Source organism: Ruegeria sp. H6, assembly GCF_056532975.1.
Window position 1 is genome coordinate 1 of sequence record NZ_JBQFOA010000016.1, and the last position, 53,749, is coordinate 53,749.

Annotated in this window: 63 protein-coding genes and 1 tRNA gene (1 of these 64 cut by a window edge); 29 read left to right on the forward strand and 35 right to left on the reverse strand. The window is 58.4% G+C overall.

Translation table 11 applies throughout. The annotated features are described in order from the left end of the window. Window positions 1–13 precede the first annotated feature (13 nt). Window positions 14–90: transfer RNA gene (locus tag ACR0AG_RS19790), tRNA-Met, on the forward strand. A gap of 96 nt (window positions 91–186) precedes the next feature. Here ACR0AG_RS19790 and ACR0AG_RS19795 read toward each other — a convergent pair. Then, complete coding sequence (locus ACR0AG_RS19795; RefSeq protein ID WP_480841981.1) at window positions 187–1,356, reverse strand: LysR family transcriptional regulator; 1,170 nt, start codon at window positions 1,354–1,356, stop codon at window positions 187–189. Here ACR0AG_RS19795 and ACR0AG_RS19800 point away from each other — a divergent pair. From ACR0AG_RS19800 to ACR0AG_RS19810, 3 genes are all read left to right on the forward strand, one after another. Then, complete coding sequence (locus ACR0AG_RS19800) at window positions 1,355–2,350, forward strand: taurine ABC transporter substrate-binding protein (protein ID WP_480841983.1); 996 nt, start codon at window positions 1,355–1,357, stop codon at window positions 2,348–2,350. The two genes, ACR0AG_RS19795 and ACR0AG_RS19800, sit on opposite strands and share 2 nt — an antisense overlap. Before the next feature lie 76 nt (window positions 2,351–2,426). Further along, entirely contained in the window at window positions 2,427–3,233 is an 807-nt protein-coding gene (locus ACR0AG_RS19805; protein ID WP_480841985.1) for a taurine ABC transporter ATP-binding protein, read from the forward strand. Continuing rightward, window positions 3,230–4,495, forward strand: coding sequence for an ABC transporter permease (locus ACR0AG_RS19810; RefSeq protein ID WP_480841987.1), 1,266 nt, complete (start codon window positions 3,230–3,232; stop codon window positions 4,493–4,495). Before ACR0AG_RS19805 ends, ACR0AG_RS19810 begins: the two co-directional genes overlap by 4 nt. Window positions 4,496–4,609: 114 nt before the next feature. On the opposite strand, the gene ACR0AG_RS19815 is transcribed toward ACR0AG_RS19810, so the two are convergent. The 6 genes from ACR0AG_RS19815 to ACR0AG_RS19840 form a co-directional block, all read right to left on the reverse strand. After that, complete coding sequence (locus ACR0AG_RS19815) at window positions 4,610–6,001, reverse strand: aminotransferase family protein (RefSeq protein WP_480841989.1); 1,392 nt, start codon at window positions 5,999–6,001, stop codon at window positions 4,610–4,612. A gap of 256 nt (window positions 6,002–6,257) precedes the next feature. Then, entirely contained in the window at window positions 6,258–6,602 is a 345-nt protein-coding gene (locus tag ACR0AG_RS19820; RefSeq protein WP_480841991.1) for a DOPA 4,5-dioxygenase family protein, read from the reverse strand. A gap of 71 nt (window positions 6,603–6,673) precedes the next feature. Continuing rightward, window positions 6,674–7,312 (reverse strand): maleylacetoacetate isomerase, encoded by a 639-nt coding sequence (maiA, locus tag ACR0AG_RS19825; protein WP_480841993.1) that lies wholly within the window; start codon window positions 7,310–7,312, stop codon window positions 6,674–6,676. A gap of 26 nt (window positions 7,313–7,338) precedes the next feature. Beyond that, window positions 7,339–7,539, reverse strand: coding sequence for a DUF2783 domain-containing protein (locus ACR0AG_RS19830; RefSeq protein ID WP_480841995.1), 201 nt, complete (start codon window positions 7,537–7,539; stop codon window positions 7,339–7,341). Then, window positions 7,539–9,155: an FAD-dependent oxidoreductase gene (locus ACR0AG_RS19835; protein WP_480841997.1), complete on the reverse strand. Its 1,617-nt coding sequence runs from the start codon at window positions 9,153–9,155 to the stop codon at window positions 7,539–7,541. Before ACR0AG_RS19835 ends, ACR0AG_RS19830 begins: the two co-directional genes overlap by 1 nt. 133 nt (window positions 9,156–9,288) lie before the next feature. Continuing rightward, window positions 9,289–10,239, reverse strand: coding sequence for an MBL fold metallo-hydrolase (locus tag ACR0AG_RS19840; protein ID WP_480841999.1), 951 nt, complete (start codon window positions 10,237–10,239; stop codon window positions 9,289–9,291). Window positions 10,240–10,291: 52 nt separating this feature from the next. Here ACR0AG_RS19840 and ACR0AG_RS19845 point away from each other — a divergent pair, with 52 nt between their 5' ends. Next, on the forward strand, window positions 10,292–10,855 hold the full coding sequence (locus ACR0AG_RS19845) for a DUF2585 domain-containing protein (protein WP_480842002.1): 564 nt from the start codon (window positions 10,292–10,294) through the stop codon (window positions 10,853–10,855). A gap of 21 nt (window positions 10,856–10,876) precedes the next feature. Here the strand turns inward: ACR0AG_RS19845 and fahA are convergent, their stop codons facing one another. The 3 genes from fahA to hmgA are packed head-to-tail and all read right to left on the reverse strand — an operon-like array spanning window position 10,877 to window position 14,154. Next, complete coding sequence (gene fahA, locus ACR0AG_RS19850) at window positions 10,877–12,136, reverse strand: fumarylacetoacetase (RefSeq protein WP_480842004.1); 1,260 nt, start codon at window positions 12,134–12,136, stop codon at window positions 10,877–10,879. Between the two features lie 42 nt (window positions 12,137–12,178). Further along, a complete protein-coding gene (locus tag ACR0AG_RS19855; protein WP_480842006.1) occupies window positions 12,179–12,802 on the reverse strand; it encodes a LysE family translocator in 624 nt (207 codons plus the stop codon). Beyond that, window positions 12,799–14,154, reverse strand: a complete 1,356-nt coding sequence (gene hmgA / locus ACR0AG_RS19860; protein WP_480842008.1) for a homogentisate 1,2-dioxygenase — start codon at window positions 14,152–14,154, stop codon at window positions 12,799–12,801. The genes ACR0AG_RS19855 and hmgA overlap by 4 nt, the downstream gene beginning before the upstream one ends. A 57-nt stretch (window positions 14,155–14,211) precedes the next feature. Between hmgA and ACR0AG_RS19865 the strand changes: the two genes are divergently transcribed. After that, window positions 14,212–14,664: a MarR family winged helix-turn-helix transcriptional regulator gene (locus ACR0AG_RS19865; protein ID WP_480842010.1), complete on the forward strand. Its 453-nt coding sequence runs from the start codon at window positions 14,212–14,214 to the stop codon at window positions 14,662–14,664. A 54-nt stretch (window positions 14,665–14,718) separates the two neighbouring features. Continuing rightward, entirely contained in the window at window positions 14,719–15,975 is a 1,257-nt protein-coding gene (locus ACR0AG_RS19870; protein ID WP_480842012.1) for an adenylate/guanylate cyclase domain-containing protein, read from the forward strand. 140 nt (window positions 15,976–16,115) lie between these two features. On the opposite strand, the gene ACR0AG_RS19875 is transcribed toward ACR0AG_RS19870, so the two are convergent. Then, complete coding sequence (locus ACR0AG_RS19875; protein WP_480842014.1) at window positions 16,116–16,925, reverse strand: division plane positioning ATPase MipZ; 810 nt, start codon at window positions 16,923–16,925, stop codon at window positions 16,116–16,118. 214 nt (window positions 16,926–17,139) lie between these two features. On the opposite strand from ACR0AG_RS19875, the gene ACR0AG_RS19880 reads away from it, so the two are divergent. Together ACR0AG_RS19880 and ACR0AG_RS19885 are read left to right on the forward strand one after the other, a co-directional pair. After that, entirely contained in the window at window positions 17,140–18,027 is an 888-nt protein-coding gene (locus ACR0AG_RS19880) for an AEC family transporter (protein ID WP_480842016.1), read from the forward strand. 79 nt (window positions 18,028–18,106) lie between these two features. After that, window positions 18,107–19,702 (forward strand): MFS transporter, encoded by a 1,596-nt coding sequence (locus tag ACR0AG_RS19885; RefSeq protein WP_480842018.1) that lies wholly within the window; start codon window positions 18,107–18,109, stop codon window positions 19,700–19,702. 66 nt (window positions 19,703–19,768) lie between these two features. On the opposite strand, the gene rpmE is transcribed toward ACR0AG_RS19885, so the two are convergent. After that, complete coding sequence (rpmE, locus tag ACR0AG_RS19890) at window positions 19,769–19,990, reverse strand: 50S ribosomal protein L31 (protein WP_170531455.1); 222 nt, start codon at window positions 19,988–19,990, stop codon at window positions 19,769–19,771. A gap of 11 nt (window positions 19,991–20,001) precedes the next feature. After that, the gene (gene rplS / locus ACR0AG_RS19895; RefSeq protein WP_039541573.1) at window positions 20,002–20,385 is read right to left on the reverse strand and encodes a 50S ribosomal protein L19; all 384 of its coding nucleotides are present in this window, start codon (window positions 20,383–20,385) and stop codon (window positions 20,002–20,004) included. A 367-nt stretch (window positions 20,386–20,752) separates the two neighbouring features. On the opposite strand from rplS, the gene ACR0AG_RS19900 reads away from it, so the two are divergent. Beyond that, a complete protein-coding gene (locus ACR0AG_RS19900; RefSeq protein WP_480842020.1) occupies window positions 20,753–21,565 on the forward strand; it encodes a glycoside hydrolase family 25 protein in 813 nt (270 codons plus the stop codon). Here ACR0AG_RS19900 and ACR0AG_RS19905 read toward each other — a convergent pair. From ACR0AG_RS19905 to ACR0AG_RS19960, 12 genes are all read right to left on the reverse strand, one after another. Continuing rightward, window positions 21,553–21,969, reverse strand: a complete 417-nt coding sequence (locus ACR0AG_RS19905; RefSeq protein WP_480842022.1) for a hypothetical protein — start codon at window positions 21,967–21,969, stop codon at window positions 21,553–21,555. The two genes, ACR0AG_RS19900 and ACR0AG_RS19905, sit on opposite strands and share 13 nt — an antisense overlap. Before the next feature lie 137 nt (window positions 21,970–22,106). Then, entirely contained in the window at window positions 22,107–22,916 is an 810-nt protein-coding gene (trmD, locus tag ACR0AG_RS19910; protein WP_480842024.1) for a tRNA (guanosine(37)-N1)-methyltransferase TrmD, read from the reverse strand. Beyond that, window positions 22,913–23,731, reverse strand: a complete 819-nt coding sequence (locus ACR0AG_RS19915; protein ID WP_480842026.1) for a hypothetical protein — start codon at window positions 23,729–23,731, stop codon at window positions 22,913–22,915. Before ACR0AG_RS19915 ends, trmD begins: the two co-directional genes overlap by 4 nt. After that, window positions 23,728–24,231 (reverse strand): ribosome maturation factor RimM, encoded by a 504-nt coding sequence (gene rimM, locus ACR0AG_RS19920; protein WP_480842028.1) that lies wholly within the window; start codon window positions 24,229–24,231, stop codon window positions 23,728–23,730. The genes ACR0AG_RS19915 and rimM overlap by 4 nt, the downstream gene beginning before the upstream one ends. A 149-nt stretch (window positions 24,232–24,380) precedes the next feature. Then, on the reverse strand, window positions 24,381–25,016 hold the full coding sequence (bluB, locus tag ACR0AG_RS19925) for a 5,6-dimethylbenzimidazole synthase (RefSeq protein ID WP_480842030.1): 636 nt from the start codon (window positions 25,014–25,016) through the stop codon (window positions 24,381–24,383). A gap of 12 nt (window positions 25,017–25,028) precedes the next feature. Continuing rightward, the gene (gene rpsP / locus ACR0AG_RS19930) at window positions 25,029–25,418 is read right to left on the reverse strand and encodes a 30S ribosomal protein S16 (protein WP_480842032.1); all 390 of its coding nucleotides are present in this window, start codon (window positions 25,416–25,418) and stop codon (window positions 25,029–25,031) included. 41 nt (window positions 25,419–25,459) lie between these two features. After that, window positions 25,460–25,756, reverse strand: coding sequence for a chorismate mutase (locus tag ACR0AG_RS19935; protein ID WP_480518466.1), 297 nt, complete (start codon window positions 25,754–25,756; stop codon window positions 25,460–25,462). Beyond that, a complete protein-coding gene (locus tag ACR0AG_RS19940; RefSeq protein WP_480842034.1) occupies window positions 25,753–26,292 on the reverse strand; it encodes a GNAT family N-acetyltransferase in 540 nt (179 codons plus the stop codon). Before ACR0AG_RS19940 ends, ACR0AG_RS19935 begins: the two co-directional genes overlap by 4 nt. Continuing rightward, on the reverse strand, window positions 26,289–26,837 hold the full coding sequence (locus ACR0AG_RS19945; RefSeq protein ID WP_480842036.1) for a GNAT family N-acetyltransferase: 549 nt from the start codon (window positions 26,835–26,837) through the stop codon (window positions 26,289–26,291). Before ACR0AG_RS19945 ends, ACR0AG_RS19940 begins: the two co-directional genes overlap by 4 nt. Then, window positions 26,834–27,412 carry a GNAT family N-acetyltransferase gene (locus ACR0AG_RS19950; RefSeq protein WP_480842038.1) on the reverse strand — a complete coding sequence of 193 codons (579 nt, stop codon included), beginning with the start codon at window positions 27,410–27,412 and terminating at the stop codon, window positions 26,834–26,836. The genes ACR0AG_RS19945 and ACR0AG_RS19950 overlap by 4 nt, the downstream gene beginning before the upstream one ends. Before the next feature lie 57 nt (window positions 27,413–27,469). Next, window positions 27,470–28,972 carry a signal recognition particle protein gene (ffh, locus tag ACR0AG_RS19955; protein ID WP_480842040.1) on the reverse strand — a complete coding sequence of 501 codons (1,503 nt, stop codon included), beginning with the start codon at window positions 28,970–28,972 and terminating at the stop codon, window positions 27,470–27,472. A 208-nt stretch (window positions 28,973–29,180) separates the two neighbouring features. After that, window positions 29,181–29,708 (reverse strand): hypothetical protein, encoded by a 528-nt coding sequence (locus ACR0AG_RS19960; RefSeq protein ID WP_480842042.1) that lies wholly within the window; start codon window positions 29,706–29,708, stop codon window positions 29,181–29,183. Between the two features lie 88 nt (window positions 29,709–29,796). Between ACR0AG_RS19960 and ACR0AG_RS19965 the strand changes: the two genes are divergently transcribed. Next, the gene (locus ACR0AG_RS19965; RefSeq protein ID WP_480842044.1) at window positions 29,797–30,327 is read left to right on the forward strand and encodes a prolyl-tRNA synthetase associated domain-containing protein; all 531 of its coding nucleotides are present in this window, start codon (window positions 29,797–29,799) and stop codon (window positions 30,325–30,327) included. A 2-nt stretch (window positions 30,328–30,329) separates the two neighbouring features. Here ACR0AG_RS19965 and ACR0AG_RS19970 read toward each other — a convergent pair whose 3' ends face one another. Then, a complete protein-coding gene (locus tag ACR0AG_RS19970) occupies window positions 30,330–30,911 on the reverse strand; it encodes an FMN-dependent NADH-azoreductase (RefSeq protein ID WP_480842046.1) in 582 nt (193 codons plus the stop codon). Between the two features lie 117 nt (window positions 30,912–31,028). Between ACR0AG_RS19970 and ACR0AG_RS19975 the strand changes: the two genes are divergently transcribed. From ACR0AG_RS19975 to ACR0AG_RS19985, 3 genes are read left to right on the forward strand one after another with little or no spacing between them, the layout of a single operon-like run. Beyond that, window positions 31,029–31,907, forward strand: coding sequence for a LysR family transcriptional regulator (locus tag ACR0AG_RS19975; protein WP_480842048.1), 879 nt, complete (start codon window positions 31,029–31,031; stop codon window positions 31,905–31,907). Further along, window positions 31,904–32,827 carry a DMT family transporter gene (locus tag ACR0AG_RS19980; protein WP_480842050.1) on the forward strand — a complete coding sequence of 308 codons (924 nt, stop codon included), beginning with the start codon at window positions 31,904–31,906 and terminating at the stop codon, window positions 32,825–32,827. Before ACR0AG_RS19975 ends, ACR0AG_RS19980 begins: the two co-directional genes overlap by 4 nt. A gap of 51 nt (window positions 32,828–32,878) precedes the next feature. Beyond that, window positions 32,879–33,154: a hypothetical protein gene (locus tag ACR0AG_RS19985; RefSeq protein WP_480842052.1), complete on the forward strand. Its 276-nt coding sequence runs from the start codon at window positions 32,879–32,881 to the stop codon at window positions 33,152–33,154. Here ACR0AG_RS19985 and ACR0AG_RS19990 read toward each other — a convergent pair whose 3' ends face one another. Both ACR0AG_RS19990 and ACR0AG_RS19995 read right to left on the reverse strand, forming a co-directional pair. After that, window positions 33,155–33,493, reverse strand: coding sequence for an ArsR/SmtB family transcription factor (locus ACR0AG_RS19990; protein WP_480842054.1), 339 nt, complete (start codon window positions 33,491–33,493; stop codon window positions 33,155–33,157). Window positions 33,494–33,497: 4 nt separating this feature from the next. After that, window positions 33,498–34,154 (reverse strand): hypothetical protein, encoded by a 657-nt coding sequence (locus tag ACR0AG_RS19995; protein WP_480842057.1) that lies wholly within the window; start codon window positions 34,152–34,154, stop codon window positions 33,498–33,500. Window positions 34,155–34,514: 360 nt separating this feature from the next. Between ACR0AG_RS19995 and ACR0AG_RS20000 the strand changes: the two genes are divergently transcribed. The 5 genes from ACR0AG_RS20000 (at window position 34,515) to ACR0AG_RS20020 (ending at window position 37,085) form a co-directional block, all read left to right on the forward strand. Continuing rightward, a complete protein-coding gene (locus ACR0AG_RS20000) occupies window positions 34,515–34,847 on the forward strand; it encodes an AtpZ/AtpI family protein (protein WP_170673619.1) in 333 nt (110 codons plus the stop codon). Between the two features lie 2 nt (window positions 34,848–34,849). Next, entirely contained in the window at window positions 34,850–35,608 is a 759-nt protein-coding gene (locus ACR0AG_RS20005) for a F0F1 ATP synthase subunit A (RefSeq protein WP_480842059.1), read from the forward strand. A gap of 48 nt (window positions 35,609–35,656) precedes the next feature. Continuing rightward, window positions 35,657–35,881 (forward strand): F0F1 ATP synthase subunit C, encoded by a 225-nt coding sequence (locus ACR0AG_RS20010; RefSeq protein WP_005981269.1) that lies wholly within the window; start codon window positions 35,657–35,659, stop codon window positions 35,879–35,881. Between the two features lie 86 nt (window positions 35,882–35,967). After that, window positions 35,968–36,519, forward strand: a complete 552-nt coding sequence (locus ACR0AG_RS20015) for a F0F1 ATP synthase subunit B' (protein WP_480842062.1) — start codon at window positions 35,968–35,970, stop codon at window positions 36,517–36,519. 5 nt (window positions 36,520–36,524) lie between these two features. Then, the gene (locus ACR0AG_RS20020) at window positions 36,525–37,085 is read left to right on the forward strand and encodes a F0F1 ATP synthase subunit B (protein ID WP_480842064.1); all 561 of its coding nucleotides are present in this window, start codon (window positions 36,525–36,527) and stop codon (window positions 37,083–37,085) included. A 61-nt stretch (window positions 37,086–37,146) separates the two neighbouring features. On the opposite strand, the gene ACR0AG_RS20025 is transcribed toward ACR0AG_RS20020, so the two are convergent. Together ACR0AG_RS20025 and ACR0AG_RS20030 are read right to left on the reverse strand one after the other, a co-directional pair. Continuing rightward, window positions 37,147–37,635: a metal-dependent hydrolase gene (locus tag ACR0AG_RS20025; RefSeq protein WP_480842066.1), complete on the reverse strand. Its 489-nt coding sequence runs from the start codon at window positions 37,633–37,635 to the stop codon at window positions 37,147–37,149. Further along, window positions 37,635–38,405 carry a FadR/GntR family transcriptional regulator gene (locus ACR0AG_RS20030; protein WP_480842068.1) on the reverse strand — a complete coding sequence of 257 codons (771 nt, stop codon included), beginning with the start codon at window positions 38,403–38,405 and terminating at the stop codon, window positions 37,635–37,637. Before ACR0AG_RS20030 ends, ACR0AG_RS20025 begins: the two co-directional genes overlap by 1 nt. Window positions 38,406–38,553: 148 nt before the next feature. Here ACR0AG_RS20030 and ACR0AG_RS20035 point away from each other — a divergent pair, with 148 nt between their 5' ends. The 6 genes from ACR0AG_RS20035 (at window position 38,554) to ACR0AG_RS20060 (ending at window position 46,448) form a co-directional block, all read left to right on the forward strand. Continuing rightward, window positions 38,554–39,747: an aminotransferase-like domain-containing protein gene (locus ACR0AG_RS20035; protein WP_480842070.1), complete on the forward strand. Its 1,194-nt coding sequence runs from the start codon at window positions 38,554–38,556 to the stop codon at window positions 39,745–39,747. Between the two features lie 44 nt (window positions 39,748–39,791). Continuing rightward, window positions 39,792–40,187 carry a hypothetical protein gene (locus ACR0AG_RS20040; RefSeq protein ID WP_480842072.1) on the forward strand — a complete coding sequence of 132 codons (396 nt, stop codon included), beginning with the start codon at window positions 39,792–39,794 and terminating at the stop codon, window positions 40,185–40,187. Window positions 40,188–40,328: 141 nt separating this feature from the next. Further along, entirely contained in the window at window positions 40,329–43,784 is a 3,456-nt protein-coding gene (locus ACR0AG_RS20045; RefSeq protein WP_480842074.1) for a chromosome segregation SMC family protein, read from the forward strand. 53 nt (window positions 43,785–43,837) lie between these two features. Beyond that, the gene (locus tag ACR0AG_RS20050; protein ID WP_480842076.1) at window positions 43,838–44,188 is read left to right on the forward strand and encodes a hypothetical protein; all 351 of its coding nucleotides are present in this window, start codon (window positions 43,838–43,840) and stop codon (window positions 44,186–44,188) included. Window positions 44,189–44,402: 214 nt separating this feature from the next. Then, window positions 44,403–45,011 carry a carboxymuconolactone decarboxylase family protein gene (locus ACR0AG_RS20055; RefSeq protein WP_480842078.1) on the forward strand — a complete coding sequence of 203 codons (609 nt, stop codon included), beginning with the start codon at window positions 44,403–44,405 and terminating at the stop codon, window positions 45,009–45,011. A gap of 147 nt (window positions 45,012–45,158) precedes the next feature. Next, complete coding sequence (locus ACR0AG_RS20060) at window positions 45,159–46,448, forward strand: MFS transporter (protein WP_480842080.1); 1,290 nt, start codon at window positions 45,159–45,161, stop codon at window positions 46,446–46,448. Between the two features lie 56 nt (window positions 46,449–46,504). On the opposite strand, the gene ACR0AG_RS20065 is transcribed toward ACR0AG_RS20060, so the two are convergent. From ACR0AG_RS20065 to cobD, 3 genes are read right to left on the reverse strand one after another with little or no spacing between them, the layout of a single operon-like run. Next, on the reverse strand, window positions 46,505–47,668 hold the full coding sequence (locus tag ACR0AG_RS20065) for a lytic murein transglycosylase (RefSeq protein WP_480842082.1): 1,164 nt from the start codon (window positions 47,666–47,668) through the stop codon (window positions 46,505–46,507). Between the two features lie 13 nt (window positions 47,669–47,681). Then, complete coding sequence (cbiB, locus tag ACR0AG_RS20070; protein ID WP_480842084.1) at window positions 47,682–48,602, reverse strand: adenosylcobinamide-phosphate synthase CbiB; 921 nt, start codon at window positions 48,600–48,602, stop codon at window positions 47,682–47,684. After that, window positions 48,599–49,564 carry a threonine-phosphate decarboxylase CobD gene (gene cobD, locus ACR0AG_RS20075; RefSeq protein WP_480842086.1) on the reverse strand — a complete coding sequence of 322 codons (966 nt, stop codon included), beginning with the start codon at window positions 49,562–49,564 and terminating at the stop codon, window positions 48,599–48,601. Before cobD ends, cbiB begins: the two co-directional genes overlap by 4 nt. A 184-nt stretch (window positions 49,565–49,748) precedes the next feature. Here cobD and ACR0AG_RS20080 point away from each other — a divergent pair, with 184 nt between their 5' ends. Then, complete coding sequence (locus tag ACR0AG_RS20080) at window positions 49,749–50,111, forward strand: response regulator transcription factor (RefSeq protein ID WP_480842088.1); 363 nt, start codon at window positions 49,749–49,751, stop codon at window positions 50,109–50,111. Here the strand turns inward: ACR0AG_RS20080 and ACR0AG_RS20085 are convergent. Continuing rightward, window positions 50,093–51,082, reverse strand: a complete 990-nt coding sequence (locus ACR0AG_RS20085; RefSeq protein WP_480842090.1) for a glutathione S-transferase family protein — start codon at window positions 51,080–51,082, stop codon at window positions 50,093–50,095. The genes ACR0AG_RS20080 and ACR0AG_RS20085 overlap by 19 nt on opposite strands. Window positions 51,083–51,292: 210 nt before the next feature. Here ACR0AG_RS20085 and ACR0AG_RS20090 point away from each other — a divergent pair, with 210 nt between their 5' ends. After that, window positions 51,293–51,646: a hypothetical protein gene (locus ACR0AG_RS20090; RefSeq protein ID WP_480842092.1), complete on the forward strand. Its 354-nt coding sequence runs from the start codon at window positions 51,293–51,295 to the stop codon at window positions 51,644–51,646. A gap of 70 nt (window positions 51,647–51,716) precedes the next feature. On the opposite strand, the gene ACR0AG_RS20095 is transcribed toward ACR0AG_RS20090, so the two are convergent. Continuing rightward, the gene (locus ACR0AG_RS20095) at window positions 51,717–52,889 is read right to left on the reverse strand and encodes a MalY/PatB family protein (protein ID WP_480842094.1); all 1,173 of its coding nucleotides are present in this window, start codon (window positions 52,887–52,889) and stop codon (window positions 51,717–51,719) included. Between the two features lie 94 nt (window positions 52,890–52,983). Between ACR0AG_RS20095 and def (ACR0AG_RS20100) the strand changes: the two genes are divergently transcribed. Together def (ACR0AG_RS20100) and def (ACR0AG_RS20105) are read left to right on the forward strand one after the other, a co-directional pair. After that, window positions 52,984–53,502, forward strand: a complete 519-nt coding sequence (gene def, locus ACR0AG_RS20100; protein WP_480842096.1) for a peptide deformylase — start codon at window positions 52,984–52,986, stop codon at window positions 53,500–53,502. After that, window positions 53,499–53,749 carry the 5' portion of a peptide deformylase gene (gene def, locus ACR0AG_RS20105; protein ID WP_480842098.1) on the forward strand. Its footprint extends 244 nt past the window's final position, so the window shows 251 of its 495 coding nt (coding positions 1–251); the start codon lies at window positions 53,499–53,501; the stop codon falls past the right edge of the window. Before def (ACR0AG_RS20100) ends, def (ACR0AG_RS20105) begins: the two co-directional genes overlap by 4 nt.

Below are 53,749 nucleotides of genomic sequence, written 5' to 3' on the forward strand. Positions count from 1 at the left end.
TCACAAAAACTGTCGCGGGATGGAGCAGCCCGGTAGCTCGTCAGGCTCATAACCTGAAGGTCGTAGGTTCAAATCCTACTCCCGCAACCAAATTCCAAACAACCCGTTCGATCTACAAACAGTCCACTGGACTGTTCGCCTAACAATCAAACCGCGGCAGCAACAGGGTTTGCACGGCCACACTCGTCAGGTTTCTGTGCGTGCGGGTGCGGACGGGAGCTTTCGAAACTCTGGCCTGAGCCATTCAAAACGCGAAACCATAGGCTCGATAAAGTACTCTGACAGCAGATTTCGTGTCGTTTTATGGATCAACTCAGAAGTCGAAGTCGGGTAGACGTTGCTGGTAAACAGCGACACCGTGCGGGCAAAGCTTTTGCGTGGAAAAGGTCTGACCTGTGTTTTGTCGTGATATCTGCGCGCACGATGATAGCTGGCTGCGGTCGTGATCGCCCAGCCGCTGTTATCGGCCACAAGCCCGATGATCGATTGATTGCATTCCAGCTCGAATCGGTTGGGCAGGCTGATCTTGCTGCGGGTTAGCTGAATTTCGATGAGCTTGCCGATGGTGTGATCGCGTGAATAGCGCAAGAAGGGCAGACGATTTCTGCCGTTGATCAGATCCTCGATTGTGCCATCGAACTTCGGAGGCAGAATTACGATGTAGGGATCCCGCATCAACGGGTATTCGATCAAGCCTTCGACATTACCAGCTGGTCGGGTTGCGATTCCCGCATCCAGTTGGTTCGCCTGGAGTTTTTCGATGATCTCGTGGCTTGGCCGAGCATAGTGGCGAAAGTTGCATCGTGGCAGCGATGCAGAGAGGAAGCTTACAAGTTCTGGAGCGACTTCGTTGTCCAAATCGTCGATCAGAGCCAGCCTCAGATCGGTCGCGTGCTGCCAACTGCCGGACCGAATCTCTGCCTCGCCGCGTTTCAAAGCGGTCATTCCCTCATACACATGGCGTGCAAAAACCGTGCCTGCTGGCGTTAGCCCCATGGGTCTGCGCCCATGATCCACAAGCGCGACGCCCAAGGCAGTTTCGAGGCTGCGGATGTGGTTGGAAACGGTACTAATCGACAAACCGGTTTCCGCGGCGACTTTCTGAACCGAGCCGAGTTTGGAAATCAGTTGAAAAACCTCAAGCCATCTTAGGCTTAGCGATTTTCTGGCCACGGGAATGCTCCAAATACGTGCAGACTTTACTAGAAAACCGAAACAAAGTTTCGCATTTTTAGCAACACATTTTTTGAGTCCCAGTTTGTTGTCCCTCGGATTAAGGTTTTGGCACTGTTCCTTAGTCCGAAGATCAAGCAGAAATCGGATACTCAGAACCAGCAGGGAGAAAATACCAATCATGATCAGAAAACACTTGCTTACGACCGTCTGCGCCGGCATCGCGGCATTGGCAGCGACCCAGGCATCTGCGCAGGAAGAAATCACTGTCGCCTACTTCCTGGAATGGCCAATGCCCTTCCAGTATGCCAAGGCAAACGGCACTTATGAAGACGAGATGGGCGTTAAGATCAACTGGGTGTCCTTCGACACCGGTACGGCAATGTCCGCCGCAATGGCATCGGGCGATGTTCAGATCGCTGTCAGCCAAGGTGTACCGCCTTTCGTCGTGACCACTTCGGCGGGTCAGGACCTCCAGGCCGTGGATGTTGCGGTGAGCTATTCGGAAAATGACAACTGCGTCGTTGCCGAAGCACTTGAAATTGACAAGAGCAATGCCGGTGAACTGAACGGCAAGAAGGTCGGTGTTCCGATCGGAACCGCTGCGCATTATGGTTTCCTGTCTCAGATGAACCATTTTGGTGTTGATCTCAGCTCGATGGAAATTGTCGATATGGCACCTGCTGACGGTGCTGCGGCCTTTGCCCAGGGTAACCTGGACATGGTATGTGGCTGGGGTGGCGCGCTGCGTCGCATGACCGAACATGGCAACGTTCTTTTGACCGGTGCGGAAAAAGAAGAACTGGGCATTCTGGTCTTCGACGTCACCAGCGCACCGTCCTCGTTTATCGAAGAACAGCCCGAATTGCTGTCGAAGTTCCTGAAGGTGACTGCCGACGCCAATGCGCAGTGGAACGCTGGCGAAAACAAGGATGAGATGATCGCGGTGATCGCGAAAGATGCGGGCATGGACGTTGCAGATGCCGAAGCGACCATTTCGACCTTCAGCTTCCCATCCACGGACGAACAGCTGTCCGAGAAGTGGCTTGGTGGTGGGGCACAAAACTTCATGAAAGGCGTGGCCAACGTCTTTGTGGAGGCCGGCAGCATCGATTCGGCACTGGATTCCTACGAAGGCGTTGTGAATTCGGCGCCTCTGGCGTCAACATCTAACTAAACCACAAAAACGACGTTTCTGGGGGCCGGCTCGGGTGCGGGCTGGCCCTCAGACATAACAGCAGGAAGGAAACAGAATGCCCGAAATGGACATTATCGATCTGTCCATGCGTTTTGACTTACCTAACGGCACTTCTGTGCAGGCACTTCAGGACGTATCGCTCAGTTTGAAAGAAGGCGAACTTGTATCGGTCCTTGGCCCCTCTGGGTGTGGCAAGACAACTCTGCTCAATATTGTTGCAGGCTTTCTCGCTCCGACGTCTGGACGCATTGAATTGAACGGGCATATCGTGGATGGCCCTGACGCGGAACGCGGGATGGTGTTTCAGAAAGGCGCCCTGTTCGAGTGGATGAATGTGCGCGAAAACGTGGATTTTGGTCCACGCATGAAGGGAATGCCCAAACAGGAACGAGACAAGATCTCGGACCATCTGCTTGAGGTCGTGGGCCTGCAGGACTTCAAGGAAAAGGCGGTTTATGAACTGTCGGGGGGTATGCAGCAGCGTGTGGCCCTGGCCCGGTGTCTGGCCAACGAGCCCGACGTAATCCTGATGGACGAACCGCTTGGCGCGCTGGACGCGCTGACCCGTGAAAAGATGCAGGGCCTGGTTCTGAAGCTTTGGAAAGAAACCGGCAAAACGATCATCCTGATCACGCACTCGGTGGAAGAGGCGTTGCTTTTGGGTGAACGCCTGATCGTCATGGCCCCACGCCCCGGCCGTATTCACAAGGAATACAACCTGCCCTTTGCTGAACGCGGCGTGAATGCCGATCTTCGTGACGTGAAAAAGTCCGAAGGCTTTGCCGAAACCCGAGACGAAATCCTGTCGATGATTTGGGAAATGGAAGAAGAAATCATGGGCCGGACGGAGCAAGCATCATGATGGTACTTCTTTTTTACGTCGGCTTGTTCGGCGGCGCGTTTCTGATTGTGAACTTCATGCGTAAAGGTCTGCAAAACCGGCAGGACTTTACCAGCCTCAAAACCGTGACCTTCGGTGACGAAAGTGCCGTGACCGCAGATCGAACGGCTTCGATCATCTCAATCCTCGTCATTTTCATCATCTGGGCTGCGTTTACCGGTTCAAAACTGCTGCCGATCCATGTGCCCGGCCCATTTGTTGGGGATATGGAATTTACCTATACGGTGGAAGACACAGACGGCAACACCGACGATGCCACTGTCTTTGTACGCGTGCCGCCGTTCGGGGAAGAGGCTGAGAGCTTTGAGGTTGATGGCGGTGACGGTTTCGCCAAGAACGTGGCTTTCGCCGCACCCAGCGGTCGGTCTTCTACCATTCTGTTTGACAAGAATGACGAAGTAACCCGCAAGGACGGGGCAAAGATTGTCGCGATCAACGGCTCACCTATCGGCCCGGATACCGAAGTTGATGTGGGCGATGGCGTCGTGGCGCTGACCGGAAAGGGTGCGATCAGTTTCACGCCGGCACAGGGTTTGCAGATGAATCCAATCTGGCTGCCGGCCCCTGAAACCGTCGTCGCGCGCTTTTTTGAAATCGCCAGCGAGGGGTATCAGAACTTTTCACTCTGGCAGCACCTTGGGTGGTCTTTGTTGCGCGTGATTGCCGGTTTCATTGCCGGTGCGCTGGTCGGCATTCCGCTTGGCTATGCCATGGGTCTTTCGGGGTGGTTCCGGGGTTGGTTTGATCCAATCGTGGAATTCATGCGCCCTGTTCCCCCGCTGGCGTTGATCCCGCTGGTCATCATCTGGTTTGGTATCTGGGAAACAGGCAAGATCGTTCTGCTGTTCCTGGCTGCGCTCTGGATCATGACCATTGCTGCACGCGCGGGTGTGTCGGGAGTGAATATCTCGAAAATTCATGCGGCCTATTCGCTTGGCGCGTCCAAGTGGCAGATTATGCGTTACGTGATCGTTCCAAACTCGCTGCCTGAAATCTTCACCGGCGCGCGTGTCGCGATGGGTGTTTGCTGGGGCACGGTTGTGGCGGCAGAGCTTGTTGCCGCGCAGAAGGGTGCGGGGATGATGATCATCGCAGCGTCCAAGTTCCAGCTGACGGATATCGTGATCATGGGGATCGTGCTGATTGGTGTGATCGGGTATGGCATCGACATTCTGATGCGCAAGGCCGAGAACTGGCTGGTGCCCTGGAAAGGTCGCAGCTGATCCGGAAACAGGTAGGCCCGGTTTTCGAACCGGGCCTTTCCCTGGACCAAGACATGAAAAAACCCTGCGGCAATTTCCTGCCGCAGGGTTTTTTGTTTTCAGAGGTTTGTGACGTCAGCCAAAGACGCGTCCCAGCGCCCCATCTACCGCATCGGTGATCTGGTCGATGTCATCCGGTGTCGCGATCAGGGCAGGCGAGAAGCACAACGTATTGTTCTTGCCGGGCACCGAACGGTTGGTGACACCGATGATCACCCCCTGCGCCATGCAATCGGCTACCACAGCCTGCGCCATCTTCTCGTTCACTGGCTCGCGGGTCGCGCGATCTGCGACCAGTTCCGCGCCCAAGAACAGACCCTTGCCGCGCACGTCGCCAATGACCTTGTGCTTTTCCATCAAGCCCTGCAGGTTGCCCATCATGCGGGCGCCCATGTCGGTGCAGTTTTGCAGCAGGTTCTCGTCCTCGATGATGCGCATGTTCTCGATTGCCGCTGCCGGACCGGCGGTGCAGCCGCCAAAGGTCGAGATATCGCGGAAATAGTTCATCGGATCTTCGGCATTGTCTTTGAACATATCAAAGATCTCTTCGGTCGTGACCAGCACAGCAATCGCCGCATAGCCCGAGGCGACACCTTTGGCCATAGTCACGAAGTCCGGCTTGATGCCGTATTGCTGATAGCCAAACCATGTACCGGTGCGACCTACGCCGCAGACAACCTCGTCAATATGCAGCAGGATGTCGTATTTCTTGCAGATCTCCTGCACACGCTGCCAGTAGCCCTCGGGCGCTTCAATGACGCCACCGCCTGCCGTGACCGGCTCAAGACACAGGGCGCCCACAGTGTCGGGGCCTTCGCGCAGGATGACCTCTTCGATCTGGTCAGCGGCCCATTCGCCGAAGTTTTCTTCGGGTGCGCCGTCCAACTCGTGCTTGCGGTATTCCATGCAATGGGGCACGCGTACGAAATCCGGCGCGAAGGGGCCATATTGCGCGTTGCGCTCGTCCTGACCACCTGCCGACATCGCCGCCAACGTCGAGCCGTGATAGTCACGGTCGCGGTACAGGATCTTGGTTTTCTTGCCGCCATATTTCTTGTGGGCAATCTGGCGGACCATCTTGAAGGCTTTCTCATTCGCCTCAGAGCCCGAATTCATGTAGTAAACCCGGCTCATGCCCGGCATCTTCTCGATCAGCTTTTCGGCAAAGATCGAACCCGGGATCGAGCCTGCGGACTGGGCGAAATAGCATAGCTTCATCAGCTGGTCATAAACCGCCTTGCAGATGGATTCGCGGCCATAGCCCACATTCACCGTCCAGACCCCGCCCGAGACGGCATCCAGATGTTCCTTGCCCTTCTGATCCCAGACGCGCATCCCTTTGCCTTCGACAATGATACGCGGGTCGTTGGTCTCAAACGGTTTATGCTGGATCAGGTGATGCCAGATATGGGCGCGGTCTGCCTCGACCACGCGGGAAAGATCGTTTTCGTTGAACGTGCCGTCCATGACATGTCCTTTCTGGATAGGGCGCGCTAGAATCAAGAAGTTCTGCGCTTATGAAACAGATGGTCCAAATCAGCGCGAATGGCGCGTGCGAAGTAGGGCCAGTTTAGCCCATAGAATAGTTCCAGTGTAACATGGATACGCATTGTTCAACCCGCAATTCCTGCGGGTTTGATGCAACCTGCGAGCGATGGCTATGAAATTCCAAGACCTCAGGCCGTTGCGACATCAAAGACAGCGGTTCGCCCCGTAAGCCGGTTCAATCAAAGATCGACAGGTCAAGCTCCAGCAGTTCGCCCATCCAGATCGCGTGATCCCGGTGATCCGCAAGATGGTCGCCCGTTTCCGCGTGGGTAAAGATCGTCAGGCCCTGACGGTTCACCATCAGCCACGGGATGACCTTGTCGAATGCTTCGGTGGCAAAGCCGAGCTGGCAGCTCCACCGGGGATGCGGACCGACATTGCGTGCATGCATGCGACCCATCTGGACCGGAAACAGCCGCGCGGCCTCTTCGCAGATATGCTGCGCTGTCTCTTGCGTTTGCGCATCAAAATAGACATGCGCGTGGTAGCCGGTGATCTCGGGCATGGGGCGTCCTTTCATTCTGTCATCAACAGGATAGGGACGCGCCGGTGGAAATCACTCCGGCATTCCCACACAGGTTCTGTGCGGAACTATCGGGGGTTGTTCGCATCCGGATGTGCGGTGGCAAAGGCCGGGTGGTTCGCACACGCTTCCTCTACGGCCAGAACGCGCGGTAGGTCTGACAGGTCAACCTGCCAGCGCCGTGCATTATACATCTGCGGGATCAGACACAGATCCGCGAGGCCGACCGATCCACCGGTGCAATAAGGAGCCTGATCGAACCGACCCAAGAGCGATTCAAACGCCAAAAGACCAGGGCGGATGAAATGGCGCATCCAGTCCCCCGGCATGTCGCCTTCACCATGGCACAGCCCGGTCGCATGACGCGCGACTGAAAGGTTGCACACGGGATGAAGATCAATTGCGATGCTCTGCGCCAATGCTTGGGCAACCGCCCGCTCTGCGGGCTGGTCCGGCAGCAGGTTCAGCCCGCGCGTCTGATCCAGGTATTCGATGATGGCCAGGGATTGTGTCATGCTATGGCCGTCGATCTTTAGCACCGGAACAAGGCCTTGCGGGTTGCGGTCCAGGTGATCTGTGCCGCGGTGATCTCCATCGACCAGATTGATCACCACCTGGTCATAGCCGATACCCGCCAGGTTGAGCGCAATCCGCACGCGGTATGAAGCGGACGAGCGCCAATAGTCGTAAAGAACCACATCGGTCATGCCGCAATCTCCCAACCGGCCGTTGCTTAGGATTTGGCAGACAGCGTGGCCGCCTGGATGGCCTGTTTCAGCACAGCATTGTCCCCGATGTGATTGGCCAGAACCAGAACCAGCCGCGCGTTTAGTGCGTCGCTGTCCGATTGCCCCAGACCTTCATGGGCCTCAAGCAATTCGGCATAGAAATCATCGGCCTGTGAAATGTTGGGGGTCAGGATCAGATCAGACATCATGTGGTCTCCTTTCCGGTGGCCCGAAGGACCGCATGCCGGAATGCGTTTTCTTCGTACACGTCGCGCCGGGCGGCAACATGCTGGTCGGGTCGGATCAGGTAAACGGCGCTGGTCGCATCGCCCAGGTAACGCCGCTTCAGCTCAAGCGTCGGGTCGTCTTTCACCGATAAGGTCAGGCGTTCGACTTTTATGCCGTCGACCTCAATCTCATCCGGGGCGTCTGCATCGATCGTCAACAGGGTGAACCGGTCAGCCAGTTTTGGCAGCAGGAAACCCTCTCCCAATGGCGCGTCCGGGCAGGCCGAGCCGGGACGGGTCCGTTCTGGCCCGTTCAGCGCATCGACCGAATTCAATGGGGATCCGTCATAGGTGCAGGGCACGCTCAGACGGCCTGAATTGACCAGGGGCCGCGCAAATTCGTATTGCTCGCTGAGGTCCAGAACGGCGTCGCGAAAGATCCGCGACATTTGCGATTTCGGCGTGATGAAATCAGTCGAGCGGCTGGAATTCAGAATGTTCTCGTCCGCACCGTGAATACGTTCGACATTGTAGCTGTCCAGCAGGCTCTCGGGCGCTTGTCCGTTCAGGACCAGCTTGAGTTTCCAGCACAGATTGTCTGTGTCCTGCATCCCGGAATTGGCCCCACGCGCGCCAAAAGGGCTGACCTGATGGGCGCTGTCGCCAGCAAAGAGAACGCGCCCATGGCGGAAGCTTTCCATCCGGCGGCATTGGAACGTGTAGATGCTGACCCATTCCAGGTCGAACTGAACATCGTCGCCCAGCATGGCCTTGAGGCGCGGGATCACGTTTTCGGGGCGTTTTTCGCGCTCTTTATCAATATCCCATCCCAGCTGCAGGTCGATGCGCCAGACCCCGTCGGGTTGCTTGTGCAACAAAGCCGATTGACCCCTGTTGAACGGGGGATCGAACCAGAACCACCGCTCGGTTGGGAATTCGGCATCCATCACGACATCGGCGATCAGGAAGTTGTCTTCAAAGACACGTCCGACAAAGTCGAGGCCCAGCATGCGCCGCGTTGGCGATCCGGCCCCGTCACATGCGATCAGCCAGTCGGCTTCGACGGTATAGGACCCTTCGGGGGTTTCGACCTCAAGCTTGACGTGATCGTCATGGGTGCCGATCGCTTCGACCTTGTTGTTTCCGCGTATTTCGATCGGCGCGCCCTGGTCCTGCAGTTCACGGACGCGATCCACCAGATATTGCTCGAAGTAATATTGCTGCAGGTTGATAAAGGCGGGATTGGCATAGCCCGTGTCGGGTTGCAGGTTGAATTCATAGACCTGACGGTCGTCGAAAAAGACCTTGCCGAGGTTCCACTGAACCCCCTTGTCGACCATAGGGCGGCCGCCGCCCAGACGGTCGGCGATTTCGAGGGTACGTTGGGCAAAACAGATTGCACGGCTGCCAAAGCTGACCTTGTCGTTTTCGTCCAGAACCACGACCTCGATCCCTTGCTGCGCAAGGTCAATGGCAGCAGCCAGACCGATGGGTCCGGCACCAATCACGATCACCTTGTGGCGCACCGGCGCCGGTGCGCTCTGGTCCGGGCTGCGTTTGTACGCATATAGCGGGATTTCGAAAATCTTGTTCATGGGCATACTCCCGTACATCCTGCGTGATGCCGTTGATCCATGGCCTGCGGTCAGGCCGAGCGGACGGCAGGGCCGATGATCGCATCATGTTCGCGCGGGCGACACGATCTGGATCAATGCCGCCCGCGAATTCTCAGCTTTGCAGCGCCTCCCACATCTCCAGATCGCGCTGTGCGGTCCAGATCCGAGGCGTGTCGATCCCGCGCGCCTCGTCATAGGCGCGGGCAACGTTGAAGGGCAGGCAGTGTTCATAGATCGCGTAGTCGGCGAATTTCGGATCGCATTCGGCCCGAACCGCATCCCACGCCTCTTTCAGGCTGCCGCCACGCGCAGCGACTTTGGCCGCGGGGCGATAGGTGCTTTCAACAAAATCACGCGTGTTTTCGATGGCGGCGTTTACCATGTCCTTGCCGATCAGGGCGTCTCCGCGGCCCGGAGCGATGGCATCAACTTCGAACCACTTGATCTCGTCCAGCGTGTCGCCCCAATCGCTGAAATGCCCGTCGCCGCAGTAGCAGGCCGAGTGGTATTCGACGATATCGCCAGTGAACATGACGTTCTGGTCCGGTACGTGGATCACGATATCGCCCGCCGTATGGGCACGGCCCAGATGCATCAAATCGACCCGCCGATTGCCCAGATACACGGTCATCGTGTCGCTGAACGTGGTGGTGGGCCAGGTCAGGCCGGGGATGCTCTCGTGCCCTTCAAAGAGGCGTGGGAAGCGTTGGAATTCACTGTCCCAGTCCTCTTGCCCGCGTTCCACGACCATGGCACGCGCCATATCTGACATCAGGATCTGCTGTGCGCCGAAGGCGCTTGCGCCAAGAACCCGCACCGCGTGGTAATGGGTCAGCGCCACATGAGTGATGGGCTTGTCGGTGACCGAACGCACGCATTCGATCACCTTGTTGGCCAGGCGCGGGGTCGCCTGTGCCTCGACGATCATGACGCTGTCATCGCCGATGATCACGCCCGAGTTCGGGTCGCCCTCGGCGGTGAAGGCGTAAAGACCTTCACCCACTTCGGTGAACGAGATTTTCTTTTCTGACATGTCCCCCTGGGACGCGAATGCTTTGGCCATATCATTGATTTCCTTACTGGACAGCGACCGGACATGATGATCTTGTCGCCGCATGTTTGAACGTCGATTTTTGCCTTATTGGGCAACTGCTTGTGTTGTCATCGCCTGTGCCGTCATCCTGCTGTGGATGGGGCGCGAGCCGATTTGCAAATGCGGTTTCATCAAGCTGTGGCATGGTGAAACGTTCAGTTCCGAAAGCTCGCAGCATCTGACGGACTGGTACACGCCCAGCCACATCATTCACGGCTTTCTGTTTTATGGTCTTCTCTGGCTGGTGGCGCGCCGCTTGGCGGTGGGTTGGCGGCTGTTCATTGCCACGCTGATCGAGGTTGCGTGGGAGATTTCCGAGAACACCGATGCTGTGATCGAACATTATCGCGCGGTCACGATCTCGTTGGATTACTACGGCGACAGTGTCGTCAACTCGGTCGCGGATATCGGTGCGATGATGCTGGGCTTTTGGCTGGCCCGCCGCCTTCCGATCTGGGCAACGGTCGCCATTGCGCTGGCGTTCGAGGTTCTGACCACCACGCTGATCCGCGATGGCCTGACCTTGAACGTTCTGATGCTCCTCCACCCGATCGAAGCCGTGAAGGATTGGCAGAGCGCGCTCTGAATATGCAAACGCGGTGTGCACTCAATCCCTCGCAAACGGATTTTCGTGGGCAGGAAGAACGGTTCCCACGCAGTCGCCGAACCCGATGACATAGCCATCACCCTTGGCGGCGCCTTTCAGGGTCAGCGTGTCGCCATCTTCGATGAAACTGCGGGTTTCGCCGGTGTCCAGCGTCAGCGGTTCTTTCCCGCCCCAGCTGAGTTCCAACAGCGAGCCGCGTTGGGGCTTGGTCGGACCCGAGATGGTGCCGGACCCAAGCAGATCGCCGGTGTTCATCGGACAGCCAGATGTGGTGTGATGCGCCAGTTGCTGGGCGGCGGAGTAATACATCTGGTTGTAATTGGTCCGCGCGATAACGGTTTCGGGCTGGCCTTCGGGTGCCATGGTAACCTGCAGGTCGATGTCATAGAGCATCGGGCCGCAATCCTTCAGGTGATCCAGCAGCTCGAACTCGCGCGCCGGTGTGTCGCAACGAAACGGTTCCAGCGCGGCTTTGGTGACAATCCACGGGCTGATCGAGGTAGCGGTCGCTTTGGCCTGAAACGGGCCCAAGGGCTGGTATTCCCAGGCCTGGATATCGCGCGCCGACCAATCGTTTAGCAGCACGTAGCCAAAGATGTTGTCATCTGCTTCCTGCACCGAGATCGGGCCGTCCGAGTGGGTGCCGACAATCGCGCCCATCTCAAGCTCGATGTCGAAACGGCGACTGGGCAGAAAGGCGGGTCTGTCGTGATCGGGCGATTTTAGCTGACCCCAGGGGCGGCGTATGACGGTACCCGACACAACCACCGATGAGGCGCGGCCGTTATAGCCGATGGGGATGTGCAACCAATTGGGCGGCAATGCATTCTCCGGGCCTCGGAACATGGTGCCCACGTTCTGGGCGTGGTTTCGGCCTGCGTAGAAGTCGGTGTATTCGCTGACGGCGAACGGCAGATGCATCTCGGCCTCTTGTTGTGGCACCAGCAGCGGTTCGACACTTGCCCGTTCTTCCGAGGCTTCGGCCAGCAGGGTGGTCAGGCGGTCGCGCAAGGCGGCCCAGACGGCGGGGCCTTCCTCCATCAGCGGGTTCCAAAAGGGCAGGTCAAACAGGGGTTCGTCACCCAAGGTGATCAGGCCCTCGGCCTCAGCCGTGGTCACGTCAAGGATCATATCGCCGATGGCGACGCCACAGCGCGGGTCCGACCCTTGGGTGGAAAAGACGCCGTAGGGCAGGTTATTCAATGGAAACGGGTGATCCGCGTCATTGGCTGAAGTCACCCAGGAGGTCTTGAGAGGCATTGTTTGTCCTTATGTGTCTGACGTTAGGCGCAGATCTGTCTGTTACGGTGTTTCGCGCAGCGATTTGAGGCCCAGCAATATGGCCGCAAAGATCATGAAGCCACCCCCGGCCCGATCCAGCCAGAGGTGCGCAGACCCTTTCAGGCGTTTCGCCAGCCAGCTTGCACTGCTGCCATAGGCAGTCAGAAACAACCCGTCGATGATCAAGTATGTGGCGGACAGGATCGCGAATTGTGGCCAGAAAGGTAGGGCGCCGTTAATGAAAAGCGGAAAGAGCGCGGCAAAGAACACAACAGCCTTGGGATTGGCGGCAGAGGTGATGAACCCTTGCATCCACAGCGCCTTGCGGCTGGCACGCGCCGCATCCGCGGCGGCGGTGCGTTTGGCCATCAGGATTGATCGCAGTCCAAGAAACACCAGATAGGCCACGCCCAGCCATTTGATGGTCGCAAGTGCTGTGGCAGAGGTTGCAATCACCGCAGCCAGGCCAAGCCCAGCGGCCAGCATTTGCAGCAGGTTGGCCGTCAGATCGCCCGCTGCGGTAAACAACCCGCGCCCCAGCCCGTTTGCCGCCGAGTTTGACAGCATCAGCATTTGACTGGGTCCCGGCGTGCTCATCAGCAGCAGGACGGTCGCCACATAGGTGATCCAGATGTCAAAACTCATTTCTTGCCCGGCGTCCCGTCGAACTTTTTGTCCAGCGATGTCCAGCAGTCGATGTAATCATCCTGCAGGGGCGCCTCAGTAGCGGCAAAGGGCGTCAGATGCTGCGGGAACCGCGTTTCGAACATGAACGACATGGTGTTGTCCAGCTTGTCCGGCCCCAGGTTCGAGTTTGAGGCTTTCTCAAACGCGTCTTTGTCGGGGCCGTGTGGCAACATCATGTTGTGCAGGCTGATGCCGCCCGGGACAAAGCCCTGCGGTTTGGCGTCATACTGGCCGTAGATATTCCCCATCAGCTCGGACATGATGTTCTTGTGGTACCATGGCGGGCGGAACGTGTCTTCCATCACCATCCAACGTTCACGGAACAGGACAAAGTCGATATTGGCCGTGCCCGGCTGACCCGAGGGCGCGGTCAGAACGGTAAAGATCGATGGGTCGGGGTGGTCGAACAAGATGGCCCCAACTGGGCAATAATTGCGCAGATCGTATTTGTAGGGTGCATAGTTTCCGTGCCACGCCACCACATCCAACGGGCTTTGGCCGATCTTGGTTGTGTGGAACTGCCCACACCACTTAACCGTCACGGTCGAGGGCACTTCGCGGTCTTCAAACGCCGCCACTGGCGCCTTGAAATCGCGCGGGTTGGCCATGCAGTTGGCGCCAATCGGGCCGCGACCGGGCAATTCGAACTTTTGCCCATAGTTTTCGCAGACAAAGCCGCGGGCGGGGCCTTCCAGCACTTCGACGCGATACACCAGACCACGCGGCAGGATTGCGATCTCTTTTGGTTCAATGTCGATGATGCCCAGCTCGGTCGCAAATCTCAGACGCCCTTCCTGTGGGACCACCAGCAATTCGGAATCGGCCGAGAAGAAATAGTCGTCGACCATGGATTCCGTCACCAGATACACATGCGTCGCCATGCCGACCTGAGTGTTTACATCGCCCGCCGTGGTCATGGTACGCATGCCGGTCAGCCAGTTCAGGTTCTGGTCCGTGTGGTCAATTGCATCCCACCGGTATTGGCCAAGGCTGATCACATCCGGATCGACGCAGGGCGCCGATTTCCAATAGGGCAGATCGATCTTTTCGTAACGATGAGAATGCTTGACCGAGGGGCGAATGCGATAGCACCACGTGCGCTCGGGCTGGGGCGCGGTAAAGGCGGTGCCGCTGAGCTGTTCGCCATAAAGGCCATAGTTGCACTTCTGCGGGCTGTTCATGCCTTGCGGCAGCGCGCCGGGCAGAGCTTCGGTTTCGAAGTCGTTTCCAAAGCCGGGCATATAGCCGGGATGCGTCCCGACCGGGGTGTCGGCTTGGATCATGTCGCGCGGATCAATCTGTCGATTCATGGGTCAATTCTCCGAATACTGCTTGTCGGATAATAGTTGATTTTGTAACTAACAAGCATGAACCAAGGCAATGATGCAAAAAAAGATGAATTTCAGCCGCAGGATTTCCTGCCCTTCCTGCTGAACCGTGCAGCCGAGGAAAGCTCGTTAGAGTTTCAGCGCGCCTACAAAGATCGCTATGGCATGTTGCGGACGGAATGGCGGGTATTGTTTCATCTGGGCACCTACGGCGAGATGACCGCACGCGATATCGGGCTGCGCGCCCGGATTCACAAAACCAAAATCAGCCGCGCGGTCCATCGGCTGGAACAACGCCGCTTTCTGAAGCGGACAAAAGACGAAGCTGACAGGCGGGTCGAACATCTGGTGCTGACCCAATCAGGCTTGACCGCCTTTTGCGAGTTGCGTGATATCGCCAAGGACTATGATGCCAAGCTGACCAGCGCGTTTTCGCGGGCCGAGGCGGACCTTTTGCGAAATATGCTGCGCAGGCTGGCCGGTTTGGGCTAGAATTCTAAGCCAGACATGCCCAGATGATCAGCATCAAGGACATAGGAACGTGAAATGGCAGCCCCGGCACCCCACGCGGCACGACCCGATGCGCTTATTGATTGGCTGACGACCAGCGGCCTTGAGGGTATGGGTAAAGAAGAACTTCTGGACGGTTATTGCAAACATCTGATCGAAATAGGCATTCCGCTTATGCGGTTTCATGCAGCTCAGGCTGCCCTGCATCCTGTAATCGGCGGAACAGGGTATAGTTGGTATCAGGAAAAGGGCGGCGAATACGAGACCTTTGAATACACCGATACGCCCAGCGACGTGTGGACGCAAAGCCCGCTTTTTGCCATTCTTGATGAAGATCTCGACTACATTCACGAACGGCTTGTCGACAGCAATGAGCCCAGCCGGTTCCCCCTGCTCAACGAGTTGCGCGAAAATGGCGCAACCGACTATTACGCGACCGGCTTAAGATTTGATGCGCCGACCAATGTCGGTCAATCGGGTACGAAAAAAGCGGTGGACGGGGTGCTTGTATCCTGGACCAGCAACGCGCCGGACGGCTTCGACGACGATCATATGACAGTGATCAATTCCTCTCTGCCGCATCTGGGGTTGGCGCTGAAATCTGCCACCAATGCGAATGTCGCCCGGGATTTGATGCGCGTGTATTTGGGCCGCGATGCCGGTCAACGCGTTTTGTCGGGCGAGATTCGACGTGGCTCGTTGCAGCAGATCGATGCTGTCATCTGGAATTTCGATCTGGAAGGGTTCACAACCTTGTCCGAGGATCTGCCGGGAACCGAAATCATCGACATGCTGAATGACTATCTGGCTGTGGCAGTCGGCGTCGTTCACGATTGCGGCGGCAACATTCTGAAGTTCATGGGCGATGGTCTGATGGCCATGTTCGATGTCGGTGAAATTGATGAAGACGCCCGTGCCGCATTGTCTTCCGTGCCTTTGTTGCAAGAGCGTATGGATGACTTGAAGGCGCGGCGCGCGGCCGAGGGGCTGCCCGTGGCCAACTATACCCTCGCGCTGCATGCGGGCGAAATTCTTTATGGCAATATTGGTGCGGAAAACCGGCTGGACTTTACCGTGATCGGCCCGACGGTAAACCAGACGGCCCGGATCGCCGGAATGCACCGGTCCTTGGGGCAAAGGATCCTGATCTCAGACGATGTGACCCGCGCAGCTCAGCCATGTGAGCAAGAACTGATCTCGGTCGGGCGCTATATGCTGCGCGGTGTTCCCGAACCAAAAGAGCTGTTCACAATCTACACCCCGCAGGCCACAGGGTCCGAAAACCACCGCTGATCGCGTAAACCTGTTGCGCCTGTCCTAAGTGCCCGGCACGTCGAAGACAGAGTTTTCGCTCAAGGACGTCGTCAGGAAGCTTGCCAAGCAGCGGTTTGACTGGGTGACTTGGGTCATGGGGTGCGGTCAGAGCCGCACGATCAGAAGTCGATCTCAACCCCGGGCAGGTTCAGCTCTTTCATCATGTCCCGCAGCTCTTGCCGGGCTGCGATATTCGAGATGTTCAGCTGTTTGACGCCGATGTCCTTGAGGTCCAGCAGGGTCAGCCCGCGCGGGAAGAGCTCGCGAAAGATCACCCGTTCTGAAAAACCCGACGCAACGCGGAATCCGATACGTTGCGACAGCATTTCGATTGCACGCTGCATCTTTTCCTTGTTGACCATGCGCTGCGTGCCCACGCGGTTGCGCACCACCACCCAGTCGATGGGTTTTAGCCCCGCCTGCGCCCGCAATTGACGCGCGTTCCAGACCATCTCGGAATAGACCGAGGGACCGAGGATTTTTTCACCCTTGGAATCGATCCGCGCCAGCAGGTCGAAATCGATAAAGCTGTCGTTCAGCGGCGTGATCAGAGTGTCGGCGAGCGAATGCGCCACTTGGCTCAGACGGGTATGCGACCCCGGGCAGTCGATCAGGATAAAGTCGCTGTCGCTTTCCAATTCGGCCACGGCGGCAGACAAGCGGTGGTCATAGATGTTTTCGCCCGGCTGCAGTTTGCTGGCATCAATCTCGGGCAGGTCATGATGGCGCGGTGTGGGCAGGGACAGCTCGGCGCCTGTCAGAAAGTTGGTGCGGTTCTCGAAATACCGCCCAAGGCTGCGTTGCCGCAGGTCCAGATCCAGCGTACTGACCTTGTGCCCAAGGCGCGCCAAAGCGGTGGCCACATGCATGGACACCGTCGACTTGCCCGCGCCGCCCTTTTCGTTCCCCACTACGATGATATGTGCCATGCTTGTGTTCCCAAGTCCCGCCGTGTTTATCTACACGTTGTTGCCCGCTACTATATGTTGTGTGGAAGGGGAAGGGAAGAACTCTAAACCCCGGATTGTGCCAATCTGGGCGCAAATGTAACGCCGATTGTGCGGTCTTGGTTGTGCGCAGCCAGCGCTTTTCAGCCACGAGGATCGCGATTCAAAGCCGCCCCGGCAGCGCACGGAGTATCATGTGGATCACCTGTTTCTCAATGTTCTGAACGTGGTATTGCCGGTTCTGATTTGTGCAGGTGTCGGATATGGGCTGGCTGTGATCAAGGCCCCGTTCGACAACAAGGTCATTGGCGGCATCGTTTCAAAGGTCGGCTATCCGACGCTGATCATCTCACATTTATCGACAACCCAACTGGCGGTTGGCACTTTTCTGGACATGATGGCCGCTGCGGCGCTGGCCATCGCGGGATTCGGCATTTTGGGATTCGCAGCACTCAAGGCGATGCGCCTGCCGGTTCGCGCCTTTCTGACCCCGTTGATGCATGGCAATGTGGGCAATATCGGGCTGCCCATCACGTTGCTGGCGCTGGGCGACGCGGGCATGGCCTATACGATGGCCTTTGTGGTCGTGGTTCTGATCAGCATTTTCACGGTCGGCATGTGGATCCCCGCCGGAGCGTTTTCGCTCAAAAAGCTCGCCACGTCACCCATCATATATGCGGTCATCCTGTCGCTTGGATTGATGGCCACCGGGCAAAGCCTGCCGCAACCTGTCGCAAAGTCCTTTGACATCCTGGGTGGGCTTTCGATCCCGCTGATGTTGCTGACTTTGGGCCACACATTGGCTACCTTGCGCGTTCAAAGCCTGGCCCGCGCGGTGCTGCTGACCGTTCTGCACCTGGTGATGGCAATCGCGATTGCCCTTGCGTTGATTTGGCTCTTTGGTTTCACGGGAACAGAACGCGGCGCGCTGATCTTGTGTTGCTTGATGCCATCTTCGGTCGCAACTTATCTGTTTATCGACCAGCACATGCCCGAATACGGACCCGACGTTGCGGGGTTCATTCTGGTCTCAACGCTTGCGACCATTCTGGTTTTGCCGGCTGCCTTGTCCTATTGGATTTGACTGCTCTCTATGCGCGGCGCAGAAAATCGCTAAACTGCTGAAACACTGCGTAAAACAGTTTCTGCCCGAGGGGACATCGATGCACGACCCAACCTCAGCCCAGACTTCACCGCAGGCCCACGCCCGGGTGGTGTTGGCGATGACGGCGATCTGCATGATGGTGGTGGGCTTCAATACAACCGCCGTAACCACCATTCTGCCCAACCTCAAGGCCGAGTTCGACCTGACCCCGTCGGGCCTGCAATGGGTGATGGCGACGTATTCCGTGGCCAGCGCAACGCTTGTCACCATCGTCAGCCGCCTGGGCGACATCACCGGAAAGATGGGCGTCTTTTTTGGCGGTATGATCGTTTTTGCGATTGGCTCCGCCTCGGCCTTGATAGCACAGGACGGGGCGATGTTGTTGTTCGGGCGTGGCGCGCAAGGGGCCGGGGCTGCGGCGCTGTTCGGAACCTCTTTGTCCCTGCTGACGGCGGCCACGCCCGAGGAACAACGCGCCAGTGTCACGGGGGCCTGGGGCGCGATTGTCGGTCTTGCGATCGGGATCGGTCCCATCCTCGGAGGCGCATTTGCACATTACATCAGCTGGCGGGCGGTGTTTGCCGTCGATCTGTTTTTGTTGGCACTGGCCTTCATCATCGGGCTGAGGGTCAGCCGCCTGAAGTATATTCCCGACACAAGACAAGAAGGCGCGCGGTTCGACTTTATGGGCGCGCTGGCCATCCTGTTCTTTCTTGGACCTCTCTCCTTTGCCCTGAGCAATGGGGAAAGCGGAGGTTGGACGACCCCTCTGACCTTGATCCCGCTGGCCATTTCGGCAGTTGCAACATTTGCTCTGGTCGTCGTTTCGCATCGCACGGATGACCCGCTGATTGAGCTGCGCTACTTCCGCCATCCACGCTATTTCATGGCGGCGGCGGGGATGTTTTTTACCGGCTTCACGCTGTTCTGCTTTTTTGTCTATTTCAACACCTTCGTCCAATCGCCAGATGCATTTGGCTATAGCTCGGTTGGGGCGGGATTGGCGATCATGCCTCTCAGCCTCAGTATGTTCGTGATCTCGGTGACTGCGCCACGCTTTTTGGCGCCTTACAGCTTTCGTTGGCCTGTGGTCATCGGGTTGGGGGCGATGGCCTGCGGGTTCCTGTTGCTGATGACGACGACGAACACCACACAGTATGCCGAGATTTGGTGGAAGCTGTTGGTGGTTGGTATTGGGATGGGCATCTGCTTTTCACTGCTGCCGCGACTTGGCCTGCGCCTGCTGCCCGAAGAACATGTGGGGCAGGGATCGGGCGTCATCAATGCCTGCTTGTATTTTGGCGCTACCCTGGGCGCCGTCGTCGGTGGTCTGGCCGAGGCCATTACCACACGCCGCGGATTGTCTCAGGTGATCGATGCGCTGCCCTCGGGGTCAGGTGAACGAACGGATTTGTCCCACGCTCTGGCCCATGGGACCCCCAGCCAGATACAGCAGATTATCGCGGGGATGGATCCAGCAACAGGAAGTGCGTTGGCCAAAGCCTTGCGTGAGCTTCAGGACAATGCGTTTGACAGCGCCATGCTGGTCGCTGCGGTCGCGGCTCTGTTAGGTATGGCGCTTGCGCTGGTGTTGTTGCGTGGGCCGGTCCCGCCGCTGCGCAGCGCGGCGGAACTGACACGCGCGCCGAAGTGATACGCATTTGGTCAACAAAAAAGGCCGCCCCCAGGGACGGCCTTTCGAAATCGAAACGGAAAAGGCTTAGAAGCCCAGACCTTCGTATTTCTTTTTGAACTTCGAAACGCGACCACCGGCGTCCAACAGGCGCGAGGTGCCACCGGTCCAGGCCGGGTGCGAAGAGGGGTCGATTTCCAGAGCCAGCTGATCGCCTTCGGCGCCCCAGGTGGATTTCATCTGAACCACGGTGCCATCGGTCATTTTGACGTTGATGACGTGATAATCGGGATGGATGTCTTTTTTCATCTTTCCGCTCCTTACGCCTCGGCGCCAGCCTTGGGCTTGTAGTTGGTGACCTCTGCGATACGTGCGGATTTACCGCGACGGGTGCGCAGATAGTACAGTTTGGCGCGACGGACGCGGCCACGGCGGACAACGGTGATGCTGTCGATGTTGGTCGAATGCAGCGGGAACACACGCTCCACGCCTTCGCCGAACGAGATTTTGCGGACGGTGAACGAACCGGCGATGCCGCTGCCACCTTTGCGCGCGATGCAGACGCCTTCGTAGTTCTGCACACGGGTACGCGACCCTTCGGTCACTTTAAAGCCGACACGGATGGTGTCCCCGGCTTTGAAATCGGGGATGTCTTTCCCCAGGGCGGCAATCTGTTCCGCCTCAAGCTGTGCGATCAGGTCCATCGCAGGTACTCCTATCTGCTCGTGGTTGGTCCACGAAGTTTGGGCACGGCCTGAGAGCTCTTGGTCTTCACCGGGTCCTGCGTGCAGCCCGCCAGAGGTCAGATCGACTGTTCCTTGAGTCTGGTCTGTTGCATGGCGTCCTGACCGAAGAAAGCCCGACGTCACCATATGGAACAAACCAAAACACCGGAGTCGCACGTGGCGGCACCGGATTGCGGTCGTTTAAGGAAAATAAAGACAGGGATCAAGCCCAATCTGCCCCAGGACGGTGGGAAATTGCCCAGCCTGAAATGCACCATTGCCATGCGCGCCCGTTCAGGCATTCTTGTACCAATAAACACGAGCAGATTTCAAACAGGTGCAGGTTATGCGCGTTGCAATGTTTTTGGCCGTATTGGCGGTTTTTCTGGTGTCATGCGGCAGGCGCGGGCCACAGCCTCAGGTTCTGGATCCTCAGACCGTTACCAGCGCAACCGCGCCTGCTGTGATCTACCCGAAATTTGGCGACGCAAAGCCACATGAATGGGAAGACCGGCATCCGGGGCTGTATCCGGTGCACGGGCTGGATGTCTCGCGTTGGCAAGGCCCCATTGACTGGAGGACGGCCAAAGCTTCGGGCGTGAGTTTCGTCTTTATCAAGGCGACCGAGGGTGGAGATGTGGCCGACCCGCTGTTCGAAGATCACCGCCGCGGGGCGCAGGCCGCAGGCGTTCCTTGGGGGGCGTATCACTATTACTACTTCTGCCGCTCGGCCAAGGAACAGGCGCGTTGGTTCATTCAGAATGTTCCAAAAGGCGCTGACCTGCCGCATGTGCTGGACATGGAATGGACCCCGCATTCCAAAACCTGCAGGCTGCGCCCGGATGGCAAGACCGTCCGCGCCGAAGCGCAACGGTTTCTGGACATTCTCGAACGCCACTACGGGCGCCGACCCATCGTGTACACCACGGTGGATTTCTATGGAGATACGGATATCGCCCGACTACCCAAAACCGAGTTCTGGCTGCGCTCGGTGGCGGGGCATCCCCGTCAGGTCTATCCCCGAGCGGTGTGGCGCTTCTGGCAATACACGGGGACCGGCCTTGTGCCGGGGGTGCAGGGAAAGGTGGACATCAACACCTTCAACGGCGCGCCCGAGATATGGGAGCGCTGGAAGACCGGTGCCTATTACGCGCCGTAGGTCTCAATCGTGCCGCCACTCACAAGGTGGTCCAAGCGCCGTTCACGCTCCTCGCCAAAGGACTGGTTCAGCCAGAACATCTCGCCCTGATCCAATTCACGGCGCTCAAAGCCACGTTTGCTCATGCAGCGTTCGACCTGATCAAACTCGCCCTGTTCGCGCAGATCATCCTGAATGTAGGCCGTGCCCACACCCCCGAAGAGGGGGCCAAACAGCAGGATATTCGTGGCATATCCACCGATAACAGCGCTTTGGCCACCGATATCCGCCTCGGCGATACACGAGTTAACGGCAACCCGCGCAGATTGCATGCTGTGGCCGGATTGAGTGGGAATCGAGCTCTCGGTGGTAGTTGTTGAGCAGGCCGAAGCGGCCAGCAGCGCGAACAACGCAATTTTTTTCATGGGGCAGCCTTTAAATTAATGATGTGAAAATGCAAAAGATCGCAATTTCTATGAATTGAATATCGGGCATTCAGCTCAGCGAAAAGATGAGTCGATGCAAATCGCCAAACTGCGACCAGCAGGTCACACAGGCTGTGTCAGTCTGCCTTTTTGTTCTTTGAAGACAGATATTTATCCCAAAGATCCGGGCGACGTGTCTGGGTGATTTGTTCAGACATATCACTCCGCCATTTGGCGATATGTCCGTGATGTCCGGACATCAGGACCTGCGGGATCGGGTGCCCGTTCCATTCGGCGGGGCGAGTGTATTGGGGATGTTCCAGCAGACCGGAGGAAAAGCTTTCCTCTTCAGCCGAAGCCTGGTTGCCCAGAACGCCGGGGATCAGGCGGACGGTAGCGTCAATCAGGGCCTGGGCGGCGATTTCGCCACCGGTCATCACAAAATCACCCAACGAGACCTCTTGGATGCCGTAATGTTCCAGAACGCGTTCATCCACCCCTTCGAAGCGGCCACAAAGCAGGGTCATGCCTTCGCAGCGCGCAAGGTTTTGCATCATGGTCTGATCCATGCGGCGTCCTCGCGGGCTGAGGTAGATCAAGGGCCAATTCCCATGTGTATCGGCCATTGTGTGTTCAATGGCATTCCCCAGCACGTCCGCGCGCAGCACCATACCAGCGCCACCTCCGGCGGGCGTGTCGTCGACATTGCGATGTTTGCCGATCCCGAACTGGCGCAGATCGACGGTTTCCAGCTGCCATAAACCCTCTTGCAAGGCTTTTCCCGTCAGGCTTTCACCCAGAACGCCGGGGAAAGCGGAAGGAAACAGCGTTATGATCTTGGCTTTCCATACGCCATGCAAATCTGGCGTTGGTGTCATCAGCTCACGCGGTTTCAGGGTTGGGCGAAGGGCCTTGCGGCCGTGGGATTTTCCGGGCGTGTCAGTCATGGCGTGCCGATCAGATTTTCGCGTGTGCTTTCAACAAGATCGCTTTTCCGAAGGTCCAGTTCCGCATCGTCCATCTGGGATCGGTTCAGCGACAGAATTTCTTGCAGAATGTCTGACGGCAGGCCCGAATTTGACTTCGTTGGCCCAACAAGCTGAGCGGCGGTTTCCGCATCCAAATTGAGAAACTCGGCAAAAGGTGTTCCGGGCCCAAAAGATTTGGCTTGCAGGTCTTCAAGGTATTCGGTGCGAACTGAAATCCGCGGCAGGCGTTTTTGCACCTCGGCTGCGACCTTGTCCAAAGAGGGGATCGCATCCAGTCGCGCGGCGTAACTGTCAAAATCCTGCAGCAGACGGGTACGTTGAAGATCATGTGACCACAGGCTGTGCAACCACGCGTCGCGCTGTCTGAGGGACAGGTAAATCGTGATTTCGACATGCTGGCCGGCAAACCGGTTGCGGATCAGGCCTACCAATGCGACGGCAAGATCGGGGGCGGCTTCGTACCCAATGGCCGGGTTGCGGCTGGGGCGTAGTCCGGCGAAATTCTCTTCGCTGAGGATCAGGCCGCGTCGTTCGCCGAAATCCAGCGAGGTCAGAAAATTGCGCATCTGGTTGCTGAACTCCATCAGCGCAGTATGGGTGCTGTAGACGGAATAGCGGGTTGCGGCCTCGGACAGGCCGGTGCCGCGGGTTTTGTAGGGCAGGACCAGGGCGTGACGCGGCCAAATCAGCTGTCTGTTCTCAAACAGAAAGGACTGAGCCGCAGTTGTCCCGGTCTTGTGCAGGCCCAGATGCAGCATCACGCGACGCATCATAGCAAACCTTCGGGCGGGTCGGCGACGATGCGCCCAGCCTCAAGATCGACAGTGGGCACGGCGTCCAGTGTGAAGGGCAGCAAAACGGTGGCTTTCAGCCCTGGACCGTGCAGCTCCAGCAAATCCGCCGCGCCGTGGTTCTGCACCGATTTCACCTGTCCCAACAACGTGCCGCCGGTGTCGTAAACGTCCAGCCCGATCAGGTCGGTGTGATAGAATTCATCATCCGGTAGCGACGGCAGCTGATCGCGGCGCGCATAAAGGCGCAGACCGTTCAACGCGTCAGCCTGTTCCTTGGTTTCAACCCCGCCCAGCCGGGCGGCAAAGCCGTTCTTGATGGCGCGCGTCAGAACCACAGGATAGCGATCTTTCCCGGCCTCGTCGGTCAGGGGCGAATAGGCTTCTATATCTTCCGGAACTGCGCAAAAACTTTTCAGCCGCACCTCACCACGGACGCCATAGGATCCGGCAATGCTGCCTACGCAAATCAGATCAGTCAAAACTTAGCTCCGAATCCAAGCAAATCCCATGTGTCCAATTCCCGTCGCCCGCAGCGCACAGGCCTCTGACGCGCGATCTTTCGTACAACACGCCCACTACAAAGGCGATGGCAACGAATATGATTAACCGAATAAAACGGAACATGCGCCTATCGCACCTCAACCGGCAAGGCGTTTGCCCTGTTTTCCCAGCCTGCTCGTTCGAGTTCGGGTTGGTCGGAAAACTCTTCGGGCCAGCCCACGCAGAAATAGCCGATCAATCGCCAGTCCTCAGACACATCCAAATCGCGCGCCATCCGGTCGGGATCAAGGATTGACACCCAGCCCAGCCCCAGCCCTTCGGAGCGCAGCGCCAACCAGAAAAGCGTGATTGCCGAGACGACCGAATAGCGCCGCATCTCGGGCATTGTACCTGCGCCCAACCCTTGCCCCTTGTCGGTGGCATCGTCGCAAAACACCGCCAGCTGTACCGGAGCCTCTTGCATGCCCGAAAGTTTCAAACCGCTGTAAAGCTGGGCCGTCTCGCCGGAATAACCATCGAGTGCCGCCGCATTTGCGGCCTGGTAGTTTCTCAGCGCAGCGGCCCGTGCCGCTTTGCTGTCGACGCGGATGACGCGCCAGGGTTCGCTCAACCCCACCGAAGGGGCCAGCCGAAACGCGTCGAGGCAACGCGTCAGCACTGCCTCGTCTATTGCGTCGGTGCGGAACCGGCGCACATCACGCCGGAGCCGCATCAACAGATCGAACTGCGCGCGGAAGTCATCGGTGAAAGCCTGTTCCCGCACGCGACCGCCTGTTTATTCTTCTGCAGCGACTTCTTCAGCCGGTGCTTCGGCGGCTTCGGTCGCCTCAGCAGCTTTGGCCGCTTTCTCTTCCGCGCGTTCCTGAGCTTTCTTGCCCGGGGTGCCCTTGTTGGGGTTGTTGCGCTCGGCCTTGTCACGGGCACCGGCTGCTTCCAGCATGCGCGCGATCCGGTCGGTGGGCTGTGCGCCCTGATCCAGCCAGTACTGGATGCGCTCCATGTTCATTTTCACGCGCTCTTCGCTGTCTTTCGGCAGCAGCGGGTTGTAGGTGCCCAGTTTTTCGATGAAACGGCCATCGCGGGGCATACGGCTGTCAGCCGCAACAATGCGATAGAAAGGACGTTTCTTCGAGCCGCCGCGGGCGAGACGAATTTTCATTGCCATGGTGGTATCTCCTTTGAATGGCGAGACTGGGAAGACCCCAGTTATTCTTGATGTTTCCTATGGTGTCGGATGACTTCCTGAATGATGAAATTCAGGAAAGCCTTGGCAAAATCAGGGTCCAGATCGGCCTCTTTTGCCAGGTCTTCAAGCCGTGCGATCTGTGCGGCTTCGCGCGTGGGATCGGACGGGGGAAGGTCGTGTTGCGCTTTAAGCTTGCCAACGGCCTGCGTGTGCTTGAACCGCTCGCCCAGCGTGTAGACAAGGATCGCATCCAGCCGGTCGATGCTTTCGCGGTGCTCTTTCAGCAATGCGGCCGCCTGTGTCACGGGGTCGGTCATTGGCCGGTCCTTTCGGTGGTCAGGTCAATCTGCGGGTGTCGCCAGATCTGGGCGTGCTTGCCCAACAGCTCGGCTTTTTCAATCTCCAGCGTTGCGCCAAGCCGCTCGGCCAAAGCGCGCGAGCGGTCATTGGCATGGGCAATGTACGAGATCACACCGTTCAGGCCCTGATACCGTGCAGCATAGTCTCGCGCTGCTTCTGCGGCCTCAAAGCCCAGCCCTTTGCCTTCGGCTTCTTCCATCAGGGCCCAGCCCAGTTCGGGCTCGGCCCAACCAGGAACGTAGATCATACCGGCCCAACCGACGAATGAGCCGCTGGCCTTCTCGGTCAGGTGCCACAAGCCGTATCCTCTGAGGGCCCAATGCCCCAATCGGTTCGACAGTGAACTCCAGCATTCGAACGCATCTTTTGGTCCGCCGACCATATGGCTGCGCTCAGTCGCAAAAAATGCGGTTAGTGTGGGCAGGTCATCCAGATGCGGCGCGCGCAGGATCAGGCGGTCGGTTTCGACAGTTGGGATGGTGAACGAGGTCATGCGTAAGCCTCCATCCCGCCATTTTCCAGATCGGCGGGTGACGGGTGCCGCCAGATCTCGGATTTGCCGAATTTTGGGTGGTCATAGTGATATTCGAACTGTGCGCCCAGACGTTTGGCCACGGCCTTGCTGGCGTGGTTGTCCAGATCGATCAGAGAGATCGCGGTTTCCCAGCCCAGCACGTCATAAGCATGGGCGCGCGCGGCCAGCGCGGCCTCGGTCGCATAGCCCTTGCCCGTGGCATGGTTCAACAATGTCCAGCCGACCTCGGGCTCGGGCCAGCCTTCGGGAAACCACAACCCGATGCGCCCGACATAGGCGCCGGTGTCTTTCTCATCGACGCTCCAATAGCCATAGCCGCGCAATGCCCAGTGACCGAGCAACGAGGCAACGACCCGCCACACCTCATCCCGGCGCATCGGCCCGCCGACATAAGCCGCGGCGTCGCTGGCAAAGAACGCGGCATCCGCATCCAGATCGACCTCGGACGGGGCGCGCATGATCAGGCGTTCAGTCTCAAGTGTGGGGATGTTCAGCAAGCTCATGCGGACCCTCCGACACAGGATGGCGTATGGCGGTAAACCAACGTGGTTCCGTCCGCCTCGGGGATTTCGCGTTCAACGGTTGCACCAAGGCGTTCTGCCAGGCGCTCTGATCGCGTGTTTCCCTTGACCACAAAGCTGGCAATCGTGTGCCAACCGAGTTGGTCAAACGCAAAGCGTCGTGCGGCCTGGGCCGCTTCGAATGCAAATCCCTGACCTTCGCCGTCTTCTGTGAAGATAAAGCCAAGCTCGGGTTCAGGATCTTCGGGTTCAAACCCAAGAACGACAAAGCCCAAAAGTTGGCCGCCTGCTTTCGCGGTGACAGACCAAAGCCCGTGCCCGCGCAAGGACCAGATGGCGATCATCTGTGCAAAGTCGTACCACGCATCCTCGCGCGACATGATGGACAGATACCGCGCGCGCGGGCTGGCGACGATCCGGGCATAGGTGTCGAAGTCCGCCAATTGCGGCGCACGCAAGACCAGCCGTTCAGTCTCAAGCATCGGGATGGTGCCTGCCACCTTGGCCGCCAATTCAGCCCCTTGAGCATTGGGCGCAGCTTCGAACCGGAAGGTCATCGGGCAACCTCCGGTTTGGCGCAAGCGCGCTGGGATATGCAGGGGGCGAAAGCCACGTTACTTCTTCTTCCCGAACCCGCTGAGGCCCGGCGGCAGCGCCATGCCGCCACCCATGCCGGGCAGGCCGCCGCGTCCGCCCATGGCTTTGGCTGCAGCCTCAAGCGCCTTCGGGTCCATGCCGGCTGCCATGTCTTCTGGGCTGGGGCCGCCCTTGCCGAACATGCCTTTCATGGCCTGTTTCAGCATCTTGCCTTTGCCCATCTTGCCCATCTTTTTCATCATGTCCGACATCTGCCGGTGCATCTTGAGCAGCTTGTTGAGGTCGCTGACCTCCATCCCCGAACCGGCGGCAATCCGCTTTTTTCGGCTGGCTTGCAGCAGTTGCGGATTGGCGCGTTCGCGCTTAGTCATCGACTGGATCATGGCGATCTGCTGGCGCAGAATCTTGTCGTCGAGACCGGCCTGATCCATCTGTTTGGCCATCTTGCCCATGCCCGGCATCATGCCCATCATGCCCTGCATACCGCCCATCTGGATCATCTGTTCCAGCTGCATTTTCAGGTCGTTCATGTTGAACTGACCCTTGACCATGCGCTTCATCATGCGCTCGGTCTGTTCCATCTCCATCGTTTCCTGGGCCTTTTCGACCAAGGCCACGATGTCGCCCATGCCCAGAATACGACCGGCGATCCGGTCCGGCTCGAAGGTCTCAAGCGCGTCCATCTTTTCGCCCAGACCGACGAAGCGGATCGGCTTGCCGGTGACTGCGCGCATCGACAGAGCCGCACCGCCACGCCCGTCGCCATCCATCCGGGTCAGAACCACGCCCGAAATGCCGACCTTGGCGTCGAACTCCTCGGCCACTTCGACGGCGACCTGACCGGTCAGACCGTCGACGACCAGCAGGGTCTCGCGCGGATCAACCGCGTTGCGGACTTGTTCCACCTCGTCCATCAGGACTTCGTCGATATGCAGACGGCCCGCGGTGTCGAGCATATAGACGTCATAGCCACCCAGCGTCGCCTGCTGCTTGGCGCGCTTGGCGATATCAACCGGTTTCTGACCGGGAACGATCGGCAGCGTGTCGACACCAACCTGCGTGCCCAGAACCGCCAACTGATCCATCGCCGCCGGGCGATAGACGTCCAGCGAGGCCATCAGGACCTTTTTGCCCTCTTTCTCTTTCAGACGTTTGGCCAGCTTACCGGTGGTGGTCGTCTTACCCGAGCCTTGCAGACCGACCATCAGGATCGGGGCAGGCGGGTTGTCGATCTTCAATGCGCCGGGATCGTCTTCGCCGCGCAGGGTATCGACCAGTGCGTCATGCACGATCTTGACGACTTGCTGACCGGGGGTGATCGACTTGGTGACGGCTTGTCCGGTTGCCTGTTCCTGCACCTTCTTGACGAAAGCGCGGGCCACGGGCAGCGAGACGTCGGCCTCAAGAAGCGCAACGCGAACCTCACGCAGTGCGGTTTTGACGTCTTCTTCGGACAGGGCGCCCTGTTTGGTCAGCCGGTCAAAGACGCCGGAAAGGCGTTCGGATAGATTTTCAAACATGCCTTCGGCCTCCTTAGCCGGTTATCGGTTGGCGTGCCCTAGATAGGATGCGCCGGTTAAATGCACAAACGCCCCCTCCCACTGAATTAGACGTGGGGGTCATGCCAAATGGCATTGCCCCCACGGGCGAAACTCGCTGGTGGGGGGCGATCCCTGAACGACTCAAGGGACCGGAAGATCAAGAGGCTTCCGGATGTTTGGGCGGGTGTTACTCGAGACACCCACGGGTGTCAACCGAGACAACTTTGTGCGCCGGAAGCCAATCGTTGACCGCACCCGCCATCCGCTGCGCGCCGCCTCCGCTGACATAGGCTTCGACAATCGGGTGGCGACCAGCGCTCATACCTTTGTCCAGAATCAAAACCGGTCGGTGCATTTTGGTTGAGCTCCCGTCACGCTTTGAGTTGGTGGTTTCCACCTCGGCGTGGGACAGGTTCGACAGCTCATGTTCCACAGCGTCATACCCGAATATGGATTGCCGGCGGATCAGGATGCTGTTGTCGCGTCGGTCAAAAATGACTTGAACACGTCGAACAAAAACACAGAACGCGCCGATCCCCATCCCGCCACCGAACACGGCAAAGAAGAGGCCGAACAAAATGTTCTCACCGCCTTCGCTGACCATGAACAGACCGGCGCCAACAAAGACGAGGATGAAGACGACCAGCGAGATGCCGATGAACCATGGGGTGTTGGACAGGATCAATTGGTCCTGGGTGTTGCGTGTCACTTTCATGGCGGCACGCTAACACTGAAATCCGGGACTGTCGTGGATTGAATTTGCCCGCATGTTGGGCGATGAGCATGCCAAACAGGAGGGTCCAATGGACGCATCATCTGAATTTCAGGACACATTGCCGCTTAGTTCTGACGCGTTATTGGCGCAGTTGGACGATTGGAGTCTGAGCTATCGGCTGCACACACATGTGCCATTGCGCACGGTTGAAGACGCCAAAGCCGTCGAAGACCAGTTCATGGTGCCGGGCGAGAAGGCCCTGCGGCTGAAGAACCTGTACCTGCGCGACAAGAAAAAGCGGAATTATCTGGTGACACTGGAGCAGAGCCGCGAGATCGACCTCAAGGCGCTGGCGGCTGATCTGGGGGTGGGCAATCTGTCCTTTGGCTCGGCAGATCGCCTGATGCAAAACCTCGGCATCCGTCCAGGTGCGGTCAGCCCGCTGGCGATGATCAATGGCGTCGGAAACGATGTGAAATTCATCATGGACAATGCCGCCCGGGATGCGGATGTCATCTATATGCACCCGCTGGTCAACGACCGGACCGTTGCAATGCCCCAATCCGACCTGTTGGCCTTTTTCGACCGGATCGGGGCTGAGGTGACGTGGCTGCCCTAGGCTCAGGCGGCCAATCGCGCCACAGCCTCGCGGGCTGAGGCCAGCGCTGCATCTGCGTCCATGGCCATTTTGTCGGCGGCGACAACCTCGACATCAGTGATGCCGATAAAGCCAAGCACGTGGCGGGCGTAGTTGGTGGCAAAGTCGATCTCGGACCCGACAGCCGTACCGCCAGATGCGATGGCCAGAACCGCGCGTTTGCCTTCCAACAGACCTTTGGGCCCGTTTTCCGAATAGCTGAACGTCAGGCCCGCGCGAGCGACAAGGTCAATCCACGCTTTGAAGGCCGCGGGGACAGAGAAGTTGTAGATCGGCAAGCCAATTACAATCGTATCAGCCGCTTGCAGTTCTTTGACCAGATCGTCAGAGAGGGAAAGCTGATCTCGCTGGGCATCGCTTCGCTGATCAGCGGGGGTGAAGTTGGCATTGATCCAGTCTTCGGTCAGCAATGGCAGGGGGGTGGCCAGATCGCGACGGATGATGCGACCGGGGTTCAGGTGCTGAACAACACGATCAGACAGCTCGCGCGTGGCTGAACCAGATCGGCGGGCAGAGGCATCAATGTGCAGGATGGTTTTGGTCATGTCAGGGTTCCTTGGGTCAGAGAATTGCGTCTGCTCTCAATATGAACGTTGCGTTGATGAACAAAACCCGGATATACCAACACCTATTGTTGGAATTTGCACAATGAAAGAGATGCAATGGACAATTGGGACGAAGTCAGAACCGCCTATCAGGTGGTACGCATGGGAACCGTCAGTGGCGCGGCAGATGTGCTGGGTGTGCACCACGCCACAGTCATTCGCCATATCGATGCGATTGAGGCGCGGCTGGGTGTAAAGCTGTTCCAGCGTCACGCACGCGGTTACACCCCGACAGAAGCGGGCGAAGACCTGATGCGTGTGGCGCAGGCGACCGAGGATCAGTTCAATCAACTGGTCGGTCGGATGAAAGGGCGCGGTGACGATGTTTCGGGTGAGCTGGTCGTGACCTCATTGGGATCACTGGCGCCGCTTGTGGTTCCGGCCTTGTCCGAGTTTCAGCGCATGCATCCGGGCCTGATTGTCAGGTACCTTACCGGCGATCGCCTGTTTCGTCTTGAATATGGCGAGGCGCATGTGGCCATCCGCGCAGGTGCCGCGCCAGACCAGCCGGACAATGTGGTTCAGCCGTTTTTGACGCAGGAAGTCGGGCTATACGCCAGCAAGGATTACATCGCTCGCCACGGAAAACCCTCGGGCGTCGAAGACTTTGCGGAACATCATTTTGTCAGCACCGACGACGAAAACAGCCGCGCGCCGTTTTCCAAATGGCTGCGCGAGACGGTCTCGGCGGGTTCGATCACGTTCCGATGCACAAACAATTTCTGCATTCGTGAGGCAGTCCTGTCCGGTGCGGGCATCGGCTTTATGGCGCGGTGGGAGGCGTCTCGAAACCCCAATCTGGTCGAAGTGATCGAGCCGCTGCCGGAATGGGCGGGTAACCTGTGGCTTGTGACCCATGTGGACCTGCACAGGACCACCAAGGTTCAGGCATTTCTGACTCATTTGAAAGAACAGGCCAAGGGTTGGGCACCATGACCGAACAGGGGCGTGGCCACCTGGCCATGTTGGTTTTCTCGGCATTGGTGGCGGGCAGTTTCTCGCTGGGCTCAATCGTCGCCAACCAGATCGCACCATCGGCAATTACAGCCGCGCGTTTCGCCATTGCCGCGGTGGTGATCGGTGCGGCGGCGCTGATGACAACCGGTCTGCCGCGCAGCGCCGCGCAGGCACCATGGCGCTATGCCGTGTTGGGCGGGCTCTTCGGCACCTATTTCGTCCTGATGTTTTACGGGTTGCAGACCGCCCCGCCGATCAGCACGGCGGCGGTGTTTACCCTGACGCCGGTGATGTCGGCCTTGGCCGGTTGGGTCCTGTTGCGGCAAGTGACGACGGCCCGTATGGCGCTGGCCCTGACAATTGGTGCGGTTGGGGCGCTTTGGGTGATTTTCCAGGCCGACTGGCAGGCCTTTCGCGCGTTCCACGTGGGTCAGGGTGAAATTATCTTTTTCTGGGGATGCGCCGCGCACGCAATTTACACGCCCATGGTGCGCCGTCTGAACCGGGGGGAGCCTGCGGTGGTCTTTACCTTTGGTACGCTGGTGGCAGGGTGCATCATGCTGATGGTGTTCGGCTGGTCCGACATCATGGCAACCGATTGGGCCAACCTGCCGGCGATTGTCTGGATCAACCTGATGTATCTGGCGCTGTTTGCGACGGCTTCCAGCTTTGTGCTGGTCCAATTTGCGGCGCTGCGTCTGCCCTCGGCCAAAGTGATGACCTATACCTACCTGATCCCAAGTTGGGTGATCTTGTGGGAAATCGCTCTGGGCCGACCGACACCGGCGCCGCTGGTGCTGGTTGGGGCAGTACTGACGGTTGTTGCCTTGCTGCTTTTGCTGAAAAGCGATGCCGAGGTTTCACGCCCAAAGATCAAGGCCGCGGATAAACCCTTGTGATCCCGCCGCGGTGTGTCAGTCTGCACTCAAAGCGATGAACGGGGCGATATCATGAGCAGAATGACATTGGGCATGCTTGCCCTGATACTCGGGGCCTGCACCGAAGGCTCCACCTCGGGCGGTGTTCCCGGCACTGACAAGCTGCAGGCCAGTTGCGAGTCATTGGTTTCGGCCGAGACCGGCACGCGGTCCAGCGATGTGAACGCAATGTCGACGCAAACGGAACCGACGGGCACATTGATAACGGTGGCTGTGGCAGGCTCGCAAACTCCGTGGTTGTGCAGCGTAGACGTCACCGGCGTGGTGACCGGAGTTGCGCCCGCTTAGTTAGGTCGCGTCGTCCGACCCCGGCAGCTCAACCTCCAGAAACCGTTCGAACGCGTCCAGGTTGACCGGCTCGAACTGCCCGAAGCCCTGCATCCAGACGGATGCGGCGCGCAGCGCGTCGGGCTCCAGCTTGCACCATTTCACCCGGCCGCGTTTTTCCTGAGAGATCAGTCCCGCTTTGGTCAGGATCACCAGATGTTTCGAGATCGCGGCCAGCGACATCTCGAACGGTTCGGCGACGTCTGTGACGGCCATGTCATCCTCCAGCAGCATCGCAAGGATGGTGCGGCGGGTCGGATCGGCAAGAGCGGCGAATACGGTGTCGAGGTCGTTGGGCATGGGCTCAACCCGAAATCACGTTGCAGCGCAATAGATCCCAGTGCTTTGCCACTTTGGCAGCCTTTAGGGCCTTGGCGAGGCGGTCGCTTATGATCGGGGCATCAATAATTACCGGGTCGAACCAAATGTCCGGCCCAGTCAATACACCCTTTGAAAAAGTCAGATCCCCGTCACTTACATGGTCTCTGCCGCGCACCATGAAAAGTTCGACCGGATTTCCAAGCGGAGTTGCACCTTCGGAACTGTCTCTGTTGAAGCAGGGTTTGCCGTCGCCCAAAACGAGATAGAACCAATCACCTTCCAACTTGGTTCTCTGGTCTGGGTACAGAAGCTCGACAGGAACCAATCTTGATGACCCCATTTCGTGGTCGCGTAAGATATCTGCAGAAGTGGATGAGACCACCAGCGCACCGCCAGCACTAAAGATACTGCGTGTGCGACGCTTGTGAATTGCCCAACGTTTGACAGCATAAAGTTGTTTTGGGAACTCGTGATCTTCGATGGGCAAATGCTCAGTTTGCCTCTTTGTTACAGAGCTGAATGCGACACCAATTTCATTGTCTCGCGGCGGCCTGGGAACATCCGGATATCCGACCGGTCGATATCCGTAAGTAGCATATGGATCCCGGTGCATATTGCTCAACCAAACCACATCGCTCATTCTTTGCCCTCATATTCTCAAGCGCATCATGTTTCAAAGGTGACACCCTTGAGAGCGCAGAGGCAATTTCATTTCCGTCGTTTGGCCCGAGCTTGGCAGTGCTAACCAAAGCGGATTTGGCGCCAACACGCTGCGTAAGCTACTTATGGGGGGGCAAAGATCAACCAAAAGGTTGAATATGCGGATTCAGGTGAATTTGCCCAGCCCGTCTGTTCCGCATCTGAAGATGTCCATCCACGATCAGATTTTTCATTATAAGAATCATAATCTTAACGGGGATTTAGGTGCGGCTTATACACCGTTGACTCTGCGCCCCATGCGCCTTAGCACCCTACCCAAGACTGTGCGAGGGAAACGCCCGTGACCGATGACGACCAAAAGCAGCGTATGGCGCAGCTTGAGGCCAAGATCGAAGCGGCGAAAAAGGCCAAGGCGCCCAAACCCCGCGCAGATGCTGACGTGTCCGGGGGCGAGCTTGCCTGGAGGATGGTCATCGAAATGGTATCCGGTCTGGGGATCGGATTTGGCATCGGATACGGGCTGGACAGCCTGCTCGGGACGATCCCGATATTTCTGGTGCTGTTCACATTGCTGGGCCTTGTCGCGGGCGTGAAGGTTATGCTCCGCAGCGCGAAAGAGGTTCAAGAGAAACAAGCGGCTGCAAGCGCGGCCGAGAAGGACGAGAGGGACTGAACGTGGCGACCGAGACCACCGCAGCAGAAGGCAGCAGCCTGGTTTTCCATCCGATGGACCAGTTCATCGTCAAGCCGTTGTTTGGCGACGGTGCCGTGGGCATGTTCACGATCACCAACGTGACGCTGTGGCTGTTCCTGGCCATCATTGCCATCGTGCTGTTGCTGATCTGGCCGACCTCCAAGCGCGCGATTGTCCCGACCCGGATGCAATCCGTGGCCGAACTGGCTTATGGCTTCATCTACAAGATGCTGGAAGACATTTGCGGCAAGGAAGGCGTCAAGTACTTCCCCTATGTCATGACCCTGTTCATGTTCATCGTCTGCGCGAACTTCCTGGGCATGATCCCGATGTCGTTCACCACCACATCGCATTTCGCCGTGACCATCCCGCTGGCGTTGGCCGTTTTCCTGACCGTGACCGTTCTGGGTTTCGTCAAGAACGGCGCAGGTTTCCTGGGACTGTTCTGGGTGTCCAGCGCACCGTTGGCCCTGCGCCCGGTTCTGGCGATTATCGAGCTGATCTCGTACTTCGTACGCCCCGTCAGCCACTCTATTCGTCTTGCCGGTAACGTCATGGCAGGCCACGCCGTGATCAAGGTTTTCGCAGGCTTTGCCGCGATCGCCGCGATCTCACCCGTGTCCGTTCTGGCGATTACCGCAATGTATGGCCTTGAGGTCCTCGTGTCCTTCATCCAGGCCTACGTTTTCACCATTCTGACCTGTGTATATCTGAAGGATGCGCTGCATCCGTCGCACTAAGGTCCGATACCCCAACATCGAAACTTCCAATTCGTAAGGAGATACATCATGGAAGGCGATCTCGCACACATCGGCGCAGGCCTGGCAGCAATCGGTTCCGGCGCAGCCGCAATCGGGGTGGGCAACGTTGCTGGCAACTTCCTGGCCGGCGCCCTGCGCAACCCTTCGGCGGCTGCTTCGCAGACCGCAACCCTCTTCATCGGTATCGCGTTCGCAGAAGCCCTGGGGATCTTCGCATTCCTGGTCTCGCTGCTGCTGATGTTCGCCGTATAATCTGCGGAACCTGATCCTTACGCGCAGGTGGGTCCAAGCCATAGTGGCCCACCTGTTGTAAAGACACGTTTCCGACGGAGGATATCATGGCGACTGAACCCATTACAGAAGAAGTAGCCGGCTCGTGCGTCGACTCCTATGGTTCTGCCATCGGGATGCCGCAGCTCTGCTTCGATTGGTTCCCCAACCAGATTTTCTGGCTGGTCATCACGCTGGTCGTCATCTTTCTGGTCCTGTCTCGCGTGGCCTTGCCGCGTATCGCGGCAATTCTGGCGGAACGTCAGGGGACCATTACAAATGACCTGGCTGCGGCCGAAGATCTGAAGGCCAAAGCGGTCGAGGCCGAAGAGGCCTATAACAAGGCGCTGGCTGATGCCCGTGCCGAAGCGCAGCGTATCGCAGCCGAGACACGCGCGGAAATTCAGGCAGGCCTGGATGACGCGATTGCCAAGGCAGATGCGGAAATCGCTGCGAAGGCGGCTGAATCGGAAAAGGCAATTGCCGAAATCCGTGCCGGTGCGCTGGAAAGCATTCAAGTGGTTGCCAAGGATACGGCGGCTGAACTGGTCACTGCGCTGGGCGGCGAGGCGGATGCCAAAGCCATCGACAGTGCCATTGACGCGCAGATGAAAGGATAAGTGACATGCGGAACACTCTTGCCCTTATCCTGACATTTGGTGTGGCCAGCCCGGCTTTTGCAGCCAAAGGCCCGTTCTTTTCGCTGGCCAACACAGATTTTGTGGTCACGCTGGGCTTTATCGTTTTCATCGCGGTCCTGTTCTACTTCAAAGTGCCCGGCATGATCGGTGGCGCGCTGGACAAACGCGCCGACGGCATCAAGTCCGAGTTGGACGAAGCCCGTGCCCTGCACGAAGAAGCCCGCAGCCTGCTCGCCTCGTATGAGCGCAAGCAGCGTGAGGTTCAGGGTCAGGCCGACGCCATTGTAGCGGCGGCAAAAGACGACGCGGCTCTAGCGGCTGAGCAAGCCAAGGCAGATCTGGAAAAATCCATCGAGCGTCGGCTGGCTGCCGCTCAGGATCAGATCGCATCCGCCGAAGCGTCGGCTGTCAAGGAAGTTCGTGATCAGGCGATCTCGGTCGCGGTTTCTGCAGCGAACGCCGTGCTTGCCAAGCAGATGACGGCAGCGCAGGCAAATAAGCTGATTGATGCCGCTATCGCGGATGTGGGTGAAAAACTGCACTGATCATCTGGTTCATATGAATCGAGAAACCCGAGTGTCCCGGACGCTCGGGTTTTTTGTGCGGCTATGGGCTGCGGATTGATCTGCGCCGGGTCACGAACCAAACGATCAGGGCGGTTGCAGTAACCAGTATCTCAACCTTGAACGTCCAATGGTTGAGGAAAGACAGGATCCAATGGGAATGCGTGGCCTGCACCATGACCAGCGGATAAGTGGCGTCCGAGAAAGGCCAGAGCCAGGCAACCGCGCCGGTGATCGAATCGAGCATCATATGCACCAGCCCACCTGCGCCAAAGAAGGCCAGGGCTGTACCGGTTTTTTGAAACCACTGACGGATCAGAAGCCCAGCAAACAGAAAGCCAAGCCAAACAATCGGGCGGTGGGTCAGATACGAATGATGATGGTGCCCGCGATTATCGACAAAATAGAACCACAGCATATCCACATCCGGTGCGACCGCTCCGGTCATTGCCGCTGCAAAGGCCAACTTGCCAAGATTGGGTGTCGCAGCCCGGAAGATCAGATAGGCGCCTGGCAAGTGCCCGATGAACATCAGTGCTGTCCGGTTTCATGCTCCAGCCTTTGCTGGGCGATGGCCTCGTTTCTCCGGGCCTTTTGCTGGTCGGCCATGGATCGTTCGACATAGCTCAGATGGGCCTCGACGGCCTGCCGCGCGCCTTGTGGATCACGCTCTTGCAGGGCGGCGTTGATGGCGCGGTGCTGGTCTAGGATGGCGTCGCGGGTGGTCCGCTGGTTGAACATGATCTGGCGGTTGTAGAAAACGCCTTGGCGCAGCAGATCGAACATCGACCGCATCATGTGCAGCATTACGACGTTATGGCTGGCCTCGATGATCGCCATGTGGAACTGCGCATCCAGATGCGCTTCGTCCTCGGCGGCATTGCGGGCATGTGCAGCTTCCATCTTGTCCAGAATGGTCTGCACCACTTTCAGATCACTGTCCGATCCCAACCTTGCGGCACGTTCCGCCGCCAACCCTTCCATGTCGCGCCGAAAGGACAAGTAGTCAAAGACCGCTTCGTCATGGCTGCCGAACAGGCGAATGAGTGAAGGGGAAAACGCGGATCCCAACACTTCGGCGACGTATATCCCTGATCCGGCTTTTGCTGTCAGCAGACCCTGCGCCTGCAGGTCCGAGATCGCCTCGCGCAGGGACGGGCGCGAAACGCCCATTCGTTCGGCCAATTCACGTTCCGAGGGCAGCCGTTCACCCGGGCGCAATATGCCCCTCAGGATCAGCAGTTCGATCTGTTTGACGACGGCAAGAGACAGTTTTTCGGTTTGGACTTTTTGGAAGGGCATCGCGCGTTTGCTTGAAATTGGTCAAAATACATGACCACGTATCGCGTCAGTGATCAAGAACAGGATCTTGAGTGAATTTAGGTCAGCATTATTGACTTTAATGGTTGTGCGAGTACCGTAGGGCGACATTCCGCAAAAGGCGAGGCATATGGAAGAGCTTTACGCAACGCGCGCGTCCCGCATGAAGGCATCGGAAATCCGTGAATTGCTGAAACTGTTGGGTCAGCCTGGCATCATTTCATTTGCGGGCGGCATCCCCGATCCCGATCTTTTCCCTGCTGCCGCGTTTTCCCAAGCCTTTCAGTCTGCGCTTGCGGGTGACCAGCAGGCACAGGCGTTGCAATATTCGGCCAGTGAAGGTTATGCGCCGCTGCGTGAATGGATTGCGGATCACATGGGATCGATTGGCGTGACATGTACGCCGGAAAACGTTCTGATCACCTCCGGCTCGCAACAGGCGCTGGATTATCTGGGCAAACTTTTCCTTTCGCCGGGTGACACAGCCCTCGTTGGATGGCCTACCTATCTGGGCGCGATCAATGCGTTTTCGGCCTATGAGCCGCGCTTTGCTCAGCTCAGCATCAATGGCAACCGCGGTGCAGCGGAATACCGGGCAGCGGCTGGGGCTGGTGCCGTGAAATTCGCCTATCTGTCGCCTGATTTTGCCAACCCGACCGGTGAGACCGTGGATTTGCGCGGTCGCGAGGCCCTGTTGGACCTCGCGGAAGAGCTGGAATGCATGGTGATCGAAGATGGCGCCTATCAGACGCTGCGCTACGAAGGGGATCCTGTTCCGCCCGTCCTCGCGCTGGAACTGGCTCGCAAGGGATCATTGGAGGACTGCCGTACTATCTATTGCGGCAGCTTTTCAAAAACCCTTTCACCGGGGCTTCGGGTGGGCTGGGTCGTGGCGGCGAAATCCACGATTTCACAACTGGTCTTGTTGAAACAGGCCACTGACCTGCATTCGTCGACGATTAATCAGATGGCGGTGCATCAAGTGGCCGATAGCTGCTTTGACACGCATATCCCAAAGCTGCGTCAGGCCTATCAGGCGCGCCGCGACGCCATGCTGAACGTGTTGGCCCAGCACATGCCCGAGGGTGTTGAATGGACGCGACCGGAAGGGGGCATGTTCATCTGGGTGACGCTTCCCAAAGGCATGGTCGGCGCGCAGTTGTTGGAGAAGTCGCTGGACACTGTCAAAGTGGCATTTGTACCCGGCCAGGCGTTCTTTCCCGACGGAAGCGGCGCGAACACGATCCGGTTGAGCTTTTCCAATTCGGATGAGGCGACAATCGCCGAAGGTATTCGCCGTTTGGGAGAGGTGGTACGGGGCTGACAGGGGAAAGGTTTCATTAACCCTATTACCGCTAAAACAGCGATATGGTCCGTCTGCTTGCCTTACTGTTACTTGCTGCCTGCTCGGCCGGTACACCGTATTTCCGCGGTCTGCCCGCGACACGTATCGCGGTGAACGGCAGCGTGTTTGACATACGCGTGCGCAATGAACTGGCCGAGGCTGTTCGTATAAACACGCAATACGCCCCGCGTTTGGGTCCGATCCGGGAACGGGCGGCACTGGCCATGATGCAGGTGTCTGGATGCCCGATCCTGGACGTCTCAGGCGACGCCGCCGTCACGGTGGGCGTATTGGGTTGCGACCGGGAATTGGGGGATAAGCTCATTCTGGGCGCGCTGTCCCGTCGCAACTATGTATGCATCAACTATGGCTATTCCAGCGGCTACAGCTATCAGGTCTTTGAATGCTCGCCCTACTGAGTAGGGCCGGTTCGGGCAGAGTTTTGCCAAGATATTGTGGATAACTTGGCCCAACCGCCCATATCCTGCGCAATCACGTTGACACCTTGGCCTTCGGTTGCGCAGACTTCTTACCCATAGGAATCATGTCACGAGCAGCCATTGCGCTTTAGCAAAATTAAACTGACCGGCTTCAAAAGCTTTGTTGATCCAACCGATCTGATCATTGCAGATGGGTTGACCGGTGTGGTTGGGCCAAATGGCTGCGGCAAGTCCAATCTGCTGGAAGCCTTGCGTTGGGTGATGGGGGAAAACCGTCCCAAGTCCATGCGTGGCGGCGCGATGGAGGATGTGATTTTCGCAGGGGCCGCGACGCGCCCGGCGCGCAACTTTGCCGAGGTGGTCCTGACCATGGACAACTCGGAGCGACTGGCGCCCTCGGGGTTCAACGATGCCGATCAACTTGAGATCGTTCGTCGCATCACCCGCGACGTTGGCAGTGCCTATAAAACCAACGGCAAAGATGTCCGTGCCCGGGATGTGCAGATGCTGTTTGCCGATGCCTCGACCGGGGCGCATTCGCCCGCACTGGTGGGGCAGAACCGCATCGCCGAGCTTATCAATGCCAAACCCCGCGCGCGCCGCCGTATTCTGGAAGAAGCTGCGGGGATATCCGGCCTTTATCAGCGCCGGCACGAGGCCGAACTGAAGCTGAAAGGCACCGAAGCCAACCTGACCCGTGTCGACGATGTGCTGGAACAATTGGGCGCGCAACTGGCCCAACTCGCCCGTCAGGCCCGTCAAGCGGCCCGCTATCGCGAGGTTGGAGAACTGCTGCGCAAGGCCGAAGGCATGTTGCTCTATCGCCGTTGGAAAGAGGCTGACATGGCCCGGCAACAGGCCGAAGACAAGCTGCGCGAACGGATCACCGATGCTTCTCGGGCCGAGGCCGCGGCCCGCGCGGCCAGCGCCAAACGCAGCGAAATAGAAGAGACCTTGCCGCCCCTGCGGGAAGAGGAATCCATTGCTGCCGCCGTTTTGCAGCGTCAGCAGGTGGAACGTGATGCACTGACGGATCAGGAAACCCGTGCCCGTCAGACGATCGAAACCCTGACCAACCGGATTCAGCAACTCGGCAACGACATCGAACGTGAAACCGGATTGAATCGAGACGCGGGCCAGATGATCGAACGGCTGGAGTGGGAAGCGCGCGAACTGGCCAAAGCCGCCGAAGGCCATGACGACAAGGTGGCTGCTGCTGCTGAAGTGGCGCGTGAAGCGGCCTCGGTCCTGCAGAATCGTGAGGATCACCTGTCTCAGGAAACCGAGGATATGGCACGGCTGGTTGCCCGCCATCAATCTGCGCAGCGCCTTGTGGAAGACAGCCGCAAAACACTGGCGCGTTCAGAGGGAGAGGAAGAAAAGGCCCGTGTCGCCGTGGATGAAGCGCGAGGTGCCTTGACCCGTGCAGGTGAGATGTTCCAAGCCGCCCAAACCGGTGAGCAGGAGGCGCGCGATGCGGCCGAAGCTGCGGAACAGGCTCTGACGGCTGCTGACGAGCTGCGCAGTGAAACCCAGGCTCGCGAGGCCGAAGCAAGGGCACAGAGGTCCGAGGCCGAAGGTGAGCTGGGTGCGATCCGGGCCGAGACGACCGCCTTGGCCAAGCTGGTTGAACGCGACACCGCCGAAGGCGGGCAGGTTCTGGACATGCTGCGTGTGGCATCGGGGTACGAAAAGGCCCTAGGTGCGGCACTTGCCGACGACCTGCGCGCCCCGCTGGTCGAGGGTGATGGCCCGTCGGGCTGGGTTCTGGTTGCCGGTTATTCCGCGGATCAACCCTTGCCGGAAGGTGTCGAACCTTTGGCCTTGCATGTGTCCGGGCCGGATCGTCTAAGCCGCCGGATCGCGCAGATCGGGTTGGTGGATGCGGATCGGGGCGGACAGTTGCAGGCGCAGTTGCAGCCGGGTCAACGCCTGGTGTCGCGGTCCGGCGACCTGTGGCGCTGGGACGGATACCGGGCCTGGGCCGAAGACGCGCCAAGCGCCGCCGCCCTGCGGTTGGAGCAGCTCAACAAGCTTGAGGCGTTGAAACAGGAACTTGCCCGCACCGAGGCGCAGGCCGATGGGGCCCGTGCAGCGCATGAGGCGCTGTCAAAGCAACTGGCCGACGTGACCGAAGCGGACAGACGCGCCCGTGAAGCGCGCCGGGCGGCTGATCAGAAAATGGCAGAAACGGCCCGCGCCCTCAGCCGGGCCGAGGCGGATCGCAATCTTGCACAAGGCAAACTGGAAACGCTGACGCTGGCCGTAGATCGCCACAAGGAAGATGCAATGTCTGCCCGCGCCCAACTGCGCGAGGCCGAGTCGGCGCTGACCGATTTGGGTGATCTCGACAGCGCCCGTGCACAGGTCGAAGACATCAAGCAAACGGTTGAGGCCGCGCGCATCACCATGCTGACCCACCGGTCCACGCATGATGAGCTGCGCCGCGAGGGCGAGGCGCGGACCCGTCGCAGTCAGGAAGTGACCAAGGATCTGAGCGGCTGGCGCCATCGCCTGGACAGCGCCGAAAAACGAATTGCAGAGCTGGCGGAGCGCAAAACGGGATCCGAGCAGGAGCTGTCAGACGCTACCGCAGCCCCCGCGGAGATTGCGGACGCGCGGGAAAAGCTGAACGAATTGATCGAAACCTCCGAGGCGCGCCGCGCAGCCGCCGCCGACAAACTGGCGCAAGCCGAGACGCAGCAACGCGACGCTGTCATGGCTGAACGCGAGGCGGAACGCCTTGCCTCGGACGCACGCGAAGCCCGGGCCGCAGCCGAGGCACGCAGCGATGCCGCCAAGGAAAGTGTTGTCGCAGCAGCCGAGCGTATTGCGGAAGACCAACAGTTGACGCCGAACCAGTTGCTGAACCAACTGGACGTCAATCCGGATCAGATGCCCGCTGCGGATGCGCTGGAGGCCGAAGTAAACCGCCATAAACGTCAGCGCGACGCGTTGGGTGCGGTCAACCTGCGCGCCGAGGAAGATTCGAAAGAGGTTCAGGAAGAATTCGATACCCTGACCAGCGAAAAGGCCGATCTGGAAGAAGCCATCAAGGCCCTACGCAGCGGTATTGCCAGCCTCAACCGCGAAGGGCGTGAGCGTCTGCTGACGGCTTTCGAGCAGGTGAACTCGAACTTTGCGATGTTGTTCAAGCACCTCTTTGGCGGCGGCGAGGCCAATCTGGTCATGGTCGAAAGCGACGACCCGCTGGATGCGGGGCTGGAGATCATGTGCCAGCCGCCGGGCAAGAAGCTCTCGACCCTCAGCCTGTTGTCTGGCGGGGAACAGACCCTGACCGCAACCGCGTTGATCTTTGGCGTCTTCCTCGCCAACCCGGCTCCGATCTGTGTGCTGGACGAAGTCGATGCACCCTTGGACGACGCCAACGTCACAAGGTTCTGCGACCTGCTGGATGAGATGTGCCGCCAGACCGACACGCGGTTCTTGATCATCACCCACCACGCGGTGACCATGGCCCGGATGGACCGTCTGTTTGGCGTCACCATGCAGGAACAGGGCGTCAGTCAGTTGGTTTCGGTTGACCTCAAGAAGGCAGAGCAAATGGTGGCCTGATCCCTCACCGGATCGTTACGCGCAATCTGTGCCCGATGGGGTTAGAGTTCCTCATGATCCGTGTTCTGACCCTGACCCTGTTGACCGCAACGCCGCTTTGGGCCGCCGAGTGGCGAACCAAACCCGGGGATGTCCCGCTCTCTGCTGCAGAGTTGGAGGCATTGGCAGGGCGCACGCTGACCTTCTATGACGACGGCCAGTCCAGATTTTCCGCCGGTGGAGCCTATTCCTATACCTATGCCAGCGGAGATTCAGCCTTTGGTACCTATTCCATCGCCGAAGACGGCAGCGTCTGCATTGCCTACCGAAATGGTTTCAGTCGCTGTGATCTGTACGTCCGCAGTGGCGAGAGGTTGATCCTGATTGATCAGAAAGGTGACCGATATCCGGTACGACCGGAGTGAGGGATTGAATTGAACTGCACCTGTTTTCCGGGTGCTTTTCCTCAACCTCTGCTGGCGGGATGTTTCCTGTGGGCCCACCCGTAGTTATCCCCAAGCTGACGCGACGATCCCGTATCAGCCTTTGCGCAGCGCGTTCGATCGCTACCAGATCTGTCATATTGATTAGAAACAAGGCCCCAAGCAATATGCCCGGGACCAAGTTGGAGTGCATTTGATGACATGGATAAAAACCATCCCCTTCGAGCAGGCGACCGGAAAACTGAAGACCCTGTATCAGCGCGTGACCGGGCCGGACAACAATGTCGATAACATCATGATGGCCCATTCTCTGCGCCCCCACTCGATGGAAGGGCACATGGCGATGTACAAATATGTACTTCACCATTCGGGGAATACGGTGCCGAAGTGGTTTCTTGAGGTTCTGGGCGTTTGGGTGAGCGAGCTGAATAGATGCGACTATTGCGTGCAACATCACTTCGCAGGGATGAAACGCCTCTTGGGGGATCAAGAAAAGGCAGAAGCGATCGGCAAAGCCATTTCTTCTCATGACATCGATGCCGCACCGCTTGATCAGGCACAAAAACAGGCAATGCGCTATGCGCAAAAGCTGACGCAGACCCCAGCTGCGATTGCCGAGACTGATGTGCAGGCGCTGCGCGATGTCGGGTATGAGGATGGTGAGATTTTGGAGATCAACCAGGTAACGGCGTATTTTTGCTATGCCAACCGCACGGTTTTGGGCCTTGGATGCAACACCGAAGGCGATGTTCTGGGGCTAAGTCCGAACAATTCAGCGGATACCAATGATTGGAACCATTCCTAAGGCGCAAGCAGACAGATTTCTTCACAGAGACACAAGGTAGCCGATTGCCCGAAGTTGCAACGCCGCGCGGGCCCGCGCAATCGAGATGCCGAGTGAGCCCGTGACAGAGCTATTGCGCAAGTTGCCTGCAAAGTCGAAGGTGCGACCATGGCAACGGAATTAGACTTCTCCTTCGCTGCGCTGACCGTTCCGGCGCGGCGGCATATCCGGGTGTTTCAGATCCACCAGTTTCTCGACCGGTTCGCGATGGGTCTGACGGTTGCCGTTGTTGCTTTGGCATTGACCGACCGCGGGATGGACCTTTTTCAGATTTCGCTGCTGTTTGGGGTCTACTCGTTCACGACCATGGCGATGGAGCTTCCGTTCGGCGGGTTGGCCGACAACATCGGGCGCAAGCCGGTCTTTCTGGCTGCGGTCATTGCCAGTTTGGTCTCGCTCGCCCTCTTTCTTTCGACCAGCGATTTCTACGTACTCGCGCTTTCATTTGCGTTCATCGGTTTTGGCCGCGCATTGCGGTCAGGGACGCTCGACGCCTGGTTTGTTGAAACCTTCAAAGCAGTGGCCCCAAATGTGGATTTTCAACCCGCCCTTGCAAAAGCGCAGTGGGCCAATGCCATGGGTTTGGCGGCAGGGGCTGTTTTGGGGGGCCTTCTGCCCGATCTCTTTGGCCAGGCGGCAGAGAGATTGGGATTCAGTGTCTATGATGTGTCGTATGTGGCAAGTTTGGCGATGATGCTTGGGGTGTTCGTTTATACTGTTGTTTTCATTGTTGAAAAACCACGACCGCTGAACCCTCGCGCTCTGGTGCAAGGCTTCGCCTCGGTCCCTCTGGTGATCAAAGACGCAGGTCTTCTGGCGCTGAGGCATCCGGTATTGTCGGTGCTATTGGCCTCTCTGGCGTTCTTTCTGATGGCGACCAACCCGGTTGAGGTGATCTGGCCGACCCATGCAAAACCCATGTTGGACGACGATTATGCCAACACCGTCATTGGTATCCTGACCGCCGCTTATTTCTTCTCAATCGCGTTTGGTGCATGGCTGTCTACGCATATCAGCCGGATTTTCAAGCGTCGGCATGCAGTGACCCTTGCGGCGTCCTTTGCCTGTATGGCGGGCATTCAGGTCGCGTTGGCTGTGCAGGGCAATATCGCCGGGTTTGTGTTGGTTTTCGTCGTGTATTCTGTTGTCCTTGGCGTTTCCGAGACGCCAGCCAGCAGTATTCTTCATAGATGTGTAGAAGACTGCCAGCGATCCACAATGCTCTCTCTGAAATCGCTGATTCAGCAACTCGGAGCAGCCTTGGGCCTGATCTTGGCAGGTGCCATTGCCGAGGTCTATTCGACACCCACGGCGTGGATGGTGGGTGCCGTGTTTCTGGTCATTGCAGTGATCCTGATCAGCATCCTTGCCAAAAGGCTAGCCGTCGAAGCTGAATAGCGATCATTAGCGCGACACGCAGCTTTCTGAACCAAGGGCCTGGTGCAACCTAGCCCTTACAACCGTCCCAACAGCTCTGCCGTTGGCCAGGCATCTGCAGGAAGCCCCAGACGTGCTTGTTCTGCCTGCACTGCTGCCCGGGTGCCGGCACCGAGGATGCCGTCGATCTTGCCAACGTCATGACCGCGGTTCTGCAACTTGGTCTGTAGCTGTTTCATCTGGGCATCGGACAGCCCTGGTGCGGGGTTGCCCGCGTTGTAAATCTGGCCACCTTCAAGCCGGGTGCCGAAATAGGCGGCGGTCAGGACGTAAACGAAGCTTTGATTCCATTCGAAATACACGTCGAAATTGGGATAAGCCAGAAATGCAGGCCCTTTGTGGCCTTGTGGCAGGATCAATGACGCGGGCAGGTCGGTCAAAGACCCGTTGCGCGCCTGAACGCCCATGGATTGCCATTTGGCCACCGAGCGCGGCTTGCCGGGGCCAGACAGCGACCAGTCCATGTTTCCGGGCACCGTGACCTCTTGCAGCCAGGGCTGGCCCGGCTGCCAGCCCAGATGCGACAGCATCTTGCCGCCCGACATCAGCGCGTCAGGGGCCGAGGTCTTGAGCGAGACCTTGCCATCGCCATCGCCGTCCACGCCGTTTTCAAGGATGTCACGGGGCAGCATTTGCACCATCCCGATCTCTCCGGCCCAGGCCCCAGTGGTGCGGGCGGGATCGAAATCTCCATTTTGATAGAGCTCGACAGCTGCAAAGATCTGCGGGCGGAACAGTTCAGGTCGGCGGCAGTCATGGGCCAGCGTGACCAGAGCGTTGCGGGTATTGAAATCACCCTGAACGGCGCCGTAATCCGTCTCGAACGCCCAGAACGCCAGCAAAACACCGCGCGAAACACCGTATTCCCGCTCGATCCGGTCAAATACCGCATCATATTTGCGCGATATGGCCTGCCCGCGGTCGATCCGGTTTTGCGAGATCAGGCGGCGGGAGAAATCGATGAAGGGTTTCTGAAACACACCTTGCGCCCGGTCGGCACGCAACACGGCATTGTCCTGTTGGACACCCTGGAAAAACGCGTTGACGGTGGAGGGATCGAACCCCTTTTGCTCGGCCTCGGATTTGAGCCCTTTGACAAAGCTGTTAAAGCTGCCGCCACATTGGGACAGGGCAGGCGTGGCGAGCAGAGCAGCGGCGAACAGGCCGGAAAGAAAGCGCATGAGGAATGTCCCGTCAGAAAATCAGTTCGATCCCAACCCACACTGACAACAGCCCAAGTGCAAGCCCCCAAACTTTCCAAAGCATGTCACATGCGCGGAAAACCTCGTATGCGCCGATCTCGCGCTGGGCGTTGCCATTGACCCAGGCCAGGTCTCGCAACTGGCCGTCATAGCTTCGCGGGCCTGCCAATGCGATGTTCAGCGCGCGCGCCATGGCGGCCTCGGGCCAACCTGCGTTGGGTGATTTGTGGCGGCGGGCATCCGCCACAATGACGCGCCATTGGTTCCACCGCCCGGACCAAGCAACGATCATCAGACAGGTCAGCCGGGCGGGGATCAGGTTAAACAGGTCATCGAATCGGGCCGAAGCCCAGCCAAAGGCCAGATATTTCTGATTGCGATAGCCGATCATGCTGTCGGCGGTGTTCACGGCCTTGTAGATCAGCAGGCCGGGCAGGCCCGCGACAAGAAACCAAAACGCAGGTGCAATCACCCCGTCGCTAAGATTTTCCGCCGCGCTTTCAATAGCAGATCGCGCAACCTGCGCCTCGGTCATGTCGGCCGTGTCGCGTGACACGATCATGGCGACCTTGGCGCGCCCTTCGCTCAGCGAAGAGCGCAGGCCATCACCCACGGCGCGGACATGGGAAACCAGCGATTTTTGCGCCAGAAGGATCGCGCAGATCAGGATCTCGACCACCGGTCCAAGCCAGGCCAGCGCCCAACCGATCAGCGCCGCTGCCATGACCAGAAGGCCCAGCACAGCGACCCCTTTCAACTGCTGCAGATGGTTTCGGTTCAGGCGTTGATCCAGCCAGCCAATTGCGTTGCCGATTACCACGGCTGGATGCCGGATGCGCGACCATAGCCAGTCGGGTTCGCCCAAAGCCGCATCCAGGCAGAGGGCGCAGATCAGCAAAGCCGCGCTTGTCACAGCGCGGCCTCCAGGCGTTCCCAGCCGTCATGGGGCGGCATGCTAAGGCGCAGATAGGTTGCCGAATAGGGAAAAATCCGGCTCCAGATATGCGCCTGGGCCAATCGGGTCTGCCAGGTTGCGGCGTCGTCGACATGATACAGGCGAAACAGGCTGGTGCCGCCAACGACTTTGGCGCCTGATCCGGTGACCAATCCGTCAAGCCGTGCGGCCTCACCCGCCAGACGGGTGCGCGTCTGATCTGCCCATGCAGTATCGGTTAAAGCGGATTGCCCAATCCGCAGGGCAGGGCCGGATACGGCCCAGGGCCCTGTCAGATCGTTCAGCCGCGCGATCAAATCGGGATGCCCGATGGCAAATCCCAGCCGCAATCCGGCCAGTCCCCAGAATTTCCCGAAACTCTTCAAAACAATCACGCCGGGATTGCCCGCCAGATGGATCAATGAGGCCTCAGGGGTGACATCGCAGAAACTCTCGTCAATCACGGTCAGGGGCGCGTCGACGTCCGAGGCCTGCCAAATCCGCCCATCAGGATTATTGGGGTGCACGATGACACGTGCATCCGCAGAGGCGCTGTCCCCGACACGCCAGCCCTGTGCTGAAAAGGCAGCGGCATGTTCGTTATAGGTCGGCGTCGTGATGCGAACCTTGCCTGCAGCGGCCAGCGCAGGGATTCGCGCGATGATGGCGGACGCACCGGGTGCGGGCAGGATGTCGGCCTTGTCTGGAACCGACCAGAACGATCGTGCGGCATCTGAAAGCCGTTCGAACGCGCCATGGTCCGGCAACTCGGTCCAGTCTGAAGGGGACAGAGCGCCGATCTCATACGGATGCGGGTTGATCCCGGTCGACAGATCGATCCAGTTTTCGCGTTGCCCGCCAAATTGCCGAACCGCGCCATCCAGCCCGCCGCCATGGTCGCGGATCGCGCGCGGGTTCAAACGCGTTTCAGGGTTCGTCATGGGGGCCTCAGTCGAAAAATTGGCAGTTTCTCTCTGCTTCAAGCGGATTTTCGCCGTCCACACAAGCAATTCCGCGTGAGGAGCGCGAGGAACGGGCGGCGTTAACACTTTGTTAAGGAAATGGCGGGATCACGGACCATAGGGGTCGGCACCACTCACCTACCATGTGCCGAGGTTATTGCAAATGAAAGTACTGATTGTCGAGAGTAACCCCGATCTGGGTCGGGTGTGGCAACGCCATCTGCAAAGGCAGGGTGCCGAGGTGGCTTTGGTAGAATCCCAGGAAGCTGCGATCCTGGCGCTATACGGGACAGAGTTCGATATCATCGTCCTGGATCTGGTGCTGGAGACCGGCAGCGCATTGGCTGTGGCGGATTTCGCCAGTTACCGGCGGCCCGAGGCGCGCGTCATCTTTGTCACCAACACCACGTTCTTTTCGGACGGGTCAATCTTTGCCCACAGCTCGAACGCCTGCGCCTATGTGCAAAGCAATACACCGCCAGAGGATCTGGCGGCGATGGTCGAGCATTACGCGGCGGGGCGTTGATCCCTGCCGTGGGGTGCTGAATAGTCCAACTGAGGATTGATTGGCACGATCCGGTGCGGATTGATGCTTTCGTGGCTATAGTGATAGTGGCGCACGATGTGCGACATGTTCACGGTCTCGGCCACGCCCGGCCATTGATACAGCTCGCGCGTATAGGCCCAAAGGTTCGGATAATCGATCAGACGGCGCAGGTTGCATTTGAAATGCAGGTGATAGACCGGATCGAACCGGATCAACGTGGTGAAAAGGCGCCAATCCGCTTCGGTGATGCGATCCCCCATTAGATACCGACGAGAGGACAGGCGCTCTTCGAGCCAGTCCAGCGTGTCGAACAAGGGGCCAACAGCCGCGTCATAGGCCTGTTGGCTGGTGGCGAACCCGGATTTGTAGACGCCGTTGTTCACATCCGAATAGATTCGCGCGTTCACCTCTTCGATCTCGTCGCGCATCGCCTCGGGCCAGTAGTCGTCGGTGTTGCCGGTGATATCGTTGAACGCCGAGTTGAACATCCGGATTATTTCCGAGCTTTCGTTCGACACGATGGTGCCCTGGGCCTTGTCCCACAGGATCGGAACGGTCACCCGACCGGAATAGGACGGATCAGCACGGGTATAGATCTGATGGGCAAATTCGGAGCCAAACAAGGTATCACCCGTTGCGCCATCTTCGTCCGCATCGAATGTCCAACCCTTGTCCAGCATGTCCGGATGCACGACAGAGACCGAAATGTGCGGCGCAAGGCCTTTGAGTTCACGGAATATCAGAGTGCGGTGCGCCCAGGGGCAGGCATGGCTGACATAGAGGTGATAGCGGCCGGACTCTGCCGCGAACCCGCTTTTGCCCGAGGGGCCGGGGCTGCCGTCTTTGGTGATCCAGTTGCGGAACTGTGCGGCGGTGCGTTTGAACGCCCCGCCCGTTGATTTGGTGTCGTACCAGGTGTCGTGCCAGGTGCCGTCGACAAGCAGGCCCATCTTGCATCCTCCGGATTGTGTTCAGCGCAAAAGATAGTCCGGCACTGGGCCTCTTCCTACAGGTCCGCGCGCGCATGAGCCCTGCGCCGATGCACAACAGCTCTGAGATTTCCCGGCAACAATTCGCACGCAAACTGCGCCATGTGTCCTAGTTCACTGGATTTTTACAGTTTCATGCTCAAAAATAGGGACGTTCTGGGGGAAATTCGAATGAGTACGTATGTTTCTAAGGAAATGCATGCCGAGCTGGACGCTGCTCGAATCGCGACCTTGAAAAAGGCCAGCCGTTTGCGTGTGCAAATGGGCGACAATACCTACAAAGTTCTCAGATTGTGGAAAAACGGCTTTACCGTTGAGGCCGCGCAAACGCCACGTCTGCGAGGACTGGTCGACATCTTTGACGGTGCGAACCATTTGTACCAATGCCTGATCGTGGCCTCGCAAGAGGAAACGGGCGAGATGGAGTATGAATTCAAGCGCAGCACAGCCGCCGCGGACAAAGCCCCGCTTGATTTCTACCGCGCACCAGACGCCCCCATCGCCTTGCTTGGGCGCGACGACTAGAACCCGAATTTACAGAAGTCAGAAACCGAGCCTTTTTTCGACCCGTGGCAACAGTGCGGTAAGCGATCTGCTATTGCAGATCGCTGAAGGCGGATTTCAGGCGTGTACAGGCCTCTTCGACCCGCGACCGTTGTGTGGCAAGGTTGAAGCGCTCAAAGGTTTCGCCGCCCGTTCCGAATCCTGGCCCCGACGAGGTGGCGATTTTTGCCTCCTGGCGCAAACGGCGGATGACTTCGGAATGGTCCATTCCCGTGCCCGAAAAATCCACCCAGGCCAGATAGGTCGCCTGCAGGGGCATTGACCAGAGACCCGGTATCTGTGCGATGGTTTCGTCAAAAATCTGACGATTGTCCTGCAGATGCGCGATTTGCGCATCGACCCATGCAGCACCTTCCGGGCTGTAGGCAGCAGTGATCATCGCCACACCCAATGCACCGGGATCGTAGTCCAGTGCCAGCAAACGGTTGCGCATCTGCGCGCGCAGGTCAGGATCTGGAATGATCATGTTGCCGGTGCGCTGACCGGCGATGTTGAAGGTCTTGGAGGCCGCCGTCAAAGAGATGGTTCTGGCCCGCGCCTCGGGGGCGGCGACATCCATCGGGACAAACGTGTTCCCGGGATAAACCAGATCGTGGTGGATCTCGTCCGAGACAACAATCAACCCGTTGCGTTCTGCAAAATCAGCCACCGCGCGCAGCTCTTGCGGTGTCCAAACCCGCCCTGATGGGTTCTGCGGGGAACACCACAGTAGCAGTTTTTCGGTTCCATCCAGTCGGGATTGCGCGTCTTCAAGATCAAGCGCATAGCTGTCGCCGTCGCGGACCAGCGGGCATTCGACCAGACGCCGGCCGGCCTTGTTCACCTTGTGCGCGAATTCGTGGTAGACCGGTGAAAAGATGACAACTCCGTCGCCAGGATTGGTAAACACATCCAGACAGAGTGCAATCGCGTTGCCCAGGCCCTGGCTCGTCAGAATCCAGTCTGTGTCGATCTCCCACCCGTGCCGCGTTTTCATCCACCACTGAATCGCGTTCAGGTAATCGGGATGCATCCAGGAATACCCATAGACGCCATGTTCTGCGGCCGCGCGCACGGCTTCGATCACGCAGGGGGCGGTTTGATAGTCGGAATCCGCTGTCCACATGGCCAGCCCGTCCTCGGGTGAAACGCCGTATAGCCGCTCCATCTTGTCCCATTTTGAACTGTTTGTGCCCCGGCGGTCGATCAGGTCGTTGAAAGTCATGTCATCTCCATCTGTCGAGGCGAAAGCTAGTCACAATTCAGGCGGGCGCAAGGGGGGCGTTGCGGCTGGGCGCGGGATGACCTAAATCAGCCTCATGAAACGCAGTATCCTGATCCACCCTGATCCCCGCCTGAAAAAGGTCTGTGCGCCGGTTGCCGATATTACGGACGACCTGCGGAAGCTGGCCGATGACATGCTGGAGACGATGTACGACGCGCCCGGTATCGGGCTGGCGGCGCCCCAAATCGGTATTCTGGATCGCTTGATCGTGATCGACTGCGTCAAGGAAGAGGGCGAAACCCCGCGCCCACTTGTCATGTTCAACCCTGAAATCGTTGCGTCCTCGGACGAGACAAGTGTCTATGAAGAAGGCTGCCTGTCGATCCCAGAGCAATATGCCGAAGTGACCCGGCCCAAGGCAGTGGATGTCGCGTGGATGGACCGAGACGGAAACGCGCAGCAAGAGACATTTGACGACCTTTGGGCCACATGTGTGCAGCACGAGATCGACCATCTGAATGGCAAGCTCTTTATCGACTATCTCAAACCGCTCAAACGGCAGATGATCACGCGCAAGATGCAAAAGCTCAAGCGCGAAAAGGCCCGCTCATGACAGTGCGGACCTGCTTGCCTTGGCCGGACAAACGGCTTCGGACCAAGGCCGAGGACGTTGCCGAGATCACCGATGAGGTTCGTGAGATCTGGGACGATATGATCGACACGATGGAGGCGATGCCCGGCGTTGGTCTGGCCGCAACCCAGATCGGTGTGATGCTGCGTTTGGCCGTGGTTGACGGATCGACCGAGCGCGGCAAGGCCAAGAAACTGGCCAATCCGGAAATCCTGCACAGCTCGGTTGA

Coding starts and splice junctions, on each gene's coding strand:
- ACR0AG_RS19800 (WP_480841983.1), top strand. CDS start 1,355: ATGATCAGAAAACACTTGCTTACGACCGTCTGCGCCGGCATCGCGGCA.
- ACR0AG_RS19795 (WP_480841981.1), bottom strand. CDS start 1,356: ATGATTGGTATTTTCTCCCTGCTGGTTCTGAGTATCCGATTTCTGCTT.
- ACR0AG_RS19805 (WP_480841985.1), top strand. CDS start 2,427: ATGCCCGAAATGGACATTATCGATCTGTCCATGCGTTTTGACTTACCT.
- ACR0AG_RS19810 (WP_480841987.1), top strand. CDS start 3,230: ATGATGGTACTTCTTTTTTACGTCGGCTTGTTCGGCGGCGCGTTTCTG.
- ACR0AG_RS19815 (WP_480841989.1), bottom strand. CDS start 6,001: ATGGACGGCACGTTCAACGAAAACGATCTTTCCCGCGTGGTCGAGGCA.
- ACR0AG_RS19820 (WP_480841991.1), bottom strand. CDS start 6,602: ATGAAAGGACGCCCCATGCCCGAGATCACCGGCTACCACGCGCATGTC.
- maiA (WP_480841993.1), bottom strand. CDS start 7,312: ATGACCGATGTGGTTCTTTACGACTATTGGCGCTCGTCCGCTTCATAC.
- ACR0AG_RS19830 (WP_480841995.1), bottom strand. CDS start 7,539: ATGTCTGATCTGATCCTGACCCCCAACATTTCACAGGCCGATGATTTC.
- ACR0AG_RS19835 (WP_480841997.1), bottom strand. CDS start 9,155: ATGAACAAGATTTTCGAAATCCCGCTATATGCGTACAAACGCAGCCCG.
- ACR0AG_RS19840 (WP_480841999.1), bottom strand. CDS start 10,239: ATGGCCAAAGCATTCGCGTCCCAGGGGGACATGTCAGAAAAGAAAATC.
- ACR0AG_RS19845 (WP_480842002.1), top strand. CDS start 10,292: ATGTTTGAACGTCGATTTTTGCCTTATTGGGCAACTGCTTGTGTTGTC.
- fahA (WP_480842004.1), bottom strand. CDS start 12,136: ATGCCTCTCAAGACCTCCTGGGTGACTTCAGCCAATGACGCGGATCAC.
- ACR0AG_RS19855 (WP_480842006.1), bottom strand. CDS start 12,802: ATGAGTTTTGACATCTGGATCACCTATGTGGCGACCGTCCTGCTGCTG.
- hmgA (WP_480842008.1), bottom strand. CDS start 14,154: ATGAATCGACAGATTGATCCGCGCGACATGATCCAAGCCGACACCCCG.
- ACR0AG_RS19865 (WP_480842010.1), top strand. CDS start 14,212: ATGAACCAAGGCAATGATGCAAAAAAAGATGAATTTCAGCCGCAGGAT.
- ACR0AG_RS19870 (WP_480842012.1), top strand. CDS start 14,719: ATGGCAGCCCCGGCACCCCACGCGGCACGACCCGATGCGCTTATTGAT.
- ACR0AG_RS19875 (WP_480842014.1), bottom strand. CDS start 16,925: ATGGCACATATCATCGTAGTGGGGAACGAAAAGGGCGGCGCGGGCAAG.
- ACR0AG_RS19885 (WP_480842018.1), top strand. CDS start 18,107: ATGCACGACCCAACCTCAGCCCAGACTTCACCGCAGGCCCACGCCCGG.
- rpmE (WP_170531455.1), bottom strand. CDS start 19,990: ATGAAAAAAGACATCCATCCCGATTATCACGTCATCAACGTCAAAATG.
- rplS (WP_039541573.1), bottom strand. CDS start 20,385: ATGGACCTGATCGCACAGCTTGAGGCGGAACAGATTGCCGCCCTGGGG.
- ACR0AG_RS19900 (WP_480842020.1), top strand. CDS start 20,753: ATGCGCGTTGCAATGTTTTTGGCCGTATTGGCGGTTTTTCTGGTGTCA.
- ACR0AG_RS19905 (WP_480842022.1), bottom strand. CDS start 21,969: ATGAAAAAAATTGCGTTGTTCGCGCTGCTGGCCGCTTCGGCCTGCTCA.
- trmD (WP_480842024.1), bottom strand. CDS start 22,916: ATGACTGACACGCCCGGAAAATCCCACGGCCGCAAGGCCCTTCGCCCA.
- ACR0AG_RS19915 (WP_480842026.1), bottom strand. CDS start 23,731: ATGATGCGTCGCGTGATGCTGCATCTGGGCCTGCACAAGACCGGGACA.
- rpsP (WP_480842032.1), bottom strand. CDS start 25,418: ATGGCAATGAAAATTCGTCTCGCCCGCGGCGGCTCGAAGAAACGTCCT.
- ACR0AG_RS19935 (WP_480518466.1), bottom strand. CDS start 25,756: ATGACCGACCCCGTGACACAGGCGGCCGCATTGCTGAAAGAGCACCGC.
- ACR0AG_RS19940 (WP_480842034.1), bottom strand. CDS start 26,292: ATGACCTCGTTCACCATCCCAACTGTCGAAACCGACCGCCTGATCCTG.
- ACR0AG_RS19945 (WP_480842036.1), bottom strand. CDS start 26,837: ATGAGCTTGCTGAACATCCCCACACTTGAGACTGAACGCCTGATCATG.
- ACR0AG_RS19950 (WP_480842038.1), bottom strand. CDS start 27,412: ATGACCTTCCGGTTCGAAGCTGCGCCCAATGCTCAAGGGGCTGAATTG.
- ffh (WP_480842040.1), bottom strand. CDS start 28,972: ATGTTTGAAAATCTATCCGAACGCCTTTCCGGCGTCTTTGACCGGCTG.
- ACR0AG_RS19960 (WP_480842042.1), bottom strand. CDS start 29,708: ATGAAAGTGACACGCAACACCCAGGACCAATTGATCCTGTCCAACACC.
- ACR0AG_RS19965 (WP_480842044.1), top strand. CDS start 29,797: ATGGACGCATCATCTGAATTTCAGGACACATTGCCGCTTAGTTCTGAC.
- ACR0AG_RS19970 (WP_480842046.1), bottom strand. CDS start 30,911: ATGACCAAAACCATCCTGCACATTGATGCCTCTGCCCGCCGATCTGGT.
- ACR0AG_RS19975 (WP_480842048.1), top strand. CDS start 31,029: ATGGACAATTGGGACGAAGTCAGAACCGCCTATCAGGTGGTACGCATG.
- ACR0AG_RS19980 (WP_480842050.1), top strand. CDS start 31,904: ATGACCGAACAGGGGCGTGGCCACCTGGCCATGTTGGTTTTCTCGGCA.
- ACR0AG_RS19985 (WP_480842052.1), top strand. CDS start 32,879: ATGAGCAGAATGACATTGGGCATGCTTGCCCTGATACTCGGGGCCTGC.
- ACR0AG_RS19990 (WP_480842054.1), bottom strand. CDS start 33,493: ATGCCCAACGACCTCGACACCGTATTCGCCGCTCTTGCCGATCCGACC.
- ACR0AG_RS19995 (WP_480842057.1), bottom strand. CDS start 34,154: ATGAGCGATGTGGTTTGGTTGAGCAATATGCACCGGGATCCATATGCT.
- ACR0AG_RS20010 (WP_005981269.1), top strand. CDS start 35,657: ATGGAAGGCGATCTCGCACACATCGGCGCAGGCCTGGCAGCAATCGGT.
- ACR0AG_RS20015 (WP_480842062.1), top strand. CDS start 35,968: ATGGCGACTGAACCCATTACAGAAGAAGTAGCCGGCTCGTGCGTCGAC.
- ACR0AG_RS20020 (WP_480842064.1), top strand. CDS start 36,525: ATGCGGAACACTCTTGCCCTTATCCTGACATTTGGTGTGGCCAGCCCG.
- ACR0AG_RS20025 (WP_480842066.1), bottom strand. CDS start 37,635: ATGTTCATCGGGCACTTGCCAGGCGCCTATCTGATCTTCCGGGCTGCG.
- ACR0AG_RS20030 (WP_480842068.1), bottom strand. CDS start 38,405: ATGCCCTTCCAAAAAGTCCAAACCGAAAAACTGTCTCTTGCCGTCGTC.
- ACR0AG_RS20035 (WP_480842070.1), top strand. CDS start 38,554: ATGGAAGAGCTTTACGCAACGCGCGCGTCCCGCATGAAGGCATCGGAA.
- ACR0AG_RS20040 (WP_480842072.1), top strand. CDS start 39,792: ATGGTCCGTCTGCTTGCCTTACTGTTACTTGCTGCCTGCTCGGCCGGT.
- ACR0AG_RS20050 (WP_480842076.1), top strand. CDS start 43,838: ATGATCCGTGTTCTGACCCTGACCCTGTTGACCGCAACGCCGCTTTGG.
- ACR0AG_RS20055 (WP_480842078.1), top strand. CDS start 44,403: ATGACATGGATAAAAACCATCCCCTTCGAGCAGGCGACCGGAAAACTG.
- ACR0AG_RS20060 (WP_480842080.1), top strand. CDS start 45,159: ATGGCAACGGAATTAGACTTCTCCTTCGCTGCGCTGACCGTTCCGGCG.
- ACR0AG_RS20065 (WP_480842082.1), bottom strand. CDS start 47,668: ATGCGCTTTCTTTCCGGCCTGTTCGCCGCTGCTCTGCTCGCCACGCCT.
- cobD (WP_480842086.1), bottom strand. CDS start 49,564: ATGACGAACCCTGAAACGCGTTTGAACCCGCGCGCGATCCGCGACCAT.
- ACR0AG_RS20080 (WP_480842088.1), top strand. CDS start 49,749: ATGAAAGTACTGATTGTCGAGAGTAACCCCGATCTGGGTCGGGTGTGG.
- ACR0AG_RS20085 (WP_480842090.1), bottom strand. CDS start 51,082: ATGGGCCTGCTTGTCGACGGCACCTGGCACGACACCTGGTACGACACC.
- ACR0AG_RS20090 (WP_480842092.1), top strand. CDS start 51,293: ATGAGTACGTATGTTTCTAAGGAAATGCATGCCGAGCTGGACGCTGCT.
- ACR0AG_RS20095 (WP_480842094.1), bottom strand. CDS start 52,889: ATGACTTTCAACGACCTGATCGACCGCCGGGGCACAAACAGTTCAAAA.
- def (WP_480842096.1), top strand. CDS start 52,984: ATGAAACGCAGTATCCTGATCCACCCTGATCCCCGCCTGAAAAAGGTC.